Source organism: Marinitoga aeolica (assembly GCF_029910535.1).
GTDB classification, from domain to species: Bacteria; Thermotogota; Thermotogae; order Petrotogales; family Petrotogaceae; genus Marinitoga; species Marinitoga aeolica.
On record NZ_CP069362.1, the window covers coordinates 1,095,758 to 1,153,428 of the forward strand.

The 57,671-nt window shown below is 26.9% G+C and carries 55 protein-coding genes and 2 pseudogenes (3 of these 57 only partly in view); 26 read left to right on the forward strand and 31 right to left on the reverse strand.

Annotation, left to right across the window (positions count from 1 at the left end; genetic code table 11):
* A protein-coding gene (locus tag JRV97_RS05130; RefSeq protein WP_281000831.1) for a heavy metal translocating P-type ATPase crosses the window boundary here: on the reverse strand, positions 1–2,334 show its 5' portion. It extends 156 nt beyond the left edge of the window; 2,334 of the gene's 2,490 nt are visible here — the first part of the coding sequence; its start codon is at positions 2,332–2,334; the stop codon falls past the left edge of the window.
* Positions 2,335–2,596: 262 nt separating this feature from the next.
* Here JRV97_RS05130 and JRV97_RS05135 point away from each other — a divergent pair, with 262 nt between their 5' ends.
* The 8 genes from JRV97_RS05135 (at position 2,597) to JRV97_RS05170 (ending at position 10,170) form a co-directional block, all read left to right on the forward strand.
* Positions 2,597–2,959: a GntR family transcriptional regulator gene (locus JRV97_RS05135; protein WP_281000833.1), complete on the forward strand. Its 363-nt coding sequence runs from the start codon at positions 2,597–2,599 to the stop codon at positions 2,957–2,959.
* A 1-nt stretch (position 2,960) separates the two neighbouring features.
* Positions 2,961–3,734: an ABC transporter ATP-binding protein gene (locus tag JRV97_RS05140; RefSeq protein WP_281000835.1), complete on the forward strand. Its 774-nt coding sequence runs from the start codon at positions 2,961–2,963 to the stop codon at positions 3,732–3,734.
* A complete protein-coding gene (locus JRV97_RS05145) occupies positions 3,731–4,486 on the forward strand; it encodes an ABC transporter permease subunit (protein WP_281000837.1) in 756 nt (251 codons plus the stop codon). Before JRV97_RS05140 ends, JRV97_RS05145 begins: the two co-directional genes overlap by 4 nt.
* Positions 4,487–4,499: 13 nt before the next feature.
* Positions 4,500–5,756 carry an alpha/beta fold hydrolase gene (locus JRV97_RS05150; RefSeq protein ID WP_281000839.1) on the forward strand — a complete coding sequence of 419 codons (1,257 nt, stop codon included), beginning with the start codon at positions 4,500–4,502 and terminating at the stop codon, positions 5,754–5,756.
* 14 nt (positions 5,757–5,770) lie between these two features.
* Positions 5,771–6,094: a heavy metal-binding domain-containing protein gene (locus tag JRV97_RS05155; RefSeq protein ID WP_281000841.1), complete on the forward strand. Its 324-nt coding sequence runs from the start codon at positions 5,771–5,773 to the stop codon at positions 6,092–6,094.
* Positions 6,095–6,550: 456 nt separating this feature from the next.
* Positions 6,551–6,673 (forward strand): hypothetical protein, encoded by a 123-nt coding sequence (locus tag JRV97_RS05160; RefSeq protein WP_281000843.1) that lies wholly within the window; start codon positions 6,551–6,553, stop codon positions 6,671–6,673.
* Positions 6,674–6,691: 18 nt separating this feature from the next.
* A complete protein-coding gene (locus tag JRV97_RS05165) occupies positions 6,692–8,422 on the forward strand; it encodes an ABC transporter ATP-binding protein (RefSeq protein ID WP_281000845.1) in 1,731 nt (576 codons plus the stop codon).
* Complete coding sequence (locus JRV97_RS05170; RefSeq protein ID WP_281000848.1) at positions 8,422–10,170, forward strand: ABC transporter ATP-binding protein; 1,749 nt, start codon at positions 8,422–8,424, stop codon at positions 10,168–10,170. Before JRV97_RS05165 ends, JRV97_RS05170 begins: the two co-directional genes overlap by 1 nt.
* A 198-nt stretch (positions 10,171–10,368) precedes the next feature.
* Here JRV97_RS05170 and JRV97_RS05175 read toward each other — a convergent pair whose 3' ends face one another.
* Entirely contained in the window at positions 10,369–12,123 is a 1,755-nt protein-coding gene (locus JRV97_RS05175) for an HD-GYP domain-containing protein (protein ID WP_281000850.1), read from the reverse strand.
* Positions 12,124–12,224: 101 nt separating this feature from the next.
* Positions 12,225–13,463 carry a hypothetical protein gene (locus JRV97_RS05180; RefSeq protein ID WP_281000852.1) on the reverse strand — a complete coding sequence of 413 codons (1,239 nt, stop codon included), beginning with the start codon at positions 13,461–13,463 and terminating at the stop codon, positions 12,225–12,227.
* 600 nt (positions 13,464–14,063) lie between these two features.
* On the opposite strand from JRV97_RS05180, the gene JRV97_RS05185 reads away from it, so the two are divergent.
* Positions 14,064–15,191: an MFS transporter gene (locus tag JRV97_RS05185; protein ID WP_281000854.1), complete on the forward strand. Its 1,128-nt coding sequence runs from the start codon at positions 14,064–14,066 to the stop codon at positions 15,189–15,191.
* 40 nt (positions 15,192–15,231) lie between these two features.
* On the opposite strand, the gene trmB is transcribed toward JRV97_RS05185, so the two are convergent.
* The gene (gene trmB, locus JRV97_RS05190) at positions 15,232–16,176 is read right to left on the reverse strand and encodes a tRNA (guanosine(46)-N7)-methyltransferase TrmB (RefSeq protein ID WP_281000857.1); all 945 of its coding nucleotides are present in this window, start codon (positions 16,174–16,176) and stop codon (positions 15,232–15,234) included.
* A gap of 231 nt (positions 16,177–16,407) precedes the next feature.
* Here trmB and JRV97_RS05195 point away from each other — a divergent pair, with 231 nt between their 5' ends.
* Positions 16,408–18,444 carry a methyl-accepting chemotaxis protein gene (locus JRV97_RS05195; protein ID WP_281000859.1) on the forward strand — a complete coding sequence of 679 codons (2,037 nt, stop codon included), beginning with the start codon at positions 16,408–16,410 and terminating at the stop codon, positions 18,442–18,444.
* 185 nt (positions 18,445–18,629) lie between these two features.
* Positions 18,630–20,789: a metallophosphoesterase gene (locus tag JRV97_RS05200; protein WP_281000861.1), complete on the forward strand. Its 2,160-nt coding sequence runs from the start codon at positions 18,630–18,632 to the stop codon at positions 20,787–20,789.
* A 117-nt stretch (positions 20,790–20,906) separates the two neighbouring features.
* Here the strand turns inward: JRV97_RS05200 and rpsT are convergent, their stop codons facing one another.
* The 20 genes and pseudogenes from rpsT to JRV97_RS05300 form a co-directional block, all read right to left on the reverse strand.
* On the reverse strand, positions 20,907–21,185 hold the full coding sequence (gene rpsT / locus JRV97_RS05205) for a 30S ribosomal protein S20 (RefSeq protein ID WP_281000863.1): 279 nt from the start codon (positions 21,183–21,185) through the stop codon (positions 20,907–20,909).
* 31 nt (positions 21,186–21,216) lie between these two features.
* Complete coding sequence (gene metK, locus JRV97_RS05210; protein ID WP_281000866.1) at positions 21,217–22,413, reverse strand: methionine adenosyltransferase; 1,197 nt, start codon at positions 22,411–22,413, stop codon at positions 21,217–21,219.
* A gap of 124 nt (positions 22,414–22,537) precedes the next feature.
* Positions 22,538–23,530 carry a M23 family metallopeptidase gene (locus tag JRV97_RS05215; RefSeq protein WP_281000867.1) on the reverse strand — a complete coding sequence of 331 codons (993 nt, stop codon included), beginning with the start codon at positions 23,528–23,530 and terminating at the stop codon, positions 22,538–22,540.
* 128 nt (positions 23,531–23,658) lie between these two features.
* Positions 23,659–23,907: an RNA chaperone Hfq gene (gene hfq, locus JRV97_RS05220; protein ID WP_281000868.1), complete on the reverse strand. Its 249-nt coding sequence runs from the start codon at positions 23,905–23,907 to the stop codon at positions 23,659–23,661.
* Between the two features lie 43 nt (positions 23,908–23,950).
* On the reverse strand, positions 23,951–24,856 hold the full coding sequence (miaA, locus tag JRV97_RS05225) for a tRNA (adenosine(37)-N6)-dimethylallyltransferase MiaA (RefSeq protein ID WP_281000869.1): 906 nt from the start codon (positions 24,854–24,856) through the stop codon (positions 23,951–23,953).
* The gene (locus tag JRV97_RS05230; RefSeq protein WP_281000871.1) at positions 24,853–25,614 is read right to left on the reverse strand and encodes a class I SAM-dependent methyltransferase; all 762 of its coding nucleotides are present in this window, start codon (positions 25,612–25,614) and stop codon (positions 24,853–24,855) included. The genes miaA and JRV97_RS05230 overlap by 4 nt, the downstream gene beginning before the upstream one ends.
* Positions 25,541–25,885 (reverse strand): hypothetical protein, encoded by a 345-nt coding sequence (locus JRV97_RS05235; RefSeq protein ID WP_281000873.1) that lies wholly within the window; start codon positions 25,883–25,885, stop codon positions 25,541–25,543. Before JRV97_RS05235 ends, JRV97_RS05230 begins: the two co-directional genes overlap by 74 nt.
* 3 nt (positions 25,886–25,888) lie before the next feature.
* Positions 25,889–26,566: pseudogene (locus JRV97_RS05240) on the reverse strand (carbohydrate ABC transporter permease); the annotation flags it as partial.
* 51 nt (positions 26,567–26,617) lie between these two features.
* Positions 26,618–28,108 carry a hypothetical protein gene (locus JRV97_RS05245; protein ID WP_281000877.1) on the reverse strand — a complete coding sequence of 497 codons (1,491 nt, stop codon included), beginning with the start codon at positions 28,106–28,108 and terminating at the stop codon, positions 26,618–26,620.
* Between the two features lie 12 nt (positions 28,109–28,120).
* Entirely contained in the window at positions 28,121–29,485 is a 1,365-nt protein-coding gene (locus JRV97_RS05250; RefSeq protein ID WP_281000879.1) for a carbohydrate ABC transporter permease, read from the reverse strand.
* Positions 29,486–29,569: 84 nt separating this feature from the next.
* Positions 29,570–30,892, reverse strand: coding sequence for a flagellar protein export ATPase FliI (gene fliI / locus JRV97_RS05255; protein ID WP_281000881.1), 1,323 nt, complete (start codon positions 30,890–30,892; stop codon positions 29,570–29,572).
* On the reverse strand, positions 30,879–31,565 hold the full coding sequence (locus JRV97_RS05260) for a FliH/SctL family protein (protein ID WP_281000883.1): 687 nt from the start codon (positions 31,563–31,565) through the stop codon (positions 30,879–30,881). The genes fliI and JRV97_RS05260 overlap by 14 nt, the downstream gene beginning before the upstream one ends.
* Positions 31,558–32,574 (reverse strand): flagellar motor switch protein FliG, encoded by a 1,017-nt coding sequence (fliG, locus tag JRV97_RS05265; protein ID WP_281000885.1) that lies wholly within the window; start codon positions 32,572–32,574, stop codon positions 31,558–31,560. Before fliG ends, JRV97_RS05260 begins: the two co-directional genes overlap by 8 nt.
* A 20-nt stretch (positions 32,575–32,594) precedes the next feature.
* Positions 32,595–34,145 (reverse strand): flagellar basal-body MS-ring/collar protein FliF, encoded by a 1,551-nt coding sequence (gene fliF / locus JRV97_RS05270; protein ID WP_281000887.1) that lies wholly within the window; start codon positions 34,143–34,145, stop codon positions 32,595–32,597.
* 10 nt (positions 34,146–34,155) lie between these two features.
* Complete coding sequence (locus JRV97_RS05275; protein WP_281000889.1) at positions 34,156–34,980, reverse strand: lytic transglycosylase domain-containing protein; 825 nt, start codon at positions 34,978–34,980, stop codon at positions 34,156–34,158.
* Between the two features lie 169 nt (positions 34,981–35,149).
* A complete protein-coding gene (locus JRV97_RS05280; RefSeq protein WP_281000891.1) occupies positions 35,150–35,983 on the reverse strand; it encodes a purine-nucleoside phosphorylase in 834 nt (277 codons plus the stop codon).
* 59 nt (positions 35,984–36,042) lie between these two features.
* Positions 36,043–36,573, reverse strand: coding sequence for a hypoxanthine phosphoribosyltransferase (hpt, locus tag JRV97_RS05285; RefSeq protein WP_281000893.1), 531 nt, complete (start codon positions 36,571–36,573; stop codon positions 36,043–36,045).
* A 1-nt stretch (position 36,574) separates the two neighbouring features.
* Positions 36,575–37,318 carry a biotin--[acetyl-CoA-carboxylase] ligase gene (locus JRV97_RS05290; RefSeq protein WP_281001039.1) on the reverse strand — a complete coding sequence of 248 codons (744 nt, stop codon included), beginning with the start codon at positions 37,316–37,318 and terminating at the stop codon, positions 36,575–36,577.
* The gene (gene panB / locus JRV97_RS05295; protein WP_281000895.1) at positions 37,315–38,121 is read right to left on the reverse strand and encodes a 3-methyl-2-oxobutanoate hydroxymethyltransferase; all 807 of its coding nucleotides are present in this window, start codon (positions 38,119–38,121) and stop codon (positions 37,315–37,317) included. Before panB ends, JRV97_RS05290 begins: the two co-directional genes overlap by 4 nt.
* A gap of 1 nt (position 38,122) precedes the next feature.
* Positions 38,123–38,845 (reverse strand): DUF2520 domain-containing protein, encoded by a 723-nt coding sequence (locus JRV97_RS05300; protein WP_281000897.1) that lies wholly within the window; start codon positions 38,843–38,845, stop codon positions 38,123–38,125.
* A 95-nt stretch (positions 38,846–38,940) separates the two neighbouring features.
* Between JRV97_RS05300 and JRV97_RS05305 the strand changes: the two genes are divergently transcribed.
* The 7 genes and pseudogenes from JRV97_RS05305 to JRV97_RS05335 all read left to right on the forward strand — a co-directional run bounded on the left by JRV97_RS05305 (position 38,941) and on the right by JRV97_RS05335 (position 44,028).
* Positions 38,941–39,612, forward strand: coding sequence for a substrate-binding periplasmic protein (locus JRV97_RS05305; protein ID WP_281000899.1), 672 nt, complete (start codon positions 38,941–38,943; stop codon positions 39,610–39,612).
* Between the two features lie 8 nt (positions 39,613–39,620).
* Complete coding sequence (locus tag JRV97_RS05310; RefSeq protein WP_281000900.1) at positions 39,621–41,687, forward strand: HD-GYP domain-containing protein; 2,067 nt, start codon at positions 39,621–39,623, stop codon at positions 41,685–41,687.
* Complete coding sequence (locus JRV97_RS05315; RefSeq protein ID WP_281000903.1) at positions 41,684–42,796, forward strand: FtsW/RodA/SpoVE family cell cycle protein; 1,113 nt, start codon at positions 41,684–41,686, stop codon at positions 42,794–42,796. The genes JRV97_RS05310 and JRV97_RS05315 overlap by 4 nt, the downstream gene beginning before the upstream one ends.
* Positions 42,797–42,827: 31 nt before the next feature.
* A pseudogene (locus JRV97_RS05320) lies at positions 42,828–42,971 on the forward strand (ATP-binding protein); the annotation flags it as partial.
* A complete protein-coding gene (locus JRV97_RS05325; protein ID WP_281001041.1) occupies positions 42,969–43,244 on the forward strand; it encodes a winged helix-turn-helix domain-containing protein in 276 nt (91 codons plus the stop codon). The pseudogene JRV97_RS05320 and the gene JRV97_RS05325, both read left to right, overlap by 3 nt.
* Complete coding sequence (locus JRV97_RS05330) at positions 43,237–43,701, forward strand: 23S rRNA (pseudouridine(1915)-N(3))-methyltransferase RlmH (protein ID WP_281000905.1); 465 nt, start codon at positions 43,237–43,239, stop codon at positions 43,699–43,701. The genes JRV97_RS05325 and JRV97_RS05330 overlap by 8 nt, the downstream gene beginning before the upstream one ends.
* Before the next feature lie 9 nt (positions 43,702–43,710).
* Positions 43,711–44,028, forward strand: coding sequence for a hypothetical protein (locus JRV97_RS05335; protein ID WP_281000907.1), 318 nt, complete (start codon positions 43,711–43,713; stop codon positions 44,026–44,028).
* 85 nt (positions 44,029–44,113) lie between these two features.
* Here the strand turns inward: JRV97_RS05335 and JRV97_RS05340 are convergent, their stop codons facing one another.
* From JRV97_RS05340 to ruvC, 7 genes are all read right to left on the reverse strand, one after another.
* The gene (locus tag JRV97_RS05340) at positions 44,114–44,752 is read right to left on the reverse strand and encodes an HAD family hydrolase (RefSeq protein WP_281000909.1); all 639 of its coding nucleotides are present in this window, start codon (positions 44,750–44,752) and stop codon (positions 44,114–44,116) included.
* Between the two features lie 14 nt (positions 44,753–44,766).
* Positions 44,767–45,978, reverse strand: coding sequence for a hypothetical protein (locus JRV97_RS05345; RefSeq protein ID WP_281000910.1), 1,212 nt, complete (start codon positions 45,976–45,978; stop codon positions 44,767–44,769).
* 14 nt (positions 45,979–45,992) lie between these two features.
* The gene (gene mrdA / locus JRV97_RS05350; protein WP_281000911.1) at positions 45,993–47,702 is read right to left on the reverse strand and encodes a penicillin-binding protein 2; all 1,710 of its coding nucleotides are present in this window, start codon (positions 47,700–47,702) and stop codon (positions 45,993–45,995) included.
* Positions 47,683–48,093, reverse strand: a complete 411-nt coding sequence (locus tag JRV97_RS05355) for a hypothetical protein (RefSeq protein ID WP_281000912.1) — start codon at positions 48,091–48,093, stop codon at positions 47,683–47,685. Before JRV97_RS05355 ends, mrdA begins: the two co-directional genes overlap by 20 nt.
* The gene (locus JRV97_RS05360; RefSeq protein ID WP_281000913.1) at positions 48,093–48,773 is read right to left on the reverse strand and encodes a hypothetical protein; all 681 of its coding nucleotides are present in this window, start codon (positions 48,771–48,773) and stop codon (positions 48,093–48,095) included. The genes JRV97_RS05355 and JRV97_RS05360 overlap by 1 nt, the downstream gene beginning before the upstream one ends.
* A gap of 1 nt (position 48,774) precedes the next feature.
* Positions 48,775–49,785, reverse strand: a complete 1,011-nt coding sequence (gene mreB, locus JRV97_RS05365; RefSeq protein WP_281000914.1) for a rod shape-determining protein — start codon at positions 49,783–49,785, stop codon at positions 48,775–48,777.
* Positions 49,786–49,870: 85 nt separating this feature from the next.
* Positions 49,871–50,353 (reverse strand): crossover junction endodeoxyribonuclease RuvC, encoded by a 483-nt coding sequence (ruvC, locus tag JRV97_RS05370; protein ID WP_281000915.1) that lies wholly within the window; start codon positions 50,351–50,353, stop codon positions 49,871–49,873.
* A 213-nt stretch (positions 50,354–50,566) separates the two neighbouring features.
* Here ruvC and JRV97_RS05375 point away from each other — a divergent pair, with 213 nt between their 5' ends.
* Positions 50,567–51,928, forward strand: a complete 1,362-nt coding sequence (locus JRV97_RS05375; RefSeq protein WP_281000916.1) for a fibronectin type III domain-containing protein — start codon at positions 50,567–50,569, stop codon at positions 51,926–51,928.
* On the forward strand, positions 51,925–53,358 hold the full coding sequence (locus tag JRV97_RS05380) for an NAD(P)/FAD-dependent oxidoreductase (protein WP_281000917.1): 1,434 nt from the start codon (positions 51,925–51,927) through the stop codon (positions 53,356–53,358). Before JRV97_RS05375 ends, JRV97_RS05380 begins: the two co-directional genes overlap by 4 nt.
* A complete protein-coding gene (locus JRV97_RS05385) occupies positions 53,355–54,575 on the forward strand; it encodes an NAD(P)/FAD-dependent oxidoreductase (protein WP_281000918.1) in 1,221 nt (406 codons plus the stop codon). The genes JRV97_RS05380 and JRV97_RS05385 overlap by 4 nt, the downstream gene beginning before the upstream one ends.
* Positions 54,550–54,933, forward strand: coding sequence for a DUF1667 domain-containing protein (locus tag JRV97_RS05390; RefSeq protein WP_281000919.1), 384 nt, complete (start codon positions 54,550–54,552; stop codon positions 54,931–54,933). The genes JRV97_RS05385 and JRV97_RS05390 overlap by 26 nt, the downstream gene beginning before the upstream one ends.
* Positions 54,934–54,936: 3 nt before the next feature.
* Positions 54,937–56,403 carry a sensor histidine kinase gene (locus tag JRV97_RS05395; protein ID WP_281000920.1) on the forward strand — a complete coding sequence of 489 codons (1,467 nt, stop codon included), beginning with the start codon at positions 54,937–54,939 and terminating at the stop codon, positions 56,401–56,403.
* 8 nt (positions 56,404–56,411) lie between these two features.
* Positions 56,412–57,317: an HDOD domain-containing protein gene (locus JRV97_RS05400; protein WP_281000921.1), complete on the forward strand. Its 906-nt coding sequence runs from the start codon at positions 56,412–56,414 to the stop codon at positions 57,315–57,317.
* Positions 57,310–57,671: the 5' portion of a 30S ribosome-binding factor RbfA gene (gene rbfA / locus JRV97_RS05405; protein WP_281000922.1), read on the forward strand. 7 nt of this gene lie beyond the right edge of the window; only the first 362 of its 369 coding nucleotides appear in the window; the start codon lies at positions 57,310–57,312; the stop codon falls past the right edge of the window. The genes JRV97_RS05400 and rbfA overlap by 8 nt, the downstream gene beginning before the upstream one ends.
* Position 57,671, forward strand: partial view of a tRNA pseudouridine(55) synthase TruB gene (gene truB, locus JRV97_RS05410; protein WP_281000923.1) — a 1-nt sliver only. 914 nt of this gene lie beyond the right edge of the window; a 1-nt sliver of its 915-nt coding sequence is all that appears in the window; its start codon straddles the right edge of the window (only 1 of its three bases is visible, at position 57,671); its stop codon lies off the right edge, out of view. The genes rbfA and truB overlap by 8 nt, the downstream gene beginning before the upstream one ends.

Consider the following 57,671-nt stretch of genomic DNA (forward strand, 5'->3'; position numbering starts at 1 on the left):
ACCAAATGCCCAGAATAAGTTTTGTTTAATGTTTCTTATTGTAGCTTTACTTAATTGAATAGCAGTAACTACATCTTCAAGATCACTTTTCATTAAAACTATATCCGCTGATTCCATTGCAACATCTGTACCAGAACCTATTGCTATACCAACATCTGCCTGAGCTAAAGCTGGTGCATCATTTATTCCATCTCCCACCATTGCTACAACATTTCCATCTTTTTGTAATTTTTTTACTTCATTTGCTTTATCCTGTGGTAAAACTTCTGCAAGAACTATATCTATTCCAACCTGTTTTGCTATTGCTTCTGCCGTTCTTTTATTATCACCAGTTATCATTGCAACTTTAATTCCCATTTTATGAAGTCTTTTAATAGCATTTGCACTGGATGGTTTTACTGTATCAGCAACTGCTATTATTCCTTCTAATTTTCCATCAATTGCTATAAACATAGGTGTTTTTCCTTCATCTGCCAATTTACTTGCTTCTTCATTTAAACTTATTTCTATATTTTTATCTTTCATAAGCTTTAAATTTCCAAGATAAATGTCCATATTATCTATTATTACTTCAATACCATGTCCCGGAATAGCCATGAACTTATCTACTTTTTTCAATGCTAATTTCTTTTCTTCTGCTGCTTTTACAATAGCCTCACCTAATGGATGTTCTGAACCTTTTTCTGCAGATGCCGCTATAATAAGTATTTCATCTTTAGAGTATTTTCCTGTTGTATAAATATCAGTAACCTTAGGCTTTCCTTCTGTTATTGTTCCAGTTTTATCAAATACTATAGTATTTATTTTATGTGTTGTTTCAAGTGGTTCTCCACCTTTTATCAATACACCATATTCTGCGCCTTTACCTGTTCCAACCATTATTGCTGTAGGTGTTGCCAATCCCAATGCACATGGACATGCTATAACCAATACAGAAATAAATATCGTTAATGCAAATATTTGACCTGCTCCTGTTAAATACCATGCTATTGCTGCAACGATAGCTATTGTTATAACTATTGGAACAAAATATCCAGAAATAACATCTGCCATTTTTGCAATTGGAGCTTTTGAACCCTGTGCTTCTTCTACTAATTTTATTATTTGAGCTAATGCTGTATCTTTTCCGACTTTCGTTGCTTTAAATTTTATACTTCCATTTTTGTTTATAGATCCTCCTATAACCTTATCCCCTATATTTTTTTCTACTGGAATACTTTCTCCTGTAAGCATTGATTCATCAATAGAGGTATGACCTTCAATAATAGTTCCATCAACTGGTATTTTTTCACCAGGTTTAACTATTACTATATCTCCTACTTCTACTTCATCAACCGGTATTTCAATTTCTTTTCCATCTTGAAAAACGAGCGCTGTTTTTGGTTGTAATCCCATTAATTTTTTTATCGCTTCTGATGTTCTACCTTTAGTAACACTTTCAAGATATTTACCTAAAAGAATTAGTGTAACTATAACTCCCGCAGTTTCAAAATATAAATCATTTGCATATTTTGTATTTCCAAAATAAATTTGAATTGTTCCAAAAACACCATAAATTATTGCGGCTGATGTACCTATTGCAATTAATGAATCCATATTTGGACTTAATTTAAATAAATTTCTAAACCCTATTGTATAAAATTTATAACCTGCTATAGCTATAGGAATAACCAATAATAGTTGAATTAAAGCAAAATTAAACGGATTAATTTCTGGATTTATAATTCCTGGTAATTTTAACCCCAATAGATGCCCCATTGAAATATATAATAATGGAATAGAAAAAACTGCCGAAACTATAAATTTTCTCCATAACGTTTTAATTTCTTTTTCACGCCTTTCTTTTTCAAAATCCACATTATCTTTAGAATCTGCTTCCAGTGGTTTATAACCTGCTTCTTCAATAGCCTTTTTTATTTTGGATAATCTTGTAATATTTGGATCATATGAAACAACCGCTTTCTCTGTTGCAAAGTTTACATTCACTGTTTTGATTCCATCGAGTTTATTGATTTCTTTTGTAATTGCATTAGCACATGATGCACATGTCATTCCCTCAATTGGAATAGTAACTGTTTTATTTTCTACAGGAGCTTCAACATCATATCCAACATCTTTAACTACTTCTTTTATAAGTTTTTCATCAACTTTTTCTGGATCAAATTTTAATGAAAGCTTTTCTGTTGCAAAATTCACATTTACTTTTTCTACACCTTCCAACTTTCCTAATTTTTTTTCTATTGCAAGAGCGCATGAGGTACATGTCATTCCAATAACACTGAGTTCTTTTTCAACAATTTTATTATTTTCAGTTATAACTTTATTTTCACTCATAATAATCCCTCCTTTTATACCCCTCTACCCCGGGGGTGGTTACATCTATAGTATAAACCTTTTTTGTTACAAACAAAATATTTTTGTTTCTTTATGATTTCTAAATAGTTAAAATATAACAAACAAAATTAGAAGAATATTATAGGTTATCCAAAAAGTTAAAATCACTCAGACAGCTTGATTGCTTATCTTTAAAAATTATTCATTTTTTAGTTGACATTTTACTACTGTAATAGTATAATAGTACACCGAGGTGATAATTATGTGGTTTTATATAGATTTTCATTCACATATTCCTGTATATGCACAAATAAAAAATAAAATAAAGGAAAAAATTGCTAAAAAAGAAATTCAAAAAGATGAATTTATTCCTTCAATAAGAGTATTAGCTAAAGAAATTGGAGTAAATTTAAATACTGTGGCAAGAGCTTATAGAGAGCTTGAACAAGAAGGAATAATAAAATCTGTTAGAGGATCAGGATATATTGTCATAGGTATAGATAAGGATAGATTGTTAAATGACAAAATAGAAGAATTCAAAAAAGTTGTCCTCTCTGCAAAAAATTTAAAGATAGAGAAAAATAAATTATTAAAGGTAATTGATGAAATATATGGAGGTGAATAATGTGATTTTAAAAGTATCTAATTTAGTAAAAAAATATGGAAATTTAACTGCAGTTAATAATATTTCTTTTGAAGTAAATAAGGGTGAAGTTTTTGGATTATTAGGACCAAACGGTGCTGGTAAAACATCTACATTAAAATGCATATTAGGTTTAAGAAAAAAAGATAGCGGTAATATTGAAGTTAATGGAAAAATTGCATATTTACCAGAAAAAAAAGAATTATACAAAAGTTATACTGTAGAAAAAATGATAGAAATAACAGAGTCTATTACAAATAATTTTTCTAAGGAAAAAGCATATAACTTAATAAATGAATTTAAATTAGATAAAAAAACAAAAATATCTAATTTATCCCACGGAATGCTAACTCAACTATATATTTCATTAACTCTTGCACAAGATGCAGACTTATATATATTAGATGAACCAACATGGGGATTAGATCCGTTGATGAGAAATACTATATTAGATTTAATAAGAGAATTAACATATGATGGAAAAAGTATATTATACACAAGCCATATACTTTCTGAAGTAGAAAAGATTGCAGATAGAATTGCTATTATGTCAAAAGGAAAAATTTTAGAAAATGATTATTTAGATGATATAAAAAATAATTATTCTGCAATAGCATTACCAAAAAATGAAAAAACAAAAGGTTATCTATGGAAAGAATTAGAAAATGAAAATATATGGATTGTAAAAAGTAGTGAAGGTGAAAAGGTGACTATTGATGAAATATTTGAAGCTATTGTGAAGGGGGAATGGAAATGAGAAAAGAATTTTTAGATATGAAAGTTAGAGCAATTGTAATTTTTATAATAACTCTTATTTTATTCTTTTCTATTGCTCCATTTCAAAATATTTTACTTGGTGTATTAGAAAAAAATAAAGCTGTAATTGAAACATATGCAAATAAATTTGGTCTTAATAGTATGATTTCACAATTACATGATTGGAATTTTTATATATTCACACAATGGTTTGGAAAAAATTTTGGTCAAATGATACCTATTTTTGCAATTATTTTAGCATTTCCTCTTTTTTCAAGAGAAATAGAAAATGGAACTATGGAATTTTTATTGGTTAGAAAATCTCGTGATTATGTATTTTATTCAAAAGTTTTTTCAAGTTTAATTATTGGATTTTCTATTATTATAATAGGTAGCATTTTACCAATAATATACTCATTTTTTACTGGAAAAGATTTCTTAAATGAATATGCATTAAAGTATATTGTTCATGGTTTAATTACTGTGTGGTTTTGGAATAATATTACAGTATTCTTTTCTATAATTTTCAATGACCAAGTTAAACCAATTTTATCTTCTGCTGGATTATTAGCAATTATTACTGCACTTGGATTCATAAAACCATTAAAATGGTTAAATACTTATAGTTATGCATTGGGTGAAAAAATACTATCAGAAGGCAAAATAAATTGGATATATTCTGAAAGCTTATTTGTTGTTGGTGGTTTTATATTATTAGCCAGTTATTATATATTTAAAAACAAAGAAATTTAAAGGGGGATTTTCTATGAAAAAATTAGCTATTTTTCTTGTATTAATACTATCAATTGTTGGATTTTCAAAATATCAAAATACAGCTATTATTTATTTAAAATACTTATACTCACATCAATTTGATAAAGCTATTGATATGAGTATAGAAATTATGAAAAAACAATTACCCGAATCAAAATTAAAGCAAACATGGGAAACAATAGAAAAAGCATATGGAAATTTTCAAGGTATAGAAAAAATAGATTTTACAAAAAATGGTGAATATGAAGTATATATAATTACATCAAAATTTGAAAAAACAAAATTATCTATAATTATTAGTGTAGATAAAAATGGAAAAATTGCTGGATTATTTTTTAATCAGGCAAAAAATTATACATATAATATACCAAGTTATGCAGATACATCTAAATTCAAAGAAATAGACATAACATTAGGTGAAAAATGGAAATTAAATGGAAAACTAACTGTACCAAATGGAAAAGGACCATTTTCTGCTGTTATTTTAATACACGGCTCTGGCCCAAATGACATGGATGAAACTATTGGCCCAAATAAGCCTTTTAGGGATTTAGCATATGGATTATCAACAAATGGAATTGTTGTTTTAAGATATGATAAAAGAACTAAAATATACGGAAATAAAATGAAAAATATTACTTTAAACGATGAAGTATTTGAAGATGTAAATTATGCAATAGATTATCTAAAAAAACTAAATTATGTTGATAAAATTTATATTTTAGGTCATAGTTTAGGTGGATATTTAGCTCCATATATTGCAAAAAATAATGATAATATATCTGGTATAATATTAATGGCAGCACCAGCTAGAGCATTAGAAGATTTAAGTATAGAACAATTGCAATATTTAAAAAAATTCGAAGATGCTGAAAATATTAAGGTTTATGATATTCTTATTGAACAATTAAAAAAGATTAAAAATAATGAGTTAGATGATAATGTAAATGTACTTGGTGCACCAGTATATTATTATAAAGAATTAAGGGAATATATGCCTACTAAATATTTACCTGATTTAAATTTACCTATTTTAATATTACAGGGAAAAAGAGATTATCAAGTAACAGAAAAAGATTATGATATTTTAAAAAAATATACAAAAAAAGAACAGTCTAAATTATATGATGATTTAAATCATTTATTCATTAAGGGTGAAGGGGATCCAAATCCATATGAATATTATAGTGAAGGACATGTTGATAAAAAAGTTATTAAAGATATTGTTGATTGGATAAAAGATAATTGAAAGGGGGAAATTATATGATAGTAACAACAGTTGGATATGTTCCAGGATACGAATTTGAGGAAGTTTTAGGTGTAGTTATAGGAAACACTGTTCATTCAAAACATTTAGGAAGAGATATTGCTGCTGCTTTTAAGACTTTAGCTGGTGGTGAAATTAAAGGATATACAGAAATGCTTACAGAAGCAAGAAATGTTGCATATAACAGGATGATTGATGAAGCAGAAAAATTAGGTGCAGACGCTATTATAGGTATGAGATTTTCAAGCTCCGCTGTAATGCAAGGTGCTGCTGAAATACTTGCTTACGGTACTGCTGTAAAATTAAGAAAAAAGGATTAATTAAAAAATTAATGTTTTTGTGTTATTTTGTTAATTTTCTTTAATGTTATATAGATTTTAGTTTATAATAATAAATAATATGACGTAATTAGCTATAATCAATATTAGTTCTTTTTTTCTCTTTTTTTATTATGTGTTATTATAGGATTGTATAAAAATATAAATTTTCGAGAGGAGGTTATCACATGTTAATTAAAAGATTATTTGCGCTCACATTATCAGATAGTGGGAATAGTGTGTCTATTTTCTGTGATAACCTTGCTCACATCAATTATTATTGATGATAAAGTATTTAATTTGGGCTATGGTTATCACACCATAGCCCATTTTTTGTTTTGTATGGGCTATGGTATATACCATAGCCCATTATATTTTATAGAAAGGAGTGGAAGAATGATTTTAAAATTTGTAAGGTGGGTTTTTAATTAACGAAATTGTGGAAAAGGGGGTGATTTTATGTTTGAAAAAAAGAAAAAGGTTTATAACAAAAATAATAAACCAAAATCTTATTATGAAGGTTTTAATGAAATGGAAAAAATTAAAGACTTATTATTAGAACTCAAACGATGCAATTATTGATTTACAGGAGGTTATATAATGAAAAGTATATTAAAATATGTATTTAATCAAAAAAAGTTTATATTAATAGCTGCAATAGGTATGATAGGTGGTGTAGCTGCTGAATTAATACTTCCATATTTAAATAAAGTTGTTATTGATAATATAATTATCAACAAACAAACGAATTTATTGTTCATAACTTTATTATCCATATTTTTTATCACCATATTCAGAGCATTAATGGGTTATGTTCAAGAATTTACTTTTGATTATGTTGGTTCAAGAATAAGTAAATCATTAAAATATGATGTTTTTAAACATATACAAAAATTATCATTTAAATATTTTGATAAGACAAATACAGGAGAATTAATGTCAAGAATTAGTGAAGATATTGATAATATATGGATGGCATTTGGTTTTGGTATTGGGTTAGCTATTGAATTTTCATTATATTTTATTTTAGGTAGTATTGTATTATTCTATTTAAATTGGAAATTAGCATTAATTAGTTTAATATCTGCACCGTTTATAGCTTATTTAGCAACAAAATTAGAAAATGAAATAGGAAAAGCTTTTGATAAGATTAGTGATCAAACTGCTGTTATTAATACAACAGCACAAGAAAATATTTCTGGTGTAAGATTAGTTAAAGCATTTGCAAGAGAAAAACATGAAATATTGAAATTTTTGAAATTAAATGATGAGAATTATAATTTAAACATTATGAAATCAAGAATATGGGGTAAATATTTTCCAACAATAGAATTTTTAGGAAATGCTGCTTTGATTTTAGTAGTCACAATAGGAGGTATGTTTGTTATCAATGAAAATATATCTTTAGGTACATTAGTTGCATTTAATGGCTATATGTGGATGATTGTATGGCCAATGAGATTAATTGGATGGTTATCAAACATTTTATCTCAAGCAAATGCATCTGCTAAAAAAATTGAAAAAATATTTAATGAAAAAGAAGAAAATTATGATGGAATTAATTTAGAAAATGTAAAAGGTACATTAGAATTTAAAAATGTAAGTTTTAAATACGAAAATGAATATGTATTAAAAAATATTAATTTTAAAATTGAAGCAGAAAAAACTTTAGCTATTATGGGACCTACAGGTTCCGGAAAAAGTACTTTAATTTCTTTAATATCCAGATTCTACGAAGATTATGAAGGTGAAATATTACTCGATGGCATAAATATAAAAGATATTTCATTAAAATCATTAAGAAAGAATATTAGTTATATTTTCCAGGATACATTTCTATTTTCTGAATCTGTAAAAGAAAACATTAAATATGGAAATGAAAATGCTACTGATGAAGATATTATTAATGCATGTATTGAAGCTCAAGCACATGATTTTATTATTAATTTACCAGAAAAATATGATACCGTTGTAGGAGAAAGAGGACTTGGGTTATCTGGAGGTCAAAAACAACGTTTAACAATAGCTAGAGGATTATTAAAACATGCTCCTATTATTATATTTGATGATGCTACGTCCGCACTTGATATGGATACAGAATATGAATTATTGAAAAGTATATATTCTAAAGAAAAACAAAATACAAAAATCATTATAGCTCATAGGATATCTGCTGTAAAAAATGCTGATGAAATTATTTTCTTAGAAAATGGCGAAATAGTTGAAAGAGGAAATCATGAGGAATTATTAGAGAAGCGTGGAAAATACTATGATATATTTAAAGAACAATTTAAAGACTTTGAAGATTTAGTAAGAGATGAGGTGATCTAATGAAGTTTGAAAAAATAAATACCGTTTTTAGAATATTTAAATATTTAAAACCATTTATACCAAAAACTATTTTAGTTATATTTTTAATGGTAACAGTTATGGTAATTAATTTAATTAATCCTTATTTTTTTAAAGTGGCTATTGATGATTATATATCTAATAAAGACATAAGAGGTTTAATTATTATTGGTGGAATATTATTATTATTAAATATTATTGCTTTAGTTTTATCAAGAATAAGAATTGTAGAAATGGGAAAGATTACTAATAAGATTGTATTGAATATACGTCATGAATTATATGAACATATACAAAAATTATCTTTTTCATTTTTTGATAGTCGTCCTGTGGGTAAAATATTAGCCAGGGTTGTAAATGATGTAAATTCATTAGAACAATTATTTTCTAATAGTATTACCAGTTTAATACCAGAATTATTAACTTTGATCTTTGTTGCTGGAATCATGTTCTATATGAATTATAAACTTGCATTAGCTTCTATGATTATTTTACCCTTATTAATATTTGGATTATTTTTAATAGAAAGTATAAGTAGAAAAAGATGGATGGAATATAGGAATAACAGGTCTGAATTAAACGCTTTTACACATGAGGATATTTCGGGTATTAGAGTTGTTAAATCATTTACTGCAGAAAATAAGACAAATAGAAAATTTAAGTTTTTAACAGATAAAATGATGAATTCTTTTGTAAATGCTGTTAAGGTTAATGATTGGTTCTGGGCAATGGTTTTTATATCCTGGGGAATTGGAAGCGTATTAGTATTTTATTTAAGTGTTAAAATGATTGATTTAAATCAAGTTACTGTAGGTACTGTTGTTGCTTTCGTTGGATATATTGGAATGTTTTGGAGACCTATAATGAATTTAAGTAATTTCTATAATTCATTGGTTACTAATATTTCGGCAGGTGAGAGAATATTTGAAATTTTAGATACAAAACCAGATATTGTAAATCCAAAAGATGCTAAAATAATGCCAAAAATAAAAGGTGAAGTTGAATTCAAAAATGTTACTTTTGCATACGATAGAGAAATTGTATTGAATAATGTATCTTTTAAAATCAAACCTGGTGAAACTATTGCTTTGGTTGGACCAACAGGAGCAGGAAAAACAACAATAGTAAATTTAATTAGTAGATTTTATGATCCACAAAAAGGTCAAATATTAATAGATGGTCATGATATTAAAAAGGTTGATTTAGAATCATTACGTTCTCAAATGGGAATTATGCTACAAGATACATTTTTATTTTCTGATACAATAAAAAATAATATTAGATATGGAAAATTAGATGCTACTGATGAAGAAATAATAGAAGCAGCTAAAGCTGTACATGCACATGATTTTATAATCAAATTAGAAAAAGGATATAATACTGATGTAAATGAAAGAGGGGTTAGATTATCAATTGGTGAAAGACAATTAATATCCTTTGCAAGAGCATTATTAGCAAATCCAAGAATATTAATTCTTGATGAAGCTACTTCTAATATTGACACATATACAGAAAAATTAGTACAGGATGGAATTAAAAAATTATTAAAGGGTAGAACATCATTTGTTATTGCTCATAGGTTATCTACAATTAGGAATGCTGACAGAATATTCTATATTGATAATGGAGAAATTCTTGAAGTAGGTAATCATGAAGAATTAATGGCTAAAAAAGGTCATTATTATAATCTATATATTTCACAATTTAAATTTTTAGAATTAGGAGCATAATTAACACACCTCCTCATAGCATTGAGGAGGTGTATATTTATACTTTTCAAGTACAATAGATAATTTTTCATCAATCATTTAAAGTTTTTGCCAAAATTGGCATAGATTCTGGATGAAACATTGAATCAATTTCTTCTATTAAATGTACAGAATTTTGATACATAACCATATTTTCTATTTCTCATCCCCTTAATGTAATTACTTTTTATCAATCTCTTTTAATAACTCCAGTAATTTTGAACTATTCTGATTTATTTTTTCCCATAATTCCCTTATTTCAAATTCATATTCTTTCAAAATCATTAAGACATCTGGATGAAAATCTTCTGGATTCGTTCTTTCATCTCCATTAATAAGTATATCCATTGTTTTTTCATGGGAAAATGCTGGTTTATATGGTCTCTCCGAACGTAAAGCATCATATACATCAACAACTGATACTATTGCAGCACATAATGGAATTTCTTCACCTTTTAAACCATATGGATATCCATTACCATTGTATTTTTCATGATGATATAAAGCTATATTTCTAGCTATTTCAAATTTTGGCGAATCTCCTATTAACAAAGATCCATAAATAGTATGTTTTTTCATTATTTCAAATTCTTCTTCTGTTAATCTACCTTTTTTTTCTAATATTTCTTTTGGTATCATTATTTTACCAATATCATGCAACGGGGCATAATATCTTATTTTTTCAACTGTTTCTTCTTTTACTCCCATTTTTTGAGCAATAAATGCTGATAATTCTCCTACTCTATTTACGTGGTTACCAGTTGTTTCATCATAACCTTCTGCAATTATTGAAAGCTGTGTACTGAAATTCAAATAGGCCTCTTCTAATTCGTTATTAACCTTTTCTATTTCTTTATATGATGATTCCAATTCTTCATTCATAGCATTTATTTCTTCAAATGATGACATAATATCTTCTGTCATTTTTTGATATTCTGTCATTAATTCATTTATTTCTTTAATATCACATTTTTCCATAATTTTATCAAATTCAAGATATCTCGTTTCTTGAAATTTTTTCATGTTATCCAGCATAATTTCAAAAGGCTTGGATATTTGTTTTGAAACTCTGTGTGCTTTTTTTGAAATGATATATAAAATAAATCCAAGAGCTATAATAAACATTAAAAAGTTAATAAACATACTTGTTTTAAATTGGCTAAAATCAAGTTTTAATACAATTCCTATAGGTCTAAAAAGGGTTTTTTCATCTTCATATTTCCATATACTATAAAAGTTAATCCCATTTCTTTTTTCAATTATTACTTCTTTTTCTGTATCAAAAGCTTTCATCAAATATTCTATATCTTCTTTGTTTAATTCCGGAAATTTATCAGATAACCCTTCAAATGTGTGTGTACAGATATTTATGTCTTTTATAAAATCATATTTTTCTTTTAAAAGTGCAAGATTACTTATAATATTTTCGATTTTTCCAACAGGTAACAATGTTTTCAACATATAGAAGTTATCATTTAATTTTAAATAAACATTTCTGATAAGATTTTTAGAAGTTAAATCAAGTTCTACAAAATAATCAAAATTTTTTAAATCTTTTATTTTGTTTTTAATTTTTGAATTGAGAGTGTTCATATCCACTTTAGTTATGGTTGCTTCTTCACCTAATCTTTTGTTTACATACATAAAATCCATTATTTTTTTATCTAAATCTTCTTGATCTGTTTTTAAATATTCTATAAACATGTCCAACCCTTTATAATATCTAGCATCGAAATCGTATATTGTGCTGTATAATGAATTAAAAGTTATACTTACAAGTTGTTTGGCATTTTCTCTAAATGAATTTTCAATTTTTTGAAAATTTAAATAACTTATTGTCGTTATAACGATTAAAACTGCTACTATACCAGTTATAACTATAGTCATAATATTTTTTGATATTAACCGATATAAAGTTATTTTATTTTTTTTCATTATATATCCTCCTCAATCTATTTTTAATGCATAACATTAAAAATAGATAAACGTATTTATTTTTTTACAAAGCTTGTACTTACATTAGTAATTATAACATATTATTTCATAAAACCGTTGAGTCTTCCATTGGTATCTGTATATAATACTACTCCAGAAATAACATCTTTCTTTTTTTGATAACCAACAGATATAATAACACTATTATTTATCAATTTTGAATTTAAAATTCTTTCATCATAATCTTTTCCATAATAATTTTCTTTTAATAAAATGCCATCAATTTTATTTAGTAAAGCTATAAAACCATCAAAATCATCATTTCTTTCTAAAGCATATCCAGAAATTATTATTCTATTATTGAGAATATTTGCTGAAAATCCTCTTGATGATCTTTTTAAAAGATAGTCTTTTCTCCATATTGTATTAAATTTATTATCTGTTTTTATTGTTAGTATTTTCCATGGAAAGTTATTAAATGTAGTGCTATATCCTATAATATAAAAGTTTTTATCTTCTTTCAATAATGAATATCCATATTCATTAAGTTGTTCTTTTCCGAATTTTGATATTGAATAGTCATTATAATTTAGTTTATTGAGTTTTACTAAAAATATATCATTATTATTGTTAGCTGTAGAATTTGTATTTCCAAGTAAATATATATAATCTCTATCAGTAACGATATCAGTTAGAAATTCATTATTATACCATGTGATTTTATAATCATTTAATTTTTCCAAATTTTTGTTAATTTCAAGAAAGTATCCTGTTTTTTTTGATTTTTCTATTATATAACCAACAATATATATACTATCATAATCATCCTTTATAATTTTTAAAAACTCACCATTTTTTTCAAAAATTTTTGATTTCAACATTTCTCCAGATTTATCTATTATGTATATAACTGGTTTGTAATCTTGTGTTCCTACTATATAGAAATTGTTATAAATATATTCAACTTTATTGATTTTAGTTGTTGATGGTATTCTTATTTCTTTTTGAAATAGAATATTTCCCTTATTATCCATGTTTAATATAAATAAATTTTTATTTATTTTTTCATTTTGTCCAAAAATATAAATTTGGTCGTTGATAAAAATAACATCTTTGAATATTAAAGATTTTCCATCTGTTATTATTTTAAACCATGTTTTTGTTTTTATTTCTTCTTGAGAATTATTAGTATTTATATTTAGTATATCTTTTATCTGTGTATCAGTATTTTTAATTTTTAGTGTTTTTAAATCTTTATTTGTGGATGTGTTTATGAATATAATATCAAGTAAAAATAAGATAGAAATAGTTAATAGAGTAAACAACAAAATTTTTTTCATTTTAAATCTCCTTTATATATATTATTTATAGGTGTAGGTGCTATAGTGATGTTATTTGTTAATAAGTAATAAAAATCCTTTATTTAAACCTTTTATAATACGTTGAAAAGTTTGAAAAAAATTTTTGATTTTCATAGTAGATTTTGTTTAAAGTGAAATATAGGTATATTTGTTCTATATTTTTTGTTATTAAATTTTTTTAGGTTTTTAAATTACAAACTTTCAACGTTTATAGTTGTTATTAGCGTTTATAATGAAAAATTCTGAACACACAATTGTTGGAAATTAATTAACTAAAAACATAGTTATAAACATTTCATGTTGTTAACTTACGTAATAATTATGAATAAAAATTTTTATAAAATGAACTTCGTTGAAAATTATAAACTTTATATTTATATTATAACATATATAAATATTTTGTAGAGCAGAATATTTTTTCAGTTACAAACCGTTTAAGCTTTGATTTAAAAAGGGTTTTAGAATTAATAATTATCATTAAATTAATAATAGGGTAAAAAAAATACATGCGATTTTAACTTTCATAGTTTAAAGTTGACAGGAAAAGTTAAGAATAGATAATTCAGGAGGTTGAAGACATTGAAAAAAAATTTAAGATATATTCTTATATTACCCTTTTTACAGGTTTTTGTTCAGGTAGGTATAGCTTCGTCTTTTCCACAATTAACAAAAATATTTGATTCTACCTTACTTGCAAGTACATTTATAGGAATTACGCCTTTAGTATCGATTATTTTTGGTTCTTTTTGGGGAAAAATATTAGAGAGTAAAGGTGAAAGTAAAACATTTTTATATTCAATGGCTTTATGGAGTACAGCAATATATTTATCAGGTTTATCTTTAAAATTGCCTATATTAGCAATAATTTTTCGTGCAATTCAGGGTATAGCTGATTCGGCATTATTTTCTAACGCTTTAACTGTAATTTCAAAAGCAGAATTCTCACAAAAAGAACAAACGAAATATTTTGGATTGGTAGAATTCTTAGCAAGTTTTGGTGCTGTAATGGGTCCTATAATAATAGGAACAGGTTTTATTTATATGTCTCATTATATATTAATGACTGTGGGAGTTATATTATTTATAGGAACATTATTTGTTTATAAGCAATTACCAATTATAGAAATACATTCAGAAAATGTTAAAAAACAGGTTACTAAATTTTCGCCAAGAATATTTTTGGCAGCATTTTTTGGAATTTTAACTCTTGCTGTTATTGTCGGATTTCAAGCAACAATGCCTTTATTTATAGAAAAACATATTAGTAACCCTATTTTTGGAAAGATTTATATATCAATATTCGCTTTATCTTTGATGCTCGGAAATCTTTTTAAACATAAAATTAGTGGAGTAAAAATATGGATTCCATTAGCAACATTTGCAACATTAATATTAGCAATATTTTTAAGTACATTTTCTATAGTTGTATTTTTATTGTTAATAGTTATTTCAGGTTTATTCCTTGGATTATCATTAACAATGAGCAGCGAATATGCATCATATCTTTCAGTAGGATTTGAAGAAAAAGGAATGGCAGTATTTTCTGCATTTAGAATAAGTGGAAATTTCTTTGGACCATATTTATCTTTATTTTATTCAATGGGTGGAATGAATTTCTTTATGCTGGTATTATCAATTATAAGTTTAATATCAACCATATTTTTGTTTAATTTTAAAAGAAATTATAATGAAATAAAAGAAATATAAAAAATTGGCCGTTTTGGCCAATTTTTTATATATAGATTTTTTATCTTTCAACTAATTCAGCAATTTTGTATATAGTGAATTTAACAGCTGGTGTTCTATAAGGTATGGTAGTTGAATCTAGTTTAACAAGCCAATCATTAGTTTTTTTATAAATTGATACATAATATTGTTGCATAAAATCATCATCAGTTGAAACTACTCTTAATAAGTATCTATCGTTTAAAAGGTCTTCATATATAGAACTTACTGTAAAGCTCATGTTATTTTCTTTAATATGTTTATCTTTTAATTGTTTTAATTTATCAATATCAATATTTTTAATGGATTTGTGTGGCAATTCACTCACTCCTTCCAAAACTCTTTTGATTTTATTATCTTTAACTTTTTTTGCTATAAATAAATATTTGTTTCTTCCTTCTTTATCCCATTTTAATTCATATTTTGTTTTTATAGGTCTTTCGAAATTCTCTATTATTTCTTCTGCTTCAAAAAATTCAGATTCTTTGAAATTATTATATACTTCATTTGCATACCAATCAACATCTGTTGCTAATTCTATTGTTCCTCCCTTTTTCAAAACATCCGCAAGGGTATTTATAAATGATTCTATGAATATACGTCTCTCTTTGTGCCTTTGTTTTGGCCATGGACATGGAAAATTAACTATTAATTTTGAAATTGAATTTGAAGGAAATAATTCTCTGATCAATAATCTTGCATCACCTTGAATAACACGTGCATTTTTTATATAGTTTTTATAAAATTTCACCTGTGCTTTATATAGGGCAGTTAATGAAGTTTCGAATCCAATAAAATTAATATCTGGATTATTCTTGGCTAAAGCAGTCATATATTCACCGCTACCAAACCCAATTTCCACATATATCTTTTTTTTATTTCCAAAAATTTCACTCCATTTTAATGGATATTTATCATAATGTTGGGGTTTGAGAAAGTACTTTAATACCCCGATTTTATCATGCATTCTTAATCCTCCTTATCATTTTAAGCTTGAAATATATTTTAAAAGACACAATTATTTTAATGTGAAACTTAATATAATAATATCATATATACCAAAAAATATTATTATTTTAATGTAAAAATAATTCATATTATTTATATTTATTTGAATTTTATACTAAATATAAAAAAGAAGTATGATATAATATGTATACAATATAAAATTATAATATTTTTTAAAAGGGGTGAAAAAATGAAAATTAAAACAAAAATGCTTGTGTTGGTACTTTTGGGTATTGTTATATTTTCTATTATTGGTTTTTTTGTAGTTAATGAAATGAAAGGTTTAAAATTAAAATGGGAGAATTACATTAGTACTGTAACCGAAAGACAAAAGCTTCTTTCTGACATAAAAGAGCAATTTGGTTATGGTGGAGGAATTCATTTATTTAAAAATTATGTATTAAGAGGTAGTGATAAGTATATAGATAGATTTAAAAATAAAGAAGAACAGGTTTTAAAAGATTTTGAAAAGTATAAGAAAATTCCCGATGTTTCACAGGAAGAAATAAAATATCTTGATATAATAGAAGCAACTTTTAGAAAATATGGAGAAAATATTATATTAACCTCAAAGTTAAAAAAACAGGGCTTATCAATAGCAGAAATAGATAAAACAATAAAAATTGATGATGGACCTGCATTGAATGCATTTGATGAGTTAGAAAAGATAAACGATAATTTAACAGTTACTAAAACAAATAATTTTGAAAATTCGATATTGAGATTAGAAATGATAATTATCACTATATCAGTAATAATTATTCTGGTTTTAATAGTTTTATATTTATTTATTTCCAGATTAATGAAACCATTATATAATGTAAGAGATAAATTAGGAGAATTATCTAAAAATGGTGGAGATTTAATTACGAAATTAGAAGATAATAGAACAGATGAAATAGGCGAAATATCCAGATTTTTTAATATATTTATAGAATCATTTAGAATATCTTTAAAGAATTTCTTCAATAGATTTAGGAATAACATTGCTCAATTTAATTCTATAAATACCGAATTAAAGAATTTCAATGATAATTTTGAAAGAATTGATAAATCATTGATGAAAAATCAAGAGTCGTTAAATAATATTACAAGTTATGTTGAAGAGCAAAATGCAAGTACATTTGAAATTTCAGATAATATCCAGAGTTTAGCAAACACTGCTGTAGAGTTAAGTAGCATTGCGCATGAAATAACAGATATAGCAGAAAATGGAAGAACAGGATTGGATAATGTAAATGAAACTATGAATGAAATATCTGACAATATGATTCCTATAGTGGAAAAGGTAAAATCAGTTTCACAGAAAGCAGAAATTATTAATGATGTTGTTGAAACCATAACGAGTATCTCAGAGCAAACCAATTTATTGGCATTAAATGCAGCAATAGAAGCAGCAAGAGCCGGAGAAGCTGGAAAAGGTTTTGCTGTAGTTGCAGATGAAATTAGAAAATTAGCTGAAGAAAGTAGAAAAGCTGCAGAAAGCATAAGGGAAAATCTTGGAGAAGTTATGAATGGTGTAAATGAAACTTCTGAGATGGTTATAGAAATGTCTGGAAATATAAATAACGTTTTATCCATAAATAAAGAAACAGCTGAAAAACTTTATGAACTTATAGATTCTGTTGAAAAGATTTCAAATTATTCAGATAATCTTGCAGCAAGTGCTGAAGAACAGGGAGCAGCAGTAGAAGAACTTTCTGCATCATCACAAAATATTACAGAATTAGTTAATTCATTGAAAGAAGATATGGAGGAAATTGTAAAAGAACAGGAATATGTTAAAGAAAGAAATGATAAATTATTGAATAAAGTTGAAAAAGAATCATATGAATTAATTAAAACAGTAAATATTTTCTCAGCATTTAAATTGTTTACAAAAGAAGATTTAGTTGTTGAATTGGAAAGTGCAAAAGAAGCTCATAGAAAATGGGTAGAAAGCTTTGAAGATTCAACAAACAATAATTTAAGACTATTAGCAGAAGATAATCCTGAAAAATGTGGATTTGGAGTATTTATTAAGGTTGTTTCGACTAATATCCCAGATGAAGTTAAGGAAAAATGGAATAAGGTTTTGTCATTACATGAGAGATTACATCATTATGCTAAAGAATTTGAATATAAAAATAAAAAACATAATGAGAATTTATTGAAAGAAGTAAAAATAACATCTGATGAATTAATGAAACATATAGATGAAATTAAGAATATACTTTTAAATAAATAAACTAGGGAAAAATCCAGCCTAAAGGCTGGATTTTATTATTATTAGAACATAATTACTTTTAAAGATATTAAAAAAGAAAATAATTGGTGTTATAGAATTTGACAAAATAAGAAAAAAGGTGTAACATTATATTCTATACGCATATATATTTTCTAAGGATATATTACTTTAAAGGAGGGGTTAGAATGCATAAAAAGTTTTTTGTTTTATTATTGTTAGTGGCATTATTAGCTATATCCGTATTTCCAAATGCTAAAGCTTTTAAAGTTACGGATAAAAGTCAATTATTACCAGGACCTGCTGCAGATGGTAAGGTTGGAGATTATATTTTAGCCAATGAAAAAGTTGAATTTTTAATAGGGAATCTTGGTAATTACCATGGATATATGAAATCAGGCGGAAACCTTCTTGACGCTGTTTATCTTGGAGGAGAAGATCAATTTGATGAAATGCATACATATTTCGGCTGGCCAAAACAGGCAATTTACGAAAATGTATTTGTATTAAATAATGGTTCTGATGGTGGACCAGCTGTTTTAAAACTTGTAGGACATCATTCAGATATACCAGGAGTTAAAATAACTTCAACATATATGTTATTACCTGGAGTAAATTATTTAATAATGAAAACAACTTTAGAAAATCAAAGTGGAAAAGATAAAGATAAAATGATTTTAGGTGATGCAACATTCTTTGGTTATGCAAGACCATTTACATTTGGTCTTGGATATAAAGTAAATAGAATTGATACAGATTTATTAGGTGCTCAAGGTGAAGAGATTGCCTATGGTGTTACAACAACAGAAACAGGAGAAAAAGGAAAATTAAGAGATATTCATATTTCTTATATTTTTGCTGATCCGGAAATTAAGACTGTTTCTATTAAAAATGGTGAAAAAGTAACATTCCAGAGAATATTCATGGTTGATAGAGATTTATCTTCATTATTAAAAACAGCATTTGATTTAAGAAGTGTTGATTATACATTAGTAAAAGGAAAAGCTACTTTTGAAAATGGAAATCCAATAAAAAATACAAAGGTTAATGTATATGATAAAAATGGAATATTATATGTTGTTGCATATACAAATGAAAACGGAGAATATACATTCCCTGCTAAAGAAGGAAATTATACAGTTAAAATTGATTTAGCTGGAATGAATACAGTTAAATCTCCAGAAATAACAGTTAAAGGCGAAGAAATGCTAACAGCATCTCCTGTTATTGGAAAATATGCAGAAGAAAATAAAGTATTATGGGGTCCTTATTTATCAGATTTAACCAAAGATAGCGTTTATGTAAATTGGAAAACTTTAGTTCCTGCTAAAGGTAAGGTTATAGTTAATGGAAAAGTTTATGAAGATGTAAATGATACAGTTATGCATCATTTAAAAATAACAGGATTGAATCCTGGAACTGAATATACTTATAAATTAGTTATTGAAAAAGGATCAGCTAAAGGTCTTGAAACAGAAAGTTATACATTTAAAACAATACCTGAGAAAGTTAAAGAATTTAAATTTGTAGTATATGGGGATACAAGAACATATAATAAGAGACATAAATTAGTTGCTGATAAAATTGCTGAGCAAAAACCAGCATTTGTTATAAATGATGGTGATTTAGTAATGGATGGTAGAATTTTAGGAGATTGGGATGGATTCTTCTGGGCAATTAAAAATATGGCAGCAACATCTCCATTCTATCCAGTATTAGGTAATCATGAATATAATTCTAAATTCTATTTCAGTTCATTTGTAACTCCACAAGGTGGAGGAGATTATAACGAGCAATATTATTCATTTGATTATGGACCTGCACATTTTATTGTTTTAGATGCAGATGTATTATTGATGCAAAAAGATAAAGAAGGTATGGAAAAAGAGACACAATGGTTAATCAATGATTTAGAAAAGAATAAAGATGCAAAATGGAAATTTGTATTCTTCCATGAACCATTCTGGACGAATTGTACGGAATATGGAGTAGAACCTGTAAGTCCAACAGTTAATTATTGGAAATCAGTATTTGAAAAATATGGTGTAGATATTGTATTTAACAGTCATTTCCATATGTATGAAAGATTTGAAAATAATGGTATAGACTATATTGTAACTGGTGGTGGAGGCGCACCATTATATACTAAAGTAAAATCATATGAAGATAAATATCCATTTACAATTAAAGATATAGTAGGTCTACATCATTTTGTAGAATTATATGTTACTGAAAATCAAGTAAAGGTTGTTGTAAAAGGTGTTGCACAACAAACTGATAAGAAAAAAGAAGATGGATTTATCCCTGTTAATGTAATTCTCGATCATTTTGTAATAAATAAATATTAAAAAAATATCCCTGGCTAAACCAGGGATATTTTAATTTGTAGACAAAAAGCATTTAATGCTGCGTTGTGCACATTAAAAGTGAAATAAAAAATTCCCGACAAAGCCGGGAATTTTTTATTAGGCATCTTCTCCTAAATATTCTTTAACTTTAACATGTAATCTTGATTTTTTTCTTGATGCATTATTTCTATGAATAACACCTTTTTTAGCAGCTTTATCAATTACAGAAAATGCTGAATTTAATAAACCCATAACTTCTTCTTTTTCTTTTTTTGCTTCAATAGCAGCTAATACTTTTTTGATTGAATTTTTAACTCTTGTCTTATAAGCTTTGTTTCTTAATCTTCTTTTTGCTGTTTGTCTTACTCTTTTTTTAGCTGATTTAACGTTTGGCACTTTGATATTCCTCCTTTATATTATTATTTTATTATAGTCCAAAAGCTGCTCTTAAATCGTTAACTCTATCAGTTCTTTCCCATGGGAATTCAACATCTGTTCTTCCAAAATGACCATAAGCAGCAGTTTTTTTGTAAATTGGTTTCAATAAGTCTAAATTTTTAATGATTGCACCAGGTCTGAAATCGAACATTTCAGTTACTACATTGTATAATTTTTCTTCGTCTACTTTTGCAGTGCCTTTTGTGTCTATTAAAATAGAAACTGGTTTTGCAACACCTATAGCATAACCTAATTGAATTAAAACTTCATCAGCTAAGCCAGCTGCAACGATATTTTTTGCAACATAACGTGCCATATAGTGAGCTGATCTGTCTACTTTTGTAGGGTCTTTTCCAGAGAAAGCTCCTCCTCCGTGTGGTACCCAACCGCCATATGTATCAACAATAATTTTTCTTCCTGTTAATCCTGTATCGGCATGTGGACCACCTAATACAAATCTTCCTGTTGGATTAACTAAAATTCTTGTATTGTTTGTTAAGAATTTTTCAGGAATAATTGGTTTTATTACATGCTCGATTAAAGCTTCTCTAATTTCTTCAATAGTTACATCTGGTTCATGCTGTGTAGATATTAAAACTGTTTCTACTTCAACAGGTTTTCCGTTTTCATCATATTCAACAGTAACCTGTGTTTTTCCGTCTGGTCTTAAGAATTTTAATGTTCCATTTTTTCTAACTTCAGCAAGTCTATATGCTAATTTATGAGCTAAAACAATTGGTAAAGGCATCATTTCTGGAGTTTCGTTTGTAGCATAACCGAACATAATACCCTGGTCACCAGCACCTAATTTTTCATATGGATCTTCTTCTTTTATTTCTCCAGTTTTAGCTTCTAATGCTTTATCTACTCCCATAGCTATATCTGGTGATTGTTCGTCTATAGAAACCAATACTGCTGAAGTTTCACCATCAAAACCAAACTTTGCTCTTGTATATCCAATGTCCAATATTGTTTGTCTTACGATTTTTGGAATATCAACATATGCTTTTGTTGATATTTCACCAGCAACCATTGCTACTCCTGTAGTTACAAGCGTTTCAACTGCAACTCTTGAAAAAGGATCTTTTTCTAATAACGCATCTAATATAGCATCTGATATTTGATCAGCAACTTTATCTGGATGACCTTCTGTAACACTTTCGCTTGTAAAAAGTCTTCTTTTCAATTTTCTTCCTCCTTTTTAATTTATTTAATATTATAATCGATATCCAAAGTATTATTATACCAGAAATATACCTCAATACACTTATAAAAAATTAATTTTAAAATAAAATCTATTGTATTTTAAGTTACATTTCTTTTACCAGTACTAACTTATAAACTTTTACAGTTCCCCATATATCTTCTAAAATTAATTCAGCAGGGTTCCTATCTTTCAATGTAAATGCAATTTCATTCCATCTATTGACTTTTATTGGAGTTATAAATGAAGAAGAATATAATTTAATCCAATATGTAAATATGTTTGATCCATTTCCGTATATTGTATTTGGTGAGTACATTTCATCTGTTCTAATTGCATCAAATTCTATTTCATATACTAATTCATCATTTATACGTAAAGAAATTTTTCTTGGCACAATTTTGGTATTATTGCCAATTCTTTCATCGGCTTTTACTGCTAATTTAGGTAAAGATGCAAAGGGAATTTCCGTAACTTGATCTTCTAAAAGTTTAAATGTTCTATTGTTTGATCTTATTTCCAGTGCTTCCAATTTTCTTGGTCTCATTTCAACATAATCAACAAATTCAAGAGCATCTCTAACAATTTCAACTTTTTCATTTCCGGATTTTTTAATTTCCCTAACTTCAAAATGGACATGAGGTACTTCAGCTTCTCCAGATTTACCAGAATATGCAATAATTTCTCCTTTTGATACTCTTATTTCATCTTCTGGAAATTTTATTTCTGCAAAGGTATTTCCTACTTCACTGATAACAGAATTTGCGATTTCTTCAACTAAACCTTTAAAAGAGCTTAAATGTGCATATACAGTTATCAAGTCATAATCAGGATGATATAAAAATACAGTATTACCGTATACTTTATGATTTATCCATATTTTATACACATAACCATCTGCTGCAGCATTTACTGGATAACCTATTCTGGAAAATGATGAAAAATCTATTCCTAAATGAAAATGAGGTTTGTCTCCTGTATCTCTATATTCACCAAATGAAGAGGTGAGATAAGAATCTTTAACAGGCGGCAAAAATCTTTGTGAGAAAGCAAAAACGATACTTAAAAGAACTAATGAGATAATAATTAGTTTTTTCATGACATACCTCCTACAGAAAATTTGAATTTATAACACAATAACCAGAAGATTGTGATCTTCTGGATTTAAAAACATATAGCAATAATTTTTGATAGTGAAATATAATAATTAAAAAAATTGAACATCTGTTAGTTTTGATTGCCTCCTGTATTCTCCTGTTGGAATAATCTAACATATTTCATTGGAACAATCATCTTTATTGCATGTTTGTAAACGAGAGATTGTTGTCCCTTTTTCTCCAATAAGATAGTAAAATTATCAAAGGATTTAATAAATCCTGTAGTTTGAAAACCACCTTCAAAATAGATTTTGCATTCGATTTTATTTGTTCTTAACAAATTCAAAAACCTTTCCTGTAAATTAAACTTTTCTGCCATTCCAACTCCCCCTTTAAAATACTTTAAATTAAAACAGTAATATTCATTCAATATTTGAAAATATTAGATTTTTAATTTTTTCAACTGGATTTTTTTCGTTTGATAAATTTATCCAGGTTACATTATCATATCCTCTAAAATAAATTATTTGTCTTCTTGCATATCGTCTTGTATTCCTTTTTATGTAATGAACCATTTTATCATAATCATATTTTTCTTCAATATATTCTAATACTTCTTTATATCCAATAGTATTCAAAGAATTTAAGTTTTTGTTATATCCCATTTTCAGTAAATTTTTTACTTCATCTATTAATCCTTCTTTTAGCATTTTTTCAACTCTTAAATTAATTCTTTCATGAAGTTCTTTCCTATCTCTGTCCAATATAATAATGTTAAATTCATAGGGGGATTGAATTTTGTGATTTTTTATTAATTCAGACATTTTTTTCCCAGAAATAATATATATTTCTAATGCTCTAATACTTCTTTTTAAATCATTTTGATGTATTCTTAAATAACTTTCTGGATCAACATCTTTTAAAATTTCTCTTATTATACCAGGTTGAGAATTTTCTAATTTTCTCAGATAACTTCTTAATGTTAATGAGCTTGGAGATTCAAAAAATCCTTTATAAATAGCATCAAAATATAAACCAGTTCCACCAGAAATAACAGGTATTTTTCCCCTATTTAATATATCTTCTATAACTTTTAATGCATCCATTCTATACATATATGCATTATAATATTGATCTGGTTCAACAAAATCAATTAAATGATGTTTTATTTTCTTTTGTTCTTCTTCTGTAGGTTTTGCAGTTCCTATATTCATATATTTATATATCTGTCTGGAATCACAAGAAACAACTTCAAAGTTATTTCCAAGTTCAGTAAGTAAACCTGTTTTACCGACAGCAGTTGGACCTAATATAACAGGTATTTTCATTTTAAATAAATCACCCCATAAAATACACCAGAATTTTTACTTCCGTCTATTTTATCAAATTTATATTTATCCCATATAGAATCTTTTACATGTGCTTTAATGATTACTTTATTTTTTGCCACTCTTTTCATTTCTTCAATATCAGAAGGTTCAAGTTCATCATATACAGCAAACCGCCTTAAAGGATTTAAGGCAGATGATTCAAATACCGGATTTTCAAACATTGGATCACAATATATAATATCATAGCTATTATCTTTTTGTTTTCTAATAAAACGTTTATAATTATCGTTTATTATTTCTATTTTTTTAGATGCTTCTTTTAACCATTTTATCTTATAAGGATAATATTTAATGCTTTCTTTTACAACAAAATATATAGGGAAAGATCCTTCTAAACCTATTAATTTTCCATTATCTAATTGTGAAGCAATTAGCAAAGCTTCACTTCCAAGACCAAAAGTTAAATCTAAAACTGTTTCATTTCCATTTAATGCCAAATTGTTTAATAAATAATCTTTTTTATCCGATACGTAATTTTTCATTCTTATTTTCACTATAGAAGGATGAAAGAAAAATTCAAAGTCGTCTTTTTTTACTTTAACAGTAAGATTTTTTTCTACAACAAAATAAATGTTGTTTGTTTTTAAATGTCTTCTATTTTTGTATATTAAACCATATTGTTCAGCGAGTTGTTTGGCTCGCTGAAGTTGTTCCTTCGATGGTTTGTGGGACGTAGTTATAATTAATTTTTCCATTTTTTATTGTCACACCTTTCTCTTCCAATAATTTTTTTATCATATCTCTTTCTTTTTCTATAGCATTAAGTTTCCTTTTTAATGATTCAAATTCACTTTGCGTTTTTTTATATTCATTACTTAGTTCAGCATATATAAATAGCATACGAACCATTTGTATGCCAAAATATAGTATTACAAAGATTATAGCAAAATAAAGAATCAATTTAAAAATATTAATTTTTTTTTCTTTTTTCTTTTTTTTGCCAACGATAATTTTTTTTCTTTCCATTTTTTATCCTTTCAATCCTGAACGTGCAATTCCTGCTACAAAATATTTTTGCATGAATATGAATAACAGAATTATAGGAATTACAGAAAATGTAGAAGCAGCCATTAAAAGATTATATAAAGTTCCTGATTCTGTTGTAAATGTTTGCAAACCAACCGCTAATGTTCTCATTTCTGGAGATTTGGTTACAATCAAAACCCACAAGAAAGCATTCCAGCTGCCAACAAATTTAAGCAAAGCACCGGTTATTAAAGCAGGTTTACTTAGTGGAACCATAACAGTCCATAAAAATCTCCAGCTACTGCTACCATCGATTTTAGCAGCATCCCATAAGTCATTAGGTATAGTTAAAAATTGCTGTCTTAAAAGGAATATTGCAAATACACTAACTATCCATGGAATAATTAATGCATAATATGTATCAAGCCATCTAAATTTACTGATTGTTATGAAGTTTGGAACAAGCATTACTTCTCCAGGAACCATCATTGTAGCTAAAAATAGTGTGAATAAAATATTTTTGCCCCAGAATTCAAGTTTTGCAAAAGCAAAAGCTGCCATTGCAGAAATAATGATTTCAAAAATTGTTGTTGATGTTGCCATAAATACTGTGTTTATATAATATTTTGAAAATGGAGCAGCGTTCCATGCATCGACATAATTCTGGAAAACATTTGCAAATATTTGAGAAGGTGTAAATTGTGCCTTCATAGTTGGTTGTTCATCGAGAAACTATAATGCATAGATGTCTTTAAAATAAATCTCGATATTTGAATAATTTCTATAATATACTTTATCAACAATATCAGGTTTTTCTAACAAATCTACTTTTGATATAGCATCAGAATATACTTTATTGAAATTTTCAAGCACTCTATTATATACATTTCTTAAAATAGATAAATCTAAAAGTTTCCTTTTATCAAGATTTTTTTCTTTTATAAAATCAATATCAAAGCTGTTTAGATAAGTATCAATATTTTCCAGATTAACATTTTTAATTTTTGATAAGCTTCTTATAATAATCAACGTTCTTGACAAGTCTTCAGAAGATATTTTTAATTCCTGTAGAACTTTATCATTAAAATCATGTTCTATGTTTAAAACGAAATTATCTTTAATCTTTAATATATCGAGTTTTTGATTAATGTCTTTTTTAAACTCCTCTGGAATATCAGATGAATTTAGAGCCTTTAAAAAGTTATTTTTCATGGTTTCTTTTGTTGGGACATTAAATTTTATTAATAATTTATCTGTGGAATATTTTTGTATATCATTAAATTTCTTTTCAAAAAAAGATTTGAATTTTAAAGAATTTTTGTTGTGTATAATGGCATTATAAATATTTTTCTCAAGTAATCTATTAACATTTCTTAAGTACATATCGGTATATGAAATAAATTTAATTGTATTTAACTTTTCTATTATATCATTAATTTCATCATTTGATATTATACCAGTTCCTTTAGAATAATTTGAGATTAATACTGAAATATTGGTTAAATCAGTTTTTAGATTTTCAAGATAATTTTTAAGTTCTTCTTTTTTTTCTTCTTTTTCTTTTTTTATAATAGAATTATCTGTATTTTTAATTCTGAGATAAGGTAATCTATTTAAAGAAATTTTTAGAAATTTATCAATATAATTTATGGATTTTTTTACTTCTTTATTAAGAGATTTAAGTATTTGTGCCTTTTTAAATAAACCATTTGAAGATGAATATAGACTAAAATAGAAATTTTCAAAGCTTTCAGGATTGTTTTCAAGAGAATTAATTTTATTTGATAGTTCTGGTATTAAGGGAAAATTTGCATTATATGCTTTTATATCATTGATTAAATTAGCTAAATTAGTATTATTTGCATAATTTAAAGCAGGAAATTTTAATGTTATTAAACCCCGTCTTACAGCATCATCTTCGACAGTTAAAACTTTTTTATATGGGTTATAAACACTCTCACTTTGAGAAGCTCTAAATTCTGCTAAACTAAGACTTCCCTGATTTCCCAACGAAGTAGAAGGTGAATTTTTAATATTTACAGATATTTCAGATTTGAAATTTTTTGATGTCCATTTTGGTGGCCATTGAGAGATTTCACTTCCTGTTTTAAATGAAGTTACAACCATCCATGCAAAAGGCATAGCCATTACTATAGCCCCACCAATAACTAATAAATAAACTATTAAAGTTCCCATTGTATTCATAAATTTTGTCCAGGACATTATAAGACCCCCTTAAGAATCGTAATGGACACGTTTTTTCCCGGCTACAAACTGGATAAATGTGAATATAAGTATAATACCAAATAATACATATGCAGCCGCACTTGCCTGTCCCATTCTTTGTTCACCATAGAATTTTTCAAAAACATAATAAACTACAGTTAAACCGCTATTGTTGTATGGACCCGGGAGTCCTGAATAAAGAACAAATATTTCAGAAAATACTTTAAATGCACCAATCATAGAAACTATTAAAATAAAAAATGTTGTTGGAGAAAGCAAAGGCCAGGTAATGTAGGCGAATTTTTGCCATGTTGTTGCCCCGTCAACTTCAGCCGCTTCATAATAGCTTTTATCTATATTTTGAAGACCTGCTAAAAAGATTATTGAATAGTATCCTACCAATTTCCATATGGATATAATGGCTATTGTTGGAATTGTCCATTTTTCATCTTTTAGCCATAATATTTTATCCACACCAAAAAAAGAAAGGATATAATTTAATAGACCATTATCATTGAATATCCATTGCCATACTAAGGATACAGCAACAACACTGGTTACAAAAGGAATAAAATATATAGTTCTGAAAAAAACTTTTCCATGTATTTCTTGATAAAACAATAAGGCGATGATTAATGATAAAAATATTGTTATAGGCATAGATAACAAAACATAATAGCTGGTATTCCAAATGGCCTTTAGAAAATCCGCTTCTTCTTTTGCCATACTTAAATAAGTGACAATTTCAGGTATTTTAATTAATTTTATTCCTAAAATATATATTCCAATAAAAATTAATAACCTTAATAATAATTTATCAGGAGTTCCTTCGATTTTTTTCATAGCTGCAATAGCAACATAAGAGAAAGCAAGCCAAAGGAAAATAATCCATTGTAAATTATAATTTATATAATTCCACAAAACAAAGGTTATTAAGCCAAATATCGCATTTATAAAAACAAGTTTTTTAACCTTTTTATCGGAAATTCGTTTTGAATCTAAAATAGCATTTAATAAATAAGCTACGAAAAATACAATAAAAAAGGTACCTAAAAAAGCAACATTAAAAGTCAAATCTACAGGATGTTTTAGTTTAAACAATTCCGTATAATTTTCAAATCCAATAAATTGAGGATTTGCCTGATTTTTAAAGTCCCATTTAAAAAAACTTAATACAAATGAATATATAATAGGCCAGAAAACAAAGATCGATAAAACAATCATAGAAGGTAGAATATATAAATATGCAGTTAAGCTTTCCCTGGTCCTTCTCCAGGCATGTGGAGAAAGAAAAAATTTAGATACCTTCATTAAAATTGCCAAAATTATAGCAATACTAACTCCTATAATAGGAATGAGAATTTCCGCGGGCATAGACTTTCCTCCAATCAACAAAAAATTTTTAACACTAATTTTACCATATTAATGAGGCGAAAGTCAAAAAAATATATTGTAATATTATTTTAGTTTTTTTGCTAAATTAATTAGTTGCTCAACAATTTCATTAAAAGTTGGTCTTTCAAATGTTCCCTGTTTTAAAAACGAATTTATATTATCAATTTCTTTTTTTGCAATATCGATTTTTTTGTTAGTTCCCTCTTTATAAGCTCCAACTTCAATTAAATCTTTAGCATCATTATAAGTAGCCATAATATCTCTAACAGTGTAAGCAGCATCGAGATGTTCTGAAGTTACTACAGAAGACATCAGCCTACTAATGCTTGCCAATACATCTATAGCAGGATAGTGTGATGATTCAGCCAGTCTTCTGGATAGAATAATATGACCATCCACAATACCTCTAACTGTATCTGAAATAGGTTCATTAAAGTCATCACCTTCAACTAAAACGGTATAAATAGCTGTAATACTACCTTTATCGGAGTTTCCTGCTCTTTCTAATATTTTTGGCAATTCAGCAAAAACACTTGGAGTATATCCTCTTGTTGCTGGAGGTTCTCCAATTGATAAACCAATTTCCCTTTGAGCCATAGCCCAGCGTGTTAAGGAATCAACCATTAACATTACACTGTATCCCATATCTCTGAAAAATTCTGCAACAGTGGTTGCACTAAGTAAAGCTTTTGTTCTCATTAAAGCAGGTTGATCGGATGTAGACACTATCACAACAGAGCGTTTGAGCCCCTCTTCCCCTAAATCTCTTTCGATAAATTCTCTTACCTCTCTTCCACGTTCTCCGATTAATGAAATCACATTTATGTCAGCAGATGTATTTCTTGCAATCATACCCAATAATGTACTCTTTCCAACACCACTTCCCGCAAAAATCCCAATTCTTTGTCCTTTACCAAGAGTTATTAAACCATCTATAGCTTTTACACCAACAGATAAAGGTTCTTCAATCTTATTTCTGATCAATGGATTTGGAGGTGGTGAATAAATAGAACGATATTTATCTGTAATTAAAGGTTTTCCATCGATAGGTCTTCCAATACCATCTAATACTCTTCCAAGCAAATTTTGAGTAATTCCAATAGAAACTTTTCTATTCAGTTTTTTAACCTTTGCTCCAACATATAATCCATGAACATCTTCAAATGGCATTAATAATACTTTATTTCCAACAAATCCAACCACTTCACATAATGCTGTATTTTCATCTCTTAATGTAATAGAACACAAATCTCCAAGGGACACATCAGGTCCCCTGGATTCAATAACAACTCCAGTTATTCTATCCACAATACCCTCTAAAGAAAATAAATCCAGTGAATTAAGTTTTCTATTTATATTTTCATATATTTCATTATAATCTTTCATCGTTTAATTCTTCCTCTATAATATCGTTTACCTGTTTTAACACATCATCTTTATTAATAATGATTTTTCCCATATCTGTGTGTATAGACATTGAAAAATCTGGTAATGTAATATCTTCTACTATTTCTATATTGTCTACAGAATTAAATTTATCAATTAATTCAGGAAAATCATTTATAATATTTGAACTAACATGAATTTTGATATGTTCAAAATTAACAAATTTTTCTAAAATTTTATTTAGTGAATTTTCTATCCATTTAGGAGAAGAAAAAATTTCAACGTTTAAAAATTTATTAATTAATAATTTTAATAAGTTGAATAATAAAATTCTTGCATTATAAACTTCCAAATTAATGGATTTATTAAAAGAATCCAGTAAATTATTAAGTTGTAAAGAATATTGTTGAATAAGATTATTAAGCTCATATTCAGCCTGTTCTTTACCTTCTTTTCTACCTTTTTCCACTTCTTCAGCATAGGCTAAATGAGCTTCATTGATAATATTTTCCGCTTCTTCTTTCGCATTTTCTATAATTTCTTTTGCTTTTTTTTCAGCATCATCTATAATCTTTTTTGCTATATCTTCAGCTACATCTTTTTCTAACTCCTGAGTTTCTTCAGACGATTCGAAAATAATATATTGTCCTTTAATAACTCTTCGATTAAACAATTAATTCTTCTCCTCCTCCACCGGCAATGATTATTTCACCAGATTCTTCAAGTTTTCTTATAATAGCAACAATTCTTTGTTGTGCTTCGTCTACATCTTTTAATCTAACAGGTCCCATGAATTCAAGTTCTTCCTGTATCATCTGACTTGCTCTTTGAGACATATTAGATAATATTTTATTTTTTAATTCTTCAGAAGCACCTTTTAAAGATAAGGTTAAATCACGAGTATCAACTTCTCTGAGTATTCTTTGAATAGTTCTGTCATCCAGTTTAAGTATATCTTCAAATACAAACATTTTCTTTCTAATTTCTTCAGAAAGCTTAGGATCGGATTCGGATAATCTATCAAAAATATTTTTAGATACAGTTCTATCAATATTGTTCATTATTTCAGCTGTAGTTTCTATACCGCCAACCTGACTGAATGGTTGTGCAGCAAATGATGATAACCTGTCTTTCATACGGCTCTCCACCTCCTTAACAACATCCGGAGTAGCCCTATCCATAATAGAAATTCTTTTGATTACATCTACTTGTAAATCTTCAGGTAAACCAGCAATAACTTGAGCAGCAGCAGCAGGTGGTAAATAACATAATACTAAGGCTACGGTTTGAGGATGTTCATTTTGTAAAACATTGGTAATTTGTGCGATATCAATTCTTTTTAAGAAATCAAAAGGTTTAACCTGTAAGTTTGTAACAAGATTTTCAATAATTTTAATAGCCTGTTCTGGTCCAAATGCTTCTTCAAGCAATTTTTTAGCGTAATCTACGCCGCCTTCTTTAATGAATTCTTTTACTTTCATTAGCTCAAAAAATTCATTTAAAACATTATTTTTTTCTTCATCAGATATTTTCCCAAGATTAGCAACTTCTAGAGTTAACATTTCCACCTCTTCTTCTGTTAACTCTTTTAATAATTTTGAAGCTCTTTCAGGTCCAACAAGAACTACTAAGATAGCTGCTTTTCTCAAACCATTAATATCAGAAGATTTTGGTGCAGCCATAATATCACCTCTATAATCAATTATTGATTAATCCAATATTTAAGTATTTCAATTACATCATCTAAACTTGAATCAACAGTTTTAGTAAGCTTTTCAAAGGCTTTTTGATCTTCAGTAACTTCTGAAACTTCAGGTTCAATTTCTTCAATAGCTTTTGTTGCAGCTTCTTCAAGTTTCTTTTTCCTTTCAATAAGCGTTCTTCGTGCTTTTCTTTTCTTATTAAGATTTATAATACCAATTATCAATAAAATCAAAACAAATATGAAAATAACGGAAATTATTGTAATAACGGTAATTGTTTTTGCTCTTTCAGATTGCTGAATAATTTTCTGATATTCTGTTTCCATTTCTTTGTTAAATTTAGTAAATAAAATATTTATATTACTTGGAGTAGCACCAGTAGCCGTTGATATTGCACTTTTTATTTGTGCTTTTGTAGTATCATTTTCAGGTATAGGTGATTTATCAAGGTCAATAAATACTGTGATAGATTTTTTTGCAATTTCTCCATTTTTATCATCGGTAACTTTTTGATATATTTCGTTAAAATCGTAATTTGTAATTGTTTTAGAAGTTTTATATGTATCTGTTCCTTGATTATCCGGGGTCTGTGTTGTATATGGAGGAACATTAGAATTTACACCAGGGACATTTGATGTGCCAGAAAGTGCTTTTTTTTCTTCAGATTCTTTTTGTTCGCTAACAACTAAACCAGTATTTTTATTAACAGGTTGTACCTTTCTTGATTCCTCTTCTATTTTTTGCCAGTTTAAATCCACTTCTGGAATAACAACAACAGCACCCATTCCAAAAACTCTTTGTAATTTATTTTCTATTTTTTCTGTATAATATTCTTCAATTTTCCTTTTTAAATCAAATTTTGTAGCTGCATCTGCAATGTTGCCTTCTGAAATAACCTGAGCACTTAAATTTCTTGAGTTATTATCAACAACTTTAACGTCTTTTGGATCCAAATTTTGAACAGCCCCAGCGACAAAATCCATAATTGCTTTTACCTGATTTGGTTCTATAGTAGCACCTGGTTCTAAAAAGAGCAAAACAGATGCAGTTGGTTTAGATTGTTCTGCAGGTGTATAATAAGTTCTTGATGGTATAACTATATGTACTCTTGCATATTGAATACCTTTCATTGTCGAAATTGAACGAGATAATTCACCTTCAAGTGCTATTTGATAGTTTACCTGCTTATCATAACTTGTAGCTCCAAAACTTTGTTTTTGAAGCAATTCATATCCCTGTACTTGATTTCCAAGAACACCGTTTAGTGCAAGTTTCATCCATAATTCGTATTTATTGTATTTTTCAGGTACCATTATAGAACCACCAGGTCCAACTTTATATGGAATATTTAATTCTTCTAACTTTGAAATAATTCTTCCACCCTGCTTTTCATCAACACCACTAATTAAGACCTGATAATTTGGTTTTAAGTTTAAAACAATAAGGAATATTAACAGAAATATAACCGTTAAGGTTATAACTGAAAATATAATTTTTTGATTTGTATTAAAATTTTCCCAATAATCTTTAATCATTTGAAAAGGGTTCATATCTTCACCTCTAAAGACTCATATATACTCCAATTCTATATTCAGAATTGAATATTATTCCAAATTTTATGTCATAAATGGAAAAACCAGTAGTAATCTGTAAATTTTTGTTAATATATAATTTTAACCATAATCCATTTTTCTTTTCTACATTTAAATAAAATGAATCCAGATATTTAAAATTATCAAGAGATAAGATGTTTTGAGTCCATGGATAACCAAGTCTCAAATAGAAATCAAGATTTTTTCCATATGATGTTCCAATAGAAAAATTTGATTTTGGAAAATAAAGTAAACCGAAGTTTAAATTTATATTATTGAATTTTGTAGTGTTATCAGATTTTGTAAATGAAATGTTTTGTGTGGAATAAAATTCTAAATTTTTATATGCAAGACCAGAATAACTGTTTAATTCAAAAAAGTTTTGTGAAACAGAACCTTGAATTCCAATTAAAATAGGGGAATAAATTTTAGTATTTTTGTAGTATTTTTGAGCCTTTTTCACCTTTTTATAATAATATAATCCCGAAGAGTTAATGCCATTTTTAAGAACTGAATTTGGTCCTTGATAATATGCAGCAATTTCACTCTTTTCTGATTGTAGCAATTTATATAAAAAACTATGATATGCAGAAGCTCCTGTTATATTATCAATAGGATTAAATAAATTGTCTATACCAAAATCCTGAGCTACAATAGGCTTTAATTGGAGAAGACCAATTGCATGACTGGAAGATATAGCGTGGGTATAATAATTTGATTCCACATACATTTGACCACCAATAAGCGTTCTATCCTGTGCCCAAACAAATTTTAATAGATCAGAAGATTTCATATACGAGTATTTCCCCAGAAGAATATATTCAAAATTCAAAAACATGGAGTCTGTAGACAACTCCATGTGTAAGCCTGGCTTATAGAAAATTTTATTATATATATCAATTTTTTGAGAAAATAAAACTGCCGATATTATTAAAAAAACAAGAAAAAAAAACCGTTTCACCTTAGAGTTCACCTAATAATGCCAAAATAATTTCAGCGATTTTTTCACCAGTTCTATTTGCAATTTCTATAACTTCTTCAGCAGTTACTGGTTTTAATTCTTCAGGAACAGCTTTATCTGTAACTGCAGAGAAACCCAATACTTTTATTCCGCCATGGTTTGCAACTATAACTTCTGGAACTGTAGACATTCCAACTAAATCTGCTCCGAAATTCCTCATCATTTTTAATTCTGCAGGTGTTTCGAAGGTAGGTCCTGTAATTCCCAAATAAACGCCAGTGTAAACAGGAATTCCTAATTTTTTTGCAGTTGATATAGCTTTTTCTGTTAATTCTTTATTATAAGCTTCACTCATATCTGGAAATCTTGGACCCCATTCTTCAGCATTTGGCCCAATTAATGGGTTATCTCCCATAAAATTAATTTGATCTGTAATTATACATGGATTTCCTACTTCAAAATTTGGATTCATACCACCAGCTGCATTTGTTACTATTAATATTTTTACACCTAATTCCTGCATAACTCTTATAGGAAAGGTTACTTCTTTCATTGTATAGCCTTCATAATAGTGGAATCTTCCATTCATTAACATAACATCTTTACCAGAAATAGTTCCAAACATTAATTCTCCTTTGTGCCCTGGAGCAGTTGAGACAGGAAAGTTTGGTATATCTGAATAAGAAATTTTTAATGGATTTTCTAATTTATCAGCAATTCCATGTAATCCGGAGCCAAGAACAATAGCAATTTCAGGTTTGTTTTCAATTTTTGTTTTTATATATTTAGCAGCTTCTTTAACGTTTTTTACATATTCATTAATATCGAAGTTCATAAATCCACCTCCAGAAATTCGTTTAACTTTATCATAACAATGTTATTATACCACAAAAATTATTCTACATATCCAATAAATGGTAAATTTCTATATTTTTCATCATAGTCAAGGCCATAACCAATAACAAAATAATTGTCAATTTCAAATCCAGGAAAGTCCACATCTATTCCATGATCATGAGCATTTTTTATAAGAAGAGAAGTTAGTTTAATTGAAGCAGGGTTTTGTTTTTTTATTTCATTTATTAAGAATCTAATAGTATTTCCAGTATCAACAATGTCTTCAACAATGAGAATATGTTTTCCTTCTAATGGTTCATTTGTCCAACTGTTAACTGTTATTTTTCCTGTTGAAGATGTTCCACCATGATAACTTGAAACTCTTACAAAATAATATTTCATATCGTGATCAATATGTTTTACCAGATCAGAAAAGAAATGAACAGAACCCTTTAATGCGCAAACAGCAATAATTTCATCATCAATATTTTTATAATACTCTGTTATTTGTTTTCCTATCTCTTTTGCTTTTTCCAAAATTTCTTCTTCTGTTAATAAAACCTTTAGTTTTTTTGGATCTATTTCCATTTTAAACACTCTCCTTTCTCAATGAAACCTCGCCAGCATAAATATTTTCTATTAAGCCGTTTTCAAGTAATACTTCTAAATAGTCTCCGTGTATTGAAACAATTTTACCATGTTTTTCTCCATTTTGCGATATTATTTTTATAAAATCTCCGTTTCGAATGTTAAGATTATTTATCCATTGTTTTGTGAAAACTGAAATCGTATTATTTTTAAAATATTTTATATAATATTTATAATAAGCAGTTGAATTAATTTGCTTTAATAACTTTTCAAGATTTATCTTTTTATTTTTTTCTTCTATATAGCTGGTAGCAATATCTTTTAGTTCATCAGGAATTTTATTATTAACATTTAAACCAATACCAACAATAATTGCAGCAACAGTTTTACCAGTATAAATGCCTTCACCAAGAATACCACAAATTTTTTTATTATCAACTAATAAATCATTTGGCCATTTGATAACAGTTTCTAATTTAAATTTTTTTGAAAGAACATTTTTAATAGCCATAGTATAAAGTCTTACATAATGCCAGGGATTCATAGGTCTGTTTTTTGGTTTGAATAAAACAGAAAACCATAACCCGCCTCTTGGCGATATCCATTCCCTTTTCATTCTTCCATATCCACCAGTTTGTTTTGAAGCCCAAACGACTGTTTCTGAAGGAAGTTCTTTCCAGTGTTCTTTTAAAAAAATATTGGTAGAATTTATTGTATCGAAATATATTAATTTGTCTCCTATTATTTTTCATCACTACCTTCTATTGGTTTAAATACATTTTCAACAGCAGGAAAATTTCCACTTTTTACATCATTAGAATAATTTTCAATAGCTTCCTTAAATAATTCAAAACCATTTAAGTATTTTTTTAAAAATTTAGGTTCAAAATCTTTATTTAAACCCAAAAAGTCATGCCATACTAAAACCTGGCCATCACAAAATCTTCCAGCACCAATTCCAATGGTTGGAACAGAAATAGAATCTGTAATCTTTTTTGCAACAGGTTCTGTTATCATCTCTAAGACTATAGAAAAAACTCCAGCTTCCTCAATAGATTTTGCACTTTCAAGCAGAAAATCTTCTTCTGTTTTATTTTTTCCTTTTGAAGAAATACCAATTTGTTTATATGATTGAGGTGTAAAGCCTATATGACCCATTACAGGAATTCCATAGTCAACCATTTTTTTTATTAAAGGAGCAACATTTTTTCCACCTTCTAATTTAACAGCATCAGCACCAGCTTTTAAAATGAGACCAGCATTTTTAATAGCTTCAGATTCTGAAACCTGATAACTTAAAAATGGCATATCTCCAACAACAAATGTATTAGGAGCACCATTTTTTACGGCGTTGATAAAAATTAACATTTCATCCATTCCAATTTTTATAGTATCTTTGTTACCAATCATTACATTGGATGCTGAATCACCTACAAGTATTATATCAATTCCTGCAGCTTCAGCTATTTTTGCACTAATGTAATCATAAGCAGTTATCATCGCTATTTTTTCTTTTTTCTTCATTTTTAGTATTTTTTTTATACTCATTCTATTCCTCCTTTATTTTATAGAGGGTATCTATAAAAAAGTCATAAATCTCTTCATTACCAAAAAATTTTTTAAATTCATTTTTTTCTTCATTAATAGTTTTTAAATCATTTCTTGCAACAGGACCGGTTAAAGCATTTTTTAAACCTTTTTCTTTTATATTTTCTAAAGATTTAATACTGAGATTTATCAAATGTTCTATATCACTTATGTTCATTTCTCTATAAATATCTTTAGCCATTTTTATTAATGCGTAAGAAAAATTAGAAGATATAACAGCAGCTAAATGATATAATTTCTTTTTGTTTTGTGGTATTATAACATATTTACCTTCTAAAATAGTAACTAATTTTTTAGCGATTTCTATACCTTTTTCATTTCCTTCAATTCCCCAAACAATATTTTTAATATTTTCGCAATTAGTAACAGAAGAAAAAGGGAAATTTGGATGCATTGAAAAATGAGGAATTTGATCGAAAAAAGATGAATTCAGATAACCACTACAATGTCCAATTGCATTTATTTGGGATAAATCATATCTTTTTAATTTATTCCAGACATTTTCTATGTTTTCATCATTTGTGGTTATCAGAATAATTCCAGTAAGTATATTATTTTCATAATCAAAATTTTTATCAATTAGAATAACCTCTATATTTTTTTCTAAAAAACAATTATAAAGGCTTTTTCCAACTTTTCCTGGCCCTATAATATTTATATTCATATTTCATTTCACCTCACAATTATGATATAATTACAATTTAATATTAATTTATGATATAATTTACTAAAATAATTATACTACTTTGGAGGAATAATATGAAAAAACTATTTATTTTTACTATTTTAATTTTTGGAATAATTACGTTTGGTTTTTTAAAGGTTGGAATTGCATTAACAACTCCTTATGCATATTTTGAAGAAACACAAAAGGGATATTTATTAAAAGGGATAGATATAAATTTAGTAAAAATGATTTCGAAAGATTTAAATGAAGATATTGAAATCTATATAATGGATTTTTCTGAATTATTAAATCGAGGTATTAAAAAATATGATATGATAATAGGTGGAATACATATAACAGAAGAAAGAAAAAAGTATATAAAATTTTCCATTCCATATTTAACAACGGGATTAGTTGTTTTAAAGTTAAAAGGTAATAATAATGAGTTGAAAACTTATGGCGTAAAAAATGGTGCTACGGGTAATAAAAAAGTTTTAGAATGGATAAAAAGTGGAAAAAAAATAAATTATATTGTATATGATACAAATGATGAATGTCTTAATGCTGTTTTAAATGGTAAAGTAGATGGAGCGTTTTTTGATCTTGTAAATGCAATATATTTAATGAAAAAATATCCAGTTGAAATATATGGAGAACCTTTAACTAAAAATGATGTTGGAATTGGTGTAAAAGATGAGAATTTATTAAAAAAAATCAACCTTTTAATTTTAAAATATAGAGAAGAAAATCTGATAGATTATTGAGGTGTATAATGAAAAAAGAATACTTAAGAAGATGGTTTAAAAATCATATTAAAAAAACCTTTTTGATTCTATTGGTAAGTATATATATATTTGTGTTGTTTTATATGATATTTGAGATAAGAAAATCTGTTGATACAAAAGCAACGCTTAAATATCAAAAAATAAATGAATTTATAATTAGTCAAAAAAATAATATGGTCACTAATTCAATTTTATTTTCTAAATTGTATTCATATTCTGTTGATAACGAGAATACATTAAAAGAATTTTTGTTAAATAGAAACAATATCAAAGGAGTAATAGATTATAAGCCCACATTTGATTATGTAAATGCAAAATATCCTGAAAATATAAATATTGAAGAAGATATAAAAAACATAATAAAAGAAAATTTAGAATATATAAAAACACATAAAAATTATAAAATTATTACAAAAAAAGATATTTTATACATAATTATACCATATTATTATACATTAGTAGATACTAATGAAAGTCTTTTTCAGGGAATTTTAATCATTGAATATTCTAAAGGATTATTATTGAATTCCATAAAAAACATATTAGACAAAAATGAATATTTACTATCAAAAACTGAGTTGAATAACGTAAATAAAAGATTTATAAAAAGAATAGGGATAAAATTTTATAATGATGACTATTATTATATATTAGACTATTCGAATCAAATAAAAATATTATTATTTGCTACAATTATATTACTTATCATTATTTTATTTTTATATTATTTAATTAAATATATGGAATTAGGAGATTTGGAGAAAAAAATAATATATCCAATTGAAGGGTTTACTAAGCATATTGAAAAATATGAAGGTAAACCATATAATGAGCAATTTGAATTTTATGAATTTGAAATGCTAAGACAAACTTATAATAATTTAATTGAGAATCTTAATAACAATAAAGAAGAATTAGAAGCATCATTAGAAGAAACAAAAGCTATGAATGAAGAACTAATATCACTAAATAGCAAATTAGAAGAGTATATTAATAAATTTGAAAATGTAATTGAAATTATAGGAACTTTAAGCTTATACGATAAAGATGAAAAAGAATTTTTTGACAAATTATTGCGTATATCAGTAGAAATAATTCCAGAGATAGATTATGGAAGTATAGCTATTAGAGAAAATAGTGAATGGAAATTTATATCTGCCTATGGCCATGATATAGATAAGATAAAATTAGTAAAGTTTACAGATGAAACATTTTTATATGCAGAAAAAGTTTCTATAATAGAAAATATTGTTGATAAAGATAAAAATTTATTATCTGAAAAAGATAGAGAAATATTAGAGAAAGCAAGTAAAAAAATAAAAAAAAGTATATTAGCTCCTTTGAAAGTCAATGAGGATATAATAGGTCAATTATCATTAGACTCTGAAAAAGAAATAATTTTTTCAGATGAAACTATTAAGTTCGTTGAAGCATTATCTATATTAGCTTCCTTTTTTATTAAGTTAAAAAGATTATCTAAAGAAGAAGGACAATTACATAAGAATATAATTTTAACATTAATAAATGCTTTAGAATATTATGATAAATATACCCGTGGTCACTCTGAGAGAGTTGCAGAAATAGCATCTGAATTTGCAGAATTTATTAACTTAAATAAAGAAGATATAAAAAGGGTATATTGGGCTGGAATTACACATGACATAGGAAAATTCTTTGTTCCACAAACGATTTTGAATAAACCTGGCAAATTAGATGATGATGAATATGAAATAATAAAAGAGCATCCTGTGAAAAGTTGCGAACTATTATCAAATAATCCATATCTTTCGGAATATTCAAAAATTGCTAAACATCATCACGAAAGATGGGATGGTAAAGGTTATCCAGATGGATTATCAGGTGATAATATTCCATATATTGCAAGAATAATAACTTTAGCTGATAGTTTCGATGCAATGATTACAATAAGACCATACAAAAAAGCAAAGTCTATATATGATGTTATTAAAGATATAGAAAAAAATGCTGGGAAACAATTTGATCCAGATTTAGCAAAACAATTTATAGAGTTTCTTAGGAGGAAATATCTGTGAAAATAAATGTTGAACCATTTGAGAGAATGCGAAAATTTGAATATATAGTTCCACTAATATATTTTTCTTTATTGATTTTTGGTATTTTAATGGTTAGAACAGCCACATATGGCGAATATATTGAAGATAATTATTATAAACAAATAATATTTTCTGTATTAGGAGTAATAATATTCTTCCTCACATATTTTTTGAAAGAGAGAATTTTGAAAAGCATAATTCCTCATTTATATACTATAACTATGTTTTTATTATTGTATGTTTTACTTTTTGAAAGAGCAAGATATGGTGCAAGAAGATGGATAAGAGTAGGACCTGTTGGAATTCAACCATCGCATTTATTTTTAGTATTTACACTTATAATTTTTTCAAAGTATTTAGCAGAGAAAAATAGAAAAGCATATTATATACTCTCTTTTACAACATTAATAGGACTGGGATTGATTTTTAAGCAACCAGATTTAGGTATGACCTTATTTACCTTTGGATTATGGTTTTTATTAACATATGTTTCAGGACAACATGAAAAAACATGGAAAACATCGTTATTTTTAATGTTATTTTCTTCACCATTCGCTTTTTACTTTATGAAAGATTATCAGAGAGCAAGGATAATAGGTTTTTTATTTCCAGAGAAAAATGCTGCAGGCGTTGCATATAATACATTACAGGCAATTAGAGCTATTGGATCAGGCGGTTTATTTGGTAAAGGATATTTGAATGGATTTATGAATCTTTCAAATTTTGTTCCAGAAGATCATAATGATTTTATAATAGCGGTTATTGGAGAAGAATTAGGATTTGTTGGAATATTATTTGTTATAGGGTTATATGCTTTACTGATTTATAGAATTTATCAATATTCAATGAGAACATCCAGAAAATTCTGGAAGTATGTATATTTTGGAACAATTGCAATAATATTTTTTCATGTATATGAAAATATAGGAATGAATTTGGGAATTATGCCAGTAACAGGCGTTCCATTACCATTAATTTCATATGGTGGAAGTCAGATAATAACCTTTTCATTTTTATTGGGATTGGTTACAAAGGGTATAGCAACAACAGAAACATTTAATGAAGAGAATTATCTGGATAATGAGTAGGTGAAGATATTAAAAAGGAAATCAAAAATCTCATCCGAGAAACAAATTAATAGCAGAAATATTTAGAGATATAGGTTTTATTGAAAGATATGGGAGTGGTATTAAAAGAGCTATTACAGAATTAAAAATGAATGAATTAAAAGAACCTGATATTAAAGAAATAGCTGGTGGATTGGAGGTTATTATTTACGGATCAAAGACCACCCCAAAGACCACCCCAAAGACCACCCCAAAGACATCATATCAAATTACAGATTTAGAGAAAAAAATATTAATTAAAATAAAAGAAAATTCTAAAATTACAAGAAAAGAATTAGCCGATGAGTTGGATTTAAGCTTAAATACAATTAAAGAATACATCTCAAAAATGAAAAAGAAAAATTTACTAGCAAGGGTGGGTTCTTCAAGAAACGGATATTGGAAAGTTGAGGTTGAATTGGATGATTAAAATATTTGTAATTGGTAAACCCAAAACTAAGTTTATAAAAATGGGTATAGAACAATATTTAAAGTGGAACAGTAAATATGATAGAGTTGAATTAGTAGAATTGCCTCTTTCTAATGACTTAAATAAAATAACTGAAGAAGAATATAAAAAACAGGATAAAGAAAAATTTGATAAATACTTTTTACCAAATGTTTTTAAAGTAGTTTTAGATGAAAGGGGAAAAGAATTATCCTCTATAGATTTTGCGAATAAAATAGAAAAATGGAGAATAGGAAAAAAGAATATTTCTTTTTTTATAGGTGGTCCATTAGGTCATCATGAAGAAATAAGAAAAAATGCAGATTTTTTATTATCAATTTCAAAAATGACATTTACACATGAGATGGCTGTATTGCTTTTATTAGAACAAATATATAGAGCTTTCAAAATAAACAATAATGAAAAATATCATTATTAGGAGGTATTTATGCATAAAAGAGTATTTAAAAGATTAAAAAATTATGATGATGTAAAAAAATACTTTGAAAATGAAATAAAAGATGAAAAGGTATTAGAAGTTGTAAAAGAAATTCTATTTGAAGAAGAAGATAGAGCATTTAAATTAATTGAAGAAGAAGATAAGATAAGATTTATAAAATTTTATCGTTCTGGAAGTTGTGAATTATGTTACGAAGAATATGTGGATGAAACAAAAGAAAAGTTAGAATCCTGGAAACAAAAAGAACCAGATTTTAGAGATAATTCATTATATTTAGAAATAATATTTGAAGTAAGAGAAAAATAAACTTGGATTATACCAAGTCAAACTGTTGACAAAGTATTTTCAAAAATAATATGAGCGAATACTTTGTCGTCAGTATGAGCCAGGGTTATCCCTGGCTTATTTGTTTTATAATAGGTAATATTTCTCTTATATTATTAACAATATAATCTGCATCTTTTACTTCATCATAGCCAAAACCATATGCACAACCGATAGATATAAAATCATTAGCTTTAGCTGCTTCAATGTCTTTATGTCTATCTCCAACCATCACAAAATCCTTTTTTCCATCGGATATTAATCTTAAAACAAAATCTTTCTCTTGCCAATTATACATTTCTGCACAATGAGGTGAGTCAATATATTCGTTCAACTTTTTTTCCAGTAAGGCATTCATGTATTTTATATTACAATTTGAAAGTATGTAAAGTTTATGTCCGTCCTTTTTTAATTTTTCCAAAACTTTTAAGACACCATCAAAAAAAATTTTATTTATGTCTTCATTTCTTATAATTTCAGTTTCATATTCATCCAATAAAGAAATAGCTTTTTCTATAATTTTTTTATCTTTTGTTTTTAAAAGACCTTCAAAAATATCATCAATAGTATATCCAATATATTTAAAAATTTCTTTATCTGGAATATTTGGATCATATCCTAAATCTTTTAGAATGTTTCTGATAGCTGGTAAAGCAATATTTTCTGTTTTTACAAGTGTTCCATCTAAGTCAAAAACAATATTCATTTTATCCTCCTTTTTTATTTTACATCGTTTCTTATAGTAATCTCAAGAGATTGATTTCCCTGAATATAAAATGATATTTTATCAGAATTTTCAACTTTTTTTAAATATGTACCTTTAACACTTAATAGTTTCATAGCTGTACCATTAATTGTGATTTTTGTTTTTCCAGAAGATTTGACATTAAATTTAAATGTTTTGTCGATATGATCTTTTGATCTAGATTCATTTAGAATTTGTAAATCGGCTGTTGAATTCCATGATTGACCTAAAAAGATTTCAGCGGTTTCATTTTCATTTGCTTTTGAAAGTGTTGCAACCTTTTGTATAAATTCTTTACCATCTTTTTTTGTGAAAATATAAATATTACCTTTAATCAATGGAACACCAATTCCATTATCTTTGGTGTTTTCAAATTCCCTCATAATATTCATATATTTATTTTCAAATGATCTAGAATAAAAATTTATATTTAGATAATTAATATCTTCATATTTTTTAATAGTTCCAAGTTTCATTACTTTTGAAAATACACCATTGAATGGTTCTATTTTTCCAAAATTTACAATAGCACTTTCATTTACAATAAGAGGAATATATGGTGCAGCTTCTAAAGACATAGTTTTTGTATATACAGTTTTATTGTTTATTTGCCTATCATCTAAATTAAATGTTTCATCTATTAATGTAGCGTTATAAAGCTCTTTTGTATTACCACTTATTTTATACGTAACAAATAGATCACCATTACTTTTTAGGTCATAAAATAAATTCCAGCTTATAGGTTTTGATATCAAAACTTTCCCTTTAATATTCTTAGCATATAAAGTCTTGTGGTTTAACAAAGTATCAAGATTTTTTGCATCTGTTCGACACCACATATTCAAGTATGAATTAAAGAAATAAATATAATTTAGATTTAAAGCGTCTTTTAGAATTACAGGATTTGAATTTAACATACTTATTCTGCTACCTAAAACATTTTTTAAATCATCAGTGCTACCTATAATTTTAAAACTAATATTTTTTAACTCAGATATATTTACTTTATAAAAATCTGCATTTTCTATAAAAACAACATTTTCATCCTTGTGTAAAGGTATGTTTATTTCATCGGTCCACGGATAATCCATGCTTATAATTCCTATATTTTTGAAAATAAATATATCATTAGAAAATAATGTTAAAGCTATAATAGTGATTATAAAAGAAATAAAAATCTTTTTCATAAAAAATTCCCCCTTTATTTGTTATTATTTTTTAATTCAATATATTTTTCCAGTGCTTTTTTAGCAATAGGTGCAGCTACTTCCGAACCATAACCACCATTTTCAACAAACGAAACTATTGAAACTTCTGGATTATTTGCTGGCATGAATCCTGCAAACCAGGAATGTGGTGATTTACCTCCAGTTACTTCAGCTGTTCCTGTTTTTCCGGCTACTAATTCTTTAAAATTTTTAAATACATGATATGCTGTTCCGCCATCGGAACTATTTCCAGGATATGTCGTAACTTCTATTAATCCTTTTAAAATATTAAAATATTCAATAGGTTTAATATTGAAAACAAAATCTAATTTTTTTTCATAACTTATAGCATCTTCCGATATATTTTTGACATACTTTTCTAAAACATGAAATTTATAATATTTACCTTTTGTTGATAATATATTATATAATCTAAGAATACTAATGGGTGTAAATTGCATATATCCCTGTCCTATTGAAGTTAAAACTGTTTCTCCAATGAACCAATCTTTTCCGAATTTTTCTTTTTTCCATGAACGACTTGGAAAAACAGAAGAAACTTCTCCAGTTAAATCTATGCCAGTTTTTTGATTTATCTTAAATAAATTAGCATATGAACTCATAGTATCTATACCAAGTTTTAAACCAAGATTATAATAATATAAATTACATGAAACTCTCAATGATTTTACAAGATCAGTAACACCATGACCAAAAATATTCCAATCATAATATTCTGCAATAACCTTATTTTGAGAATTTTTTAACTCAAACTTTCCATCACAGAAAATAGTGGCTTCAGGTGAAATACCTTCTTCTAAACCGACAAGCGCAAAAAAAGGTTTAATAACTGACCCTGGAGCATATACAGAAGATATAGCTCTGTTGATTAATGGTTGTTTTGTATCATATATAATTTTTTTCCAATCCTGGATTGATAATCCAGAAGAAAATAAGTTTGGTTCTATTGATGGATAACTAACAAGAGCAAGAATTTCCCCATTATTTGGGTTTGACATTATTACAGCACCGGGTTTTTTATATTTTTCCATTTCATCATATATATATTTTTGCAAATTATAATCAATAGTAAGATATAAATCTTTTCCTTTTATTGGATCAACAGTTTCTAAAACCTTATCTACACGCCCTCCAGGAGTAATTTTCACAATTTGATAACCAGGTTTTCCTTCTAGAATGTTATTATAAACCTTCTCAACACCATATAGAGGTACACCTTCAGAATTAACATAACCAATAATGGGATATATAGTATTGTCTTTATATTTTCTAATATATTTTTCAGAAATTCTTATTCCTTTTATAGAGGAAATTAGTTTTATATTTGCTGGAGTTAAATTAACTGTAATTCTTTTTTGAAAAATTAATTTATCAACGAGAGTCTCTGGAGATTTTGTTATTGTTGAAAAAGCCTTCTTTAATAATGCGATATCTTTTTCTGAAAAAGATTCTCTATAATTTTCAATAACATATACTTTTTCATTCCAGGCTAATAAAGTACCATTTCTATCGTAAATATTTCCTCTGATGGGATTCAGAGTTATAATTTTTGTACTTAATTCTTCAACTTCTTTTGTGTATTTTGTATGATTAAAAATTTGTATATAAGCAGTTCTTGAAATTAATATAATAAAGGAAAATAAAAATAATAAAATTAGTAATTTAAATCTCGATTCTTTCATTTTTACCGATCCTTCCAGCAATAATAAAATGAGTAATAGAAAGCAAAATATATGAGATTAACAATACATAAAAGTTTTTGTTTATAAAAGCCAGAAAAAATAACGGTATTGAAGAACTAAAAAGGCTTCTCAAATAGCTCTTTTCTAAAAACTCAAAAATATGAAATGAAGATATTGTTAAAATAAAAAAGATAATTGTCATTAATCCAACATCATATTTAGATGCAAAATATATAACAGAATATAATAAAGCAAAAAAGTACATTTTTTCTTTAAATAAGTATTGAACAATTAAAAATATTATTGGAAAAGAAAAAAACAATACATCACCCATCCATCTGTCCCATGAAGAAGAGATTAAAGTCATAACGATAATATAAATATATGACATCATTTCACCCCAAATTCGCTAAAAAGAATAATTTTACTGTCTAAATTTGTTGGATATAAATAATAAATAGTATTGGATTTTTTATAAACCCTTCCTTTTATTGTTAATGTCTTATTAATCCAATTTGATTTTGATATAGTTAAAGTAACCTCTTCTGCATTATCAAAAACAGAAAAACCTTCTGGAATATTAATAAAAATATTTCCGTTTCCACTTTCTTTTATCAATAGTTCAACATTCTTGTATGAACCAAAAATCTCATGATTACCCCATCCTAATTTTTTAATCACTTTATTATTTCTTAAAGAACTATCTACAAAACCAATAATCATACCATTTTTGGTAAATGCAATTTCATTGTTTTTAACATCTTTACCTGTTTTTACATAATAATATTTAGAATCTTCATTTATAAAAATTCCCGGAATTAAAGACAAATTTAACTCTATGTTTTCATTTTTAATATGTATAGATTTAGTATAATCAGATATAATATTATCCAAATTTTCTAAATATTCCGCATTTTTTGTTAATAATAAATAATTATTTCTTATTTCATAAAAAACAATATCCAGAGGATAATTTACTCTGGATATAATAGAATTTATATAAGGGAATAATGTTGAAATTATGGAAATAAATAGTAATATTATAGTATAAGAAATAAATTTCCTGAACATATTACCTCTGTAATTTAGCTAAATTTTCTAAAATTTTTATTTTGTCAAGCACCATACCGGCTCCTCTGGCTACAGCAGTTAAAGGATCTTCTGCGACAATAACCTTAATTTTAGTTTCATGCTCAATTAATTCTTTTAAACCCTTTAATAATGCACCACCACCCGAAAGGTATATACCTTTCATAACAATGTCAGTTAATAATTCTGGAGGTGTTTCTTCAACAGTTAATTTTATTTGTTCTACAATTTTGGAGACAGGATTACTTATTGCTTCTCTTATTTCAAAACCTTTTAATATTATATTTTTTGGAAGACCGGATAAAATATCTCTGCCAATAATTTCAATTTCTTCATTATCATATTCCTCATTTGGCCATGTATTACCTATTCTCTTTTTAATTTTTTCTGCAGTTCTTTCACCAATAAGAAGACCGGCTTTATCTTTAACATAGTTTATAATAGCTTCATCGAGTTCATCGCCAGCTATTCTAACGGATTTTGAAAGAACAATGCTACCAAGAGAAATAACAGCAATTTCTGTTGTTCCACCACCAATATCAACAACCATATTTCCTGACGCCTCTTCAACATTTAAACCAACCCCAATAGCTGTTGCCATTGCTTCTTCAATTAAAAAAGCTTTTCCAGCTCCAGCATCCAATGTTGCTTTGTATAGAGCGCTTCTTTCAACTTCTGTAGCATCTGTTGGTACACCAACAACTACAGTTGGTTTGAAAAATGTGAATGATCCAACTGAAGCGCTTATAAAGTATTTTAACATAGCTAATGCAGTATTATAATCAGCAATAACACCATCTTTTAAAGGTCTAACAGCTATTATATTAGCAGGAGTTTTACCTATCATTTTTTTTGCTTCTTTTCCAACAGTCAAAATTTCTTTAGTATCCTTTTCTATAGCAATAACAGATGGTTCATTAACAACAATTCCTTTTCCTTTTACGTAAACCAAAGTATTAGCAGTTCCCAAATCTATACCAATATTCGCTCTCATTTCAAATCCTCCTGAATTTTATTTTTATAAATTATATCACAATATATTGAAATATTGAAGATTTTAAGAGAAAAATCATAAATAATTATCTATTACTATATTTTTGAAAATTACCATGACAAAATGCAATAGCCAATGCGTCTGCAGCATCATCAGGTGTGGGTGTTTTTTTAAGATTAAATACTACTTTCAACATTCTTTGAATTTGTCCTTTTTCTGCTCTTCCATAACCTGTAATAGCCTGCTTTACCTGATAAGGTGTATATTCAAAAATTGGAATACTGGCTTTTTGTAAAGCCAGTAAAATAACACCTCTAGCTTCACCAACTTGAATAGCAGTTTTTACATTTTTAAAGAAAAAAAGACTTTCAACTGCTGCTTCATCAGGATTATAATCTTTAATTAAATTATTGAGTTTATCAAAAATCTCAAGAAGCCGTGCGTTTAAGTCAGCCTTTTTATCAGTTTCTATAACACCAAAATCTATTAATTTAAAATTATTACCTGTTTTTTCAATAACTCCATATCCGATTCTACCATATCCTGGATCAATACCTAATATTCTCATTTTTCACCTCTTCAAAGAAAAATTCTTAATTAGTCTCCTGAATCTTGTTTTTTCTTAGTTTTTTGAAATAAAACACCATGATGAAAATTAGCATTTTCATCAAAATTATATCATGAAATAGAAAAAAAACATCTAAATTTTTCGCCAAATAAACCATTCAAAAGCAACTTTTGTGTTATAATTAAATTGAATTTAAGATAAATGGAGGTAAATATGAAAAAGTCGTTAATAATTTATTTTTTATTTTTAATAACTATTTCGTTTTCAAATATAATCTGGGAAATAAATCCAACCAACTTTAAAATAGTTGAATATAATAAGTTTATGACTTTATCCTGGGATATAAATGAAAAAGTAAATTACTATAGTTTATATTTTGGTGAAAGTGAGAAAAACTTAAAATTAGTATATAACGGTGAAAAGTCAAAATATATAATAAAAGAATTAAAACCTAATAAAAATTATTATTGGAGGATAAAGGCTTATACAGAGAAAGGAATAATAGAATCTGAAATATTTAGATTCTATCTGCAATTAAAAAAACCAGAAATAAAAAATGTATATCCGAATTTCGAGCATGATTTAGATTCCAGCAACATTCAATTTAAATGGAATTTGAATTATCCTGTGAATTATACAACAACTTTTATTTTGTATAAAAATAATGAAAAAATCATTGAAAAAAGGCTTTTAGGAAATAAATATGTAATGAATTTGGTTCCAGGAATAAATTATAAATGGTATATTATATTAGACGATGAATTTAAAAATAAATATACTTTTGGTCCATATATATTTTCTACAAAACCTTTTGATTTTTTAATGAGTTTAAAAAATTCAATATATGAAATAAAAACATATGATAAGTATCTGGAAAAAAGACCTATATACAATTTAAACGACAATATAGAATCATTTTACGAATATAAAAATTTTATTATATTAAAAATGAAAGATAGGATAGAAATAGTTCATAAAAGTGGTAAAAAAACCTCTGAAATTGATGTTGAAAATATAAAAGATTATTATATAGAGAAAAAAAATGATGAATTATTATTATACATAGTAAATGAAAAAAGTTTAAAAGTTTTTGATATAACAAATCCTTATTACCCATTTTTAAAAAAAGAAATTATTGGTAATTTTATTTCAGTGTCATCAAATGATTTTAGTATAATTCTTTTGTCAAAAAATAACTTAATATTAATGGATAAAAAATATAAAATATATTTTCAAAAAGAAATTAAACAATTAAAAAAAATAATTTATAACAATAACAAAATGTTTATTGTTGCTTTGTCAGACAAGCTGATAAGATATGACTATAAAAATGGGATGATATATTATAAAAAAGAATTGAGATTATCTAAAATAATTTCATATGATATATATGAAAATAAGATAGCTTTTTTAACAATTAATAATGAAATATATGTTTATAATATGGATTTTGAATTATTGGATTATATTTATTTAAAAGAAAAAATAAAAAAAATAAAGCTTTATGGTAACCTTATTTATTATTATTCTGATGATTTGAATTTTATAGAGATGAATAACTCAGGAAGGAAGTGATTTTTTTGATTGCTGTAATAGGTGGGGGAATAGTAGGAACTCTTATTGCAAGGGAACTGAATAAATATGTAGAAGATGTATGGCTTTTTGAAGCAAAAACGAATTTTGGTATGGGGGTAACAAAATCAAATTCTGCAGTTTTGCATGGTGGTTATGATGATCCACCAGGCAGTTTAAGAGCCCAATTATGTTACAAGGGGAATCAACTATATACACAATTACAAAAAGAATTACATTTTGATTTAAAAAGGGTTGGATCACATGTTGTTGCAATTGAAGATGAAGAAACTAAATATATATATAATCTTTTAAAAAAAGCTGAAAAAAATGGAGTAAAGGAAGTTAGAATAGTTGAAAAATTAGAATTACTTGAAATGGAAAAAAATATCAATCCAAAAGCCAAACGATCATTATTTTGTGAAATAGCAGGTATTTTTGATCCCTGGATAGTTGCCATGCAGGCAGCAAAATCCGTTAGAATAAATGGTGGAAGAACATTAATAAAAAAACGTCTTGTCGAAGTTGAAAAGAAAAATGGAAAATTTTTACTCAGATTTCAGGATAAATCTGAATATTTTGCTGATCTTGTTATTAACGCTGCAGGATTGTTTGCAGATGATGTGGCTAAATTATTTGATGATGAAGTACCAGAAATTTTTCCTGTAAAAGGGGAGTATTTCTTACTATCAAAAGATTTTCAATATGTAAATTCTACAATTTTTCCTGTACCAACTGGAATTTCGAAAGGTTGTTTGGTTTTACCAACAGTAGATGGTGGATTTTTAGTAGGTCCAAATGCCAATAGAGTTTTATCAAAATATGATACAGCCACAACAAGAGAAGGACTTAATGAAATAAGAGAAAAAGGAACAAAATTAGTTCCAAATTTGAATTTTAGAAGACATCTTGTAAAAACATTTGCAGGATTAAGACCTGAAACAGAAAAAAAAGATTTTTATATAGATATAGGAAAAAGTGGTGCAATTCATGTATCTGGAATTAGATCACCAGGACTCACAGCAGCACCGGCAATAGCCAAATATGTTGTTGAATATTTAATTCAGGAAAAACTAGGTATGAATTTATATAAAAGGGAAAACTATGTACCAGAAGTAGAAAAAACACCACATTTAGTCCATATCAATAGAAATGAATGGAATGAAATTATTCAAAAAGATCCCAATGCAGGAGAAATGATTTGTCACTGTAATAAAGTAACCAAAAAAGAAATAATTGATGCTATTAAAAATGGTGCAAGAACATTAGATGATATTAAATTTATGACAAGAGCATCTTTTGGAGAATGTCAGGGTGGTTTTTGTACAGCTAAGATTTTAAAAATATTGGCAGAATATACAGGAAGAGATCCAAGAGAAATAAATCAAAATGAAGATGGATCATGGATTGTGAATGCGAAGGTGAGAATATGAAATATAAAACAGATGTGGTTGTTATAGGTGGTGGAGCAGCGGGGATGGCTGCTGCATATAGAGCAAAAAAAGAAGGAGTTGATGTAATTCTCCTTGAAAGAGATGAAGATACCGGAGGGGTTTTAAATCAATGTATTCATAATGGTTTTGGCTTACAATATTTCAGAAAAGATTTAACAGGTCCAGAATTTAAAGAATATGCAAAAGAAAGATTGGAAGATATAGAAATATTATTTGGAACGTATGTACTTGAAGTAAGAAAAGATAGGACAATTGTTTTTGTTGATAAAAGAGGAATTCACGAAATAGAAACAAAAGCATTGGTTATGGCAACAGGAGCCAGAGAAAGGCACTTTAATTCATTGCCAGTTCCAGGGAAAAGAATAACAGGTGTATTCACAGCTGGATTGGCTCAAAGATTTATTAATCTTGAAAATTTAAAACCAGGTAGTAAAGCTGTAATTTTAGGTTCTGGAGATATTGGTCTTATAATGGCAAGAAGACTTACACTTGAAGGAATAAAAGTTGAAGCAGTACTTGAAATCATGCCTTATCCCGGAGGTCTTGAAAGAAATGTTCAACAGTGTTTAAAAGATTTTGATATTCCATTATATTTATCTCATACCGTCACTGCAATTGAAGGTGATAGAAGATTAGAAAAGGTAATAGCTGCTCAAGTTGATTATAAATGGGATCCTATTCCGGGAACTGAAAAAGAATTTGAAGTAGATACCTTAATCACATCAGTTGGATTAATTCCTCAAACTAAACCTGTTGATTTTGTTGAAACCGATCCTGGTTTTTTAGTTTCAAATACAAATCAAACATCTGAAGATTGGATATTTGCGGCAGGGAATTGTACAGTGATATTTGACCTGGTAGATTATGTAGCAAAAGAGGGAGAAAAAGCAGGTAAATATGCTGCATTATATGCTAGAGGTGAATATAAAAAGGGTAAAAAAGTAAAAGTAAGAAAAGGAGATAATATTGGAATTGTACATCCGGTATATATAGATCCAACTCAGGAATCCACATTATATATAAGGGTATCACGGGTATTTGATAGAGCAAGTATAAAGGTATTACCATTAGATGTTGAAGTAATTGAGGATGAAGCAAGACCACCAGAAATGATTGTGGTAAAATTGAAACCTTTTGATGAAAATATAGATGAAATCGAGGTGATGGCAGATGAGCTCATCTCAAAACTTGGTTAAGGAACTAACCTGCGTAAGATGTCCGCTTGGATGTAAGGTAAAAATTGAGTATACAGAAGAATTAGAAGTTTTAAACGTTTCAGGTAACAAATGTCCAAGAGGAAGAGAATATGCTATTCAGGAAATAAGTGATCCGCATAGAATACTCGTTACCAGTGTAAAAGTGAAAAAAGGTAAATATTTATTGGCTTCAGTAAAGACAACAGATGCCATACCTTTAAGATTATTTGATGAAGCCATGAAAATAATAGAAAAATTAGAAATTGAGGCACCTGTAAAAAGAGGCGATATAATAATAAAGAATTTTTTAGAAACAGGAACAGATTTAATTGTTACAAGAAGTGTCGAAAGGTTGTGAAATATGGAATCGAGAAATATGGTTATTGAAACATATTCTAAAATTTCTGACCTTGTAATGGAACTCAGTTCATTAAATAGTTTAAGCCAAATCGAAGACTCTATTCACTCAATAATCAGTAAATTAATTCCGATAAAAGAAGAGTATTTTTTAAAACCAGATGAAAATAAATATATTGAAATTAATAATAAAAATATATCAGAAGAAATCAAAGATTTAGCTGCATGGGCAGCTAAATCTTTGAAAATCTCTGTTTTTCCTTTAGATAGCGGAGAAAATGCTTTAATATTACCATTTTCAAAATCACAAAAATTAATGTTAGTCTATATTTGCAAAACAAATATAGACGAGATTTCAAATGAAGTAATGCTATTTTTAAATATAATGAGTTTTTTAACTGCTGCAATAATAGAAAACCTTCAGTTATATGAGGAAATTTTAAAAACTAATGAAGTTATAGAAAAAAACAGAGATTTTTTGAATCAGATATTAAATTCAATGATTAGTGGTCTGGCAGTTTTTGATCAAAAATATAAAAAAATATTTTTTAATTCTAATTTTGAAAAATTTGAAAAAGATTATGGAAATACATTATTGGAATATATAAAAAATGAATTGATAAATTTGGAGGTTGTTGGTGAAAAACTAACAAAAGAATTTGAAATAAAAAACCATTTTTTATCAATAGATTTTTTAAAAACTAAAGATAAAAATTATCTGGTCATAATTTCTGATATTACAGGAACAAAAGAACTTGAAAGATTGAAAAAAATAGATCAGATGAAAACAGAATTTTTATCAACAGTTTCTCATGAGTTAAGAACACCATTAGCAGCTATTAAAGCATATTCTGAATCAATAGTTGATAGTTTAGAAATACTGGATACAGAAACATTAAAGGATTTTATGGAAACAATATTAAATGAAGCTGATCATCTTCAAAATTTACTTGATGAAATATTGGATTTTTCAAGATTAGAAATGAAAACTATAAATATAAAAAAAGAAAATTTCTCCATAAATGAATTAATTGAAGAGATATATGTAGCAAATAAAAATAAAGCAGAAATAAATGGGGTTAAATTATATAAGGTTTTACCAAAAGAAAATATAATTGTTAATTTAGATAGAACAAGGGTAAAACAAATATTGTCTAATTTAATTGACAATGCTATAAAATATTCTGATAAACGAAAAGATTTAAAATTCATAAAAATTACAGTGAAAGATGAAAAAGATATAGTATTAATATTAGTTGAAGATAATGGAATAGGAATAGCAAAAGAACATCATGATAAAATATTTGAAAAATTTTATAGAGTTGATTCCTCATTAACATATGAAATATCAGGTACAGGAATAGGATTATCTGTGGTGAAGGAATTGGTAGAAATCCAGGGTGGTAAAATATGGTTGAAAAGCGTTGAGGGAAAAGGAACAAGATTTTATATAGAGTTTAAAAAAGGATAGTGATATAAATGGCACCAACAATGAAAGAAATAATAAAAAAAATATCAGAGTTACCAACACCAGATTTTATATTAAAAAGAATAATGGATATAGCTTCTAATCCTTCATCAAATACAAAAGAGCTTGAAAGCGCTGTATTACAATCACCGCCATTGGTCGCGAAAATTTTAAAGCTTAGTAATTCAGCGTATTACGCGTTGCCGAGAAAAATAACGAAAGTATCTCAGGCAATAAATATTCTTGGGTTTAAAACAGTAAGGAATTTAGCCTTGGGAATTTTTGTAGCAGATTCTTTTTTTAGAAGAGAATTTGAATTCCTTGATTCCAGGAAATTCTGGCAACATAGTATTAGCGTAGCAATAGCTTCAGAACAACTTGCACAAATAGTTAATTACCCAGATAAAGAAGAAATTTTTTTGAGTGGAATGTTGCATGATCTTGGAAAAATGGTAATGGGTATCATTACGCCTGAAACAGTAGAAATGGTATTGAACGTTGCAGAATATAAGAAAGCATCATTTTCAAAAGCAGAAAGTATGTTGAATGTAATGAGCCATCAAACATTAGGAAAACATTTATTTGAAAATTGGAATTTACCAGAAAATGTTATATATACTGCGGCATTTCATGATGAGCCTGAAAAATTGGAAATAGATTCATTTTCTATGAATGTATATATAGTTCACCTGGCAAACGTATCTATAAATTCTATATATTATGGTTATTCAGGATGTTTCGATATACCTGTTCCATCAGATGTTGTATGGAATAAATTTGATATGAACATAAAAAAGTATATGAATTTTTTAAATAGTTTAGAGCAAAAATTAAACGAATCAAATGATTTTACCAATTTAGATACATTTATAGAAGAACCAGAAGAAGAAAAAGAGGAGGACGAAGAAAATGGCTAAAGAATTTAGAAGAGAAATGATAGAATCAGAAATTTTAAAATTAATCAATATGAATATAAGTAATTTAAGAGATCCAAGGATACAGAATAAAATAATATCAGCAACAAGGGTAGAACTTTCACGTGATAAATCTTATGCCGATGTTTATGTATCGGTGTTAAATGGTGACATAGATGAGATAATAAATATATTAACAAAGGCAAAAGGCTTTTTTAAAAGTATCATCTCAAAAAACATCAGAATGTATAAAATACCAGAAATTAGATTTCATAAAGATTTAGGCATCGAAGAAAGTATAAAAATCCATAAACTATTAAATGAAATTTCTAAAAATGAAGATAAAGGTGAAACAGA

Coding starts and splice junctions, on each gene's coding strand:
- JRV97_RS05335 (WP_281000907.1), top strand. CDS start 43,711: ATGCATAAAAGAGTATTTAAAAGATTAAAAAATTATGATGATGTAAAA.
- ruvC (WP_281000915.1), bottom strand. CDS start 50,353: ATGAGAATATTAGGTATTGATCCAGGATATGGTAGAATCGGATATGGA.
- JRV97_RS05135 (WP_281000833.1), top strand. CDS start 2,597: ATGTGGTTTTATATAGATTTTCATTCACATATTCCTGTATATGCACAA.
- JRV97_RS05230 (WP_281000871.1), bottom strand. CDS start 25,614: ATGGAAAAATTAATTATAACTACGTCCCACAAACCATCGAAGGAACAA.
- JRV97_RS05215 (WP_281000867.1), bottom strand. CDS start 23,530: ATGAAAAAACTAATTATTATCTCATTAGTTCTTTTAAGTATCGTTTTT.
- fliF (WP_281000887.1), bottom strand. CDS start 34,145: ATGAACCCTTTTCAAATGATTAAAGATTATTGGGAAAATTTTAATACA.
- hfq (WP_281000868.1), bottom strand. CDS start 23,907: ATGGCAGAAAAGTTTAATTTACAGGAAAGGTTTTTGAATTTGTTAAGA.
- JRV97_RS05275 (WP_281000889.1), bottom strand. CDS start 34,980: ATGAAATCTTCTGATCTATTAAAATTTGTTTGGGCACAGGATAGAACG.
- panB (WP_281000895.1), bottom strand. CDS start 38,121: ATGAGTATAAAAAAAATACTAAAAATGAAGAAAAAAGAAAAAATAGCG.
- miaA (WP_281000869.1), bottom strand. CDS start 24,856: ATGAAAATACCTGTTATATTAGGTCCAACTGCTGTCGGTAAAACAGGT.
- hpt (WP_281000893.1), bottom strand. CDS start 36,573: ATGGAAATAGATCCAAAAAAACTAAAGGTTTTATTAACAGAAGAAGAA.
- JRV97_RS05155 (WP_281000841.1), top strand. CDS start 5,771: ATGATAGTAACAACAGTTGGATATGTTCCAGGATACGAATTTGAGGAA.
- JRV97_RS05385 (WP_281000918.1), top strand. CDS start 53,355: ATGAAATATAAAACAGATGTGGTTGTTATAGGTGGTGGAGCAGCGGGG.
- JRV97_RS05200 (WP_281000861.1), top strand. CDS start 18,630: ATGCATAAAAAGTTTTTTGTTTTATTATTGTTAGTGGCATTATTAGCT.
- fliI (WP_281000881.1), bottom strand. CDS start 30,892: ATGAAAGATTATAATGAAATATATGAAAATATAAATAGAAAACTTAAT.
- JRV97_RS05300 (WP_281000897.1), bottom strand. CDS start 38,845: ATGAATATAAATATTATAGGGCCAGGAAAAGTTGGAAAAAGCCTTTAT.
- JRV97_RS05235 (WP_281000873.1), bottom strand. CDS start 25,885: ATGGAAAGAAAAAAAATTATCGTTGGCAAAAAAAAGAAAAAAGAAAAA.
- fliG (WP_281000885.1), bottom strand. CDS start 32,574: ATGGCTGCACCAAAATCTTCTGATATTAATGGTTTGAGAAAAGCAGCT.
- JRV97_RS05400 (WP_281000921.1), top strand. CDS start 56,412: ATGGCACCAACAATGAAAGAAATAATAAAAAAAATATCAGAGTTACCA.
- JRV97_RS05375 (WP_281000916.1), top strand. CDS start 50,567: ATGAAAAAGTCGTTAATAATTTATTTTTTATTTTTAATAACTATTTCG.
- JRV97_RS05250 (WP_281000879.1), bottom strand. CDS start 29,485: ATGCCCGCGGAAATTCTCATTCCTATTATAGGAGTTAGTATTGCTATA.
- JRV97_RS05145 (WP_281000837.1), top strand. CDS start 3,731: ATGAGAAAAGAATTTTTAGATATGAAAGTTAGAGCAATTGTAATTTTT.
- JRV97_RS05360 (WP_281000913.1), bottom strand. CDS start 48,773: ATGTTCAGGAAATTTATTTCTTATACTATAATATTACTATTTATTTCC.
- JRV97_RS05355 (WP_281000912.1), bottom strand. CDS start 48,093: ATGTCATATATTTATATTATCGTTATGACTTTAATCTCTTCTTCATGG.
- JRV97_RS05165 (WP_281000845.1), top strand. CDS start 6,692: ATGAAAAGTATATTAAAATATGTATTTAATCAAAAAAAGTTTATATTA.
- JRV97_RS05245 (WP_281000877.1), bottom strand. CDS start 28,108: ATGTCCTGGACAAAATTTATGAATACAATGGGAACTTTAATAGTTTAT.
- trmB (WP_281000857.1), bottom strand. CDS start 16,176: ATGCATGATAAAATCGGGGTATTAAAGTACTTTCTCAAACCCCAACAT.
- JRV97_RS05195 (WP_281000859.1), top strand. CDS start 16,408: ATGAAAATTAAAACAAAAATGCTTGTGTTGGTACTTTTGGGTATTGTT.
- JRV97_RS05280 (WP_281000891.1), bottom strand. CDS start 35,983: ATGAACTTCGATATTAATGAATATGTAAAAAACGTTAAAGAAGCTGCT.
- JRV97_RS05150 (WP_281000839.1), top strand. CDS start 4,500: ATGAAAAAATTAGCTATTTTTCTTGTATTAATACTATCAATTGTTGGA.
- JRV97_RS05170 (WP_281000848.1), top strand. CDS start 8,422: ATGAAGTTTGAAAAAATAAATACCGTTTTTAGAATATTTAAATATTTA.
- JRV97_RS05160 (WP_281000843.1), top strand. CDS start 6,551: ATGTTTGAAAAAAAGAAAAAGGTTTATAACAAAAATAATAAACCAAAA.
- JRV97_RS05175 (WP_281000850.1), bottom strand. CDS start 12,123: ATGAAAAAAAATAAAATAACTTTATATCGGTTAATATCAAAAAATATT.
- JRV97_RS05390 (WP_281000919.1), top strand. CDS start 54,550: ATGAGCTCATCTCAAAACTTGGTTAAGGAACTAACCTGCGTAAGATGT.
- mrdA (WP_281000911.1), bottom strand. CDS start 47,702: ATGAAAGAATCGAGATTTAAATTACTAATTTTATTATTTTTATTTTCC.
- JRV97_RS05345 (WP_281000910.1), bottom strand. CDS start 45,978: ATGAAAAAGATTTTTATTTCTTTTATAATCACTATTATAGCTTTAACA.
- JRV97_RS05310 (WP_281000900.1), top strand. CDS start 39,621: ATGAAAAAAGAATACTTAAGAAGATGGTTTAAAAATCATATTAAAAAA.
- mreB (WP_281000914.1), bottom strand. CDS start 49,785: ATGAGAGCGAATATTGGTATAGATTTGGGAACTGCTAATACTTTGGTT.
- JRV97_RS05340 (WP_281000909.1), bottom strand. CDS start 44,752: ATGAATATTGTTTTTGACTTAGATGGAACACTTGTAAAAACAGAAAAT.
- JRV97_RS05180 (WP_281000852.1), bottom strand. CDS start 13,463: ATGAAAAAAATTTTGTTGTTTACTCTATTAACTATTTCTATCTTATTT.
- JRV97_RS05330 (WP_281000905.1), top strand. CDS start 43,237: ATGATTAAAATATTTGTAATTGGTAAACCCAAAACTAAGTTTATAAAA.
- JRV97_RS05305 (WP_281000899.1), top strand. CDS start 38,941: ATGAAAAAACTATTTATTTTTACTATTTTAATTTTTGGAATAATTACG.
- JRV97_RS05395 (WP_281000920.1), top strand. CDS start 54,937: ATGGAATCGAGAAATATGGTTATTGAAACATATTCTAAAATTTCTGAC.